Source organism: Bradyrhizobium sp. 18BD (genome assembly GCF_054185225.1).
Window position 1 is genome coordinate 1 of sequence record NZ_JAVAYL010000024.1, and the last position, 54,864, is coordinate 54,864.

Genomic DNA, 54,864 nt, shown 5'->3' on the forward strand with positions numbered 1-54,864 from the left:
TGCGGATAGCGGCCGGTCCGTCGGAAAGATGATCGAACAACATCGTTGTCTCCAGGTTGAGTGCTTCAGCAACCTCAGTCTGGCCTCAGACCCGGTCGCTATCCACTCCCCATGGAATCTTCGTCGCGGAGCCTGTCATCCGGCCCGCCGAAGGCGGGACCGGGTGGCTCCTCGCAATGACGGCCGAGCCACCACACGAACACGCTGCCCCATAGTTTCACCCATCACAAAGAATTTTTGTCCGAAACCCCTACGCAAACCCTCCCGTAGTTCGGCCAACGACGCGCTGCTGCCTCACGTCAAACTGTCGCAGACGCCGTTGTTGCCCAACTCAACGCCGGCCATTGCCGGTCACAATTCAATCGGGAGATTCTCCATGTCGAAGCGTATTGCCTATCTCGCTGCCGCCGCCTTCAGCGCCCTGGCCATCACCGCGACCGTCGTCGCGCCTGTCCGCGCCGAGGAGAAGACCGTCATGGTTGGCGGCGCCGCGATGTTCCCGTCGAAGAACATCGTCCAGAACGCAGTCAACTCGAAGGACCACACCACGCTGGTCGCGGCGGTGAAGGCGGCCGGCCTTGTCCAGACGCTGGAAAGCAAGGGCCCGTTCACGGTGTTCGCGCCGACCAATGCCGCCTTCGGCAAGCTGCCGGCCGGCACCGTCGACAATCTGGTCAAGCCCGAGAACAAGGCGACCCTGACCAAGATCCTCACCTACCATGTCGTGCCCGGCAAGCTCGAGGCGTCCGACCTCACCGACGGCAAGAAGCTGAGGACCGCCGAGGGCGAGGAGCTGACCGTGAAGAAGCAGGACGGCAAGGTCTGGATCGTCGATGCCAAGGGCGGCACCTCGACGGTGACGATTTCCAACGTCAACCAGTCCAACGGCGTCATCCACGTGGTTGACACCGTGCTGATGCCGGCGACGTAACACCGCGTCCTCCTGTTTCATCCCCGACAGGGTGCAACGAAACGGCGAGTCGGGGGTCACCCGGCTCGCTTTATTGTGACCGCCATAGCCCGGAGGCATCGATTCGATGGCCGGAGGGGCGTAACGAAAGCGGACGCAGCGGCGTATATTGACGACACACGACGTTCAGGACGGAACCACCATGTCGAGCCTCACAGTCACCGACCAGCAGGTCAGCGCCGCCCCGGCCAAAGTGATCCAGCCGGCCTGGGTTCGCGTCATGCACTGGATCAACGCCCTCGCCATGATCCTGATGATCCTGTCGGGCTGGCAGATCTACAACGCCTCGCCGCTGTTCGGCTTCAGCTTCCCGCGCGAGTACACGCTGGGCGGCTGGCTCGGCGGCGGCCTGCTCTGGCATTTTGCCGCGATGTGGCTGCTGATGATCAACGGCTTCGCCTATCTCATCACCGGTTTCGCCACCGGGCGCTTCCGCAAAAAACTGCTGCCGATCACCGCGTCGGGCGTGCTCCACGACGTCAGGGCTGCCCTGACCTTCAAGCTCGGCCATGACGACCTCACCGTCTACAATTACGTGCAGCGCCTGCTCTATGCCGGCATCATCGTGGTCGGCGTGCTGATCGTGCTGTCGGGCCTGTCGATGTGGAAGCCGGTACAGCTCTATTATCTCGTGATGCTGTTCGGCGATTATCCGACCGCGCGCTACGTGCACTTCTTCTGCATGGCCGCGATCTGCGCCTTCATCGTCATTCACGTTCTGCTCGCGCTGCTGGTGCCGAAGAGCCTGCGCGCGATGATCATCGGTCGATAAGGAGAATAGCGATGGCCAAGCGCTCATTCCTGATCCCCGGCGTCGACAAGCGGCTGCTGATCAAGGATGCCATCAAGACGATGCCGGATTTCACCCGCCGCCGCTTCATCGCCGGTGGCGCCAGCCTCGGCGCGCTGACGCTGCTCACCGGCTGCGACGTCGTGGACTCGTCCTCGGCCGATACGCTGCTGGCGCAGGTCTCGAAGTTCAACGACGCGGTGCAGGCCTGGATGTTCAATCCAGACGCGCTGGCGCCGACCTTCCCCGAGAGCGCGATTACAAAACCGTTCCCGTTCAATGCCTATTACGATCTCGACGACGCGCCCGACATCGATGGCGCCGACTGGAAGCTCGAGGTCCGCGGCCTCGTCGACAACAAGAAGTCTTGGACGCTCCCCGAGCTCTACAAGCTGCCGCAGGTCAGCCAGATCACCCGCCACATCTGCGTCGAAGGCTGGAGCGCGATCGGCAGCTGGACCGGCACGCCCTTGCGCGATTTCCTCAAACTGATCGGCGCCGATACGCGCGCGAAATACGTCTGGTTCCAGTGCGCCGACAAGGACGGCTACAATTCGCCTTTGGACATGCGCAGCGCGCTGCATCCGCAGACGCAGATGACGTTCAAGTACGCCAACGAGATCCTGCCACGCGCCTACGGTTTTCCGATGAAGATCCGCGTGCCGACGAAGCTCGGCTTCAAGAACCCGAAATACGTGGTCTCGATGGAAGTCACCAACGACTACAAGGGCGGCTATTGGGAAGACCAGGGGTATAATTCGTTCAGCGGGAGTTGACGCCTTGTAGGGTGGGTTAGCCGAAGGCGTAACCCACCTCTTTCGTTTCCGCAGCGACAGAAGTGGTGGGTTACGCTTCGCTAACCCACCCTACGGTAGCGCGGCGCTGTACATGATCGCTCGGGCAGCCCTATTTTGCGGGCGGCATGACCTCGAATCTAGCGATCAGAGCGAACATCAAGACATGGCTGGCAGCTTCGCTGATCTGCGTTGCGGCGATGTCCGCGCTAGTCGACGGCCTTTTCTTCTGGCGCGGCATATACGCAACGCCTGTGACCGATGCTGTTGCAGACACCCTGTTGGCGCTTTTGCTCATAATGTGGATCATGGCTGACCAACACGATCACCCACAAGTCAAGCGGCCGTTCGACTACGGATTTCTCCTGATGGTGTTCTGGCTGCCGTATCTGCCTTACTATTTGTGGCGGACGAGACGTAGAGCCGGACTATTGATGTTCGTAGGCTTCATCGGCTTGTTCTCGCTGGGTTTTTTCGTTCAGCTCGCGATGATCTTAGCGATAGCTCTGAACAATCAGTTCTTCGCCGTGCCGCGATGAGGCCACGGGACGTCAGGCGCCCGGCTTGAGCTTCCGTTGAAGCAACGATAGCGCGGCCCCCAGCGCCAGCAGTGCCGCCGATACATTCAGCGCGTAACTCAAGCTCCCCAGCGCATCGGTGATGGCGCCGACCACGATCGGCCCGAGCGTCTGACCGACTCCGAACGAGATCGTCATCGCCGCGATCGCGGTCGGCCACATCTCCGGCGGATAGTTGAAGCGGACGAACGCGGTGGTCGAGCCGACCACGGCGAAGAAAGCGACGCCGAACACCACCGCCGAGACCGCGAGCCATGCCGGCGAATGCCCTAGCATCGGCAAAGCCGCACCCAGTGCGTTGGTTCCGAGGATGATCGCGGTGGCCAATCCGCCGCGATTGAGCGCGAGCACGCCGCGCCAGACCCAGGGCGTGACGAAGGCGCTGAGGCCGATCAGGCTCCAGAATGCCGCCTGCGCGGCGGCCCCGCCGCCGCCGTCGCGCACATAGGCGATCATGAAGGTCATGTAGGCGATGTAGCCGGCGCCGAACAGGAAGTAGGCGGCGAGGTAGATGAGCACGGGCAGGATCTTGAAGGCGGCGTGGCTGCCTTCGGAGAAGCGCGCGCCGCTCTCGATGCGGACCAGGAACAGCGGCACGGTCATGATGGTCGAGAGCAGCGTCAGTGCCCACCACACCAGCCACCACGAGCCCGGCCCGAAATATTGCAGCGTGAACGGGGCGATCAGCCCGGAGGAGAGAATGCCGATGCCGGGTCCGGCATAGAACAGGCTGAGCAGGAAATTGGCCCGCGCGGGCTGCGATTGCGCGATGGTCGCGGCCAGCGCGCCGCCGGCGACGAAGCCGGCCGCGGCCCCGAGGCCCAGCACGAGGCGCGCCAGGCTCAGCGCGACGAAATTCCCCGTCAGCGCGCAGGTGGCGAGCGCGGCGACGCAGGCGACGGTTCCGCCGCGGATCGCCGCCGACCAGCCGACACGCTGGATCAGCCGGGACGCGACGAGGGCGCCCACGAGGTAGCCGACGGCGTTGATGGTGTTCATGAACCCGGCCGCCGAGTAGGACCAGCCGAGGTCGTCCCGCATGTCGGGCAGCACCAGCGCATAGGCAAAGCGGCCGATGCCGAGCCCGACCGTCGCGGCCAGCGACAGGGTCAGGATCAGCCGCGCGGGATGGGCGTCGGACAGGGGACGATCAGGGGCGTGCAACAGGGGTACTCCGGCCCGCGCAGTGTGGCAGGCCCTGCCCGCCTTGCACAGCCGCGCCGCGGCAATGGTGTCTTGCCAAGCGCGCAACGCCGCTCTAGCACTCCGGCCGAATTCGATCTCAGAGGAAACGACTATGGCGACCCACAAATTGCTGCTGCTCCCCGGCGACGGTATCGGCCCCGAGGTGATGGGCGAGGTGAAGCGGCTGATCGATTGGCTCAATTCCGCCGGGATCGCCAAATTCGAGACCGACACCGGCCTCGTCGGCGGCTCCGCCTATGACGCCCACAAGGTGTCGATCTCCGAGGGCGACATGGCCAAGGCGCTGGCCGCCGACGCCATCATCTTCGGCGCGGTCGGCGGTCCGAAGTGGGATGCGGTGCCCTACGAGGTCCGCCCCGAGGCGGGCCTGCTGCGCCTCCGCAAGGATCTGGCCCTGTTCGCCAACCTCCGTCCGGCCGTGTGCTATCCGGCGCTGGCCGACGCCTCCAGCCTGAAGCGCGAGGCGGTCGAGGGCCTCGACATCGTGATCGTGCGCGAGCTCACCGGCGGCGTCTATTTCGGCGAGCCCAAGACCATCACCGATCTCGGCAACGGCCAGAAGCGCGCCATCGATACCCAAGTCTACGACACCTATGAGATCGAGCGCATCGGCCGCGTCGCCTTCGAGCTTGCCAGGAAGCGCAAGAACAAGGTGACGTCGATGGAGAAGCGCAACGTCATGAAGTCGGGCGTGCTCTGGAACGAGGTCATGACCCAGGTCCACAAGCGCGAATATCCCGACGTCACGCTCGAGCATCAGCTCGCCGATTCCGGCGGCATGATGCTGGTGAAGGCGCCGAAGCAGTTCGACGTCATCGTCACCGACAATCTGTTCGGCGACATGCTGTCCGACATCGCGGCGATGCTGACGGGCTCGCTCGGCATGCTGCCCTCGGCCTCGCTCGGCGAAGTCGACGTCAAGAGCAAGAAGCGCAAGGCGCTGTACGAGCCCGTTCACGGTTCGGCGCCCGATATCGCCGGCAAGGGCCTCGCCAATCCGATCGCGATGATCTCGTCGTTCGGCATGGCGCTGCGCTATTCCTTCGACATGGGCGATCTCGCCGACAAGGTCGACGCCGCGATCGCTGCGGTGCTCGCCAGCGGCCTGCGCACCGCCGACATCAAGTCGGAGGGCACGACTGCTGCCTCGACCACGCAGATGGGCGAAGCGATTCTGAAGGAACTGCAGAAGCTGCACGCGTAAGCGGGCACAGCAATCGCAGCAGAATCGTAGAGTGGGTTAGCGCAGCGTAACCCACCTCTTCTGACTCCGCGGGTATCAAAGTGGTGGGTTACGCCTTCGGCTAACCCACCCTACGGCACCTGCTCTTGGAGCCACCTCATGGACATCTCGCCCCGCCCCAAGATCGCGGAAACCATCGTCCATGAGACGGTGCGCCAGCGCGAGGCGCAGATCGGGCGGCGCTGCGAGATTCTCAGCCATACCCGCATCGAATATGCCTCGCTCGGCGACTACTCCTATCTCGGCGAGAATTGCGAGATCGCCGACGCCGCCATCGGAAAATTCACTGCCATCGCCAATTCGGTGCGGATCGGCGCGCCGAATCATCCGATGGGCCGTCCGTCCCAGCATCGCTTCACCTACGTCCCGGAATATTACGAGGCGAGCGCGACGCGTGACCGCGACTTCTTCGCGGATCGCCGCGGCGACCGCGTCATCGTCGGCAACGACGTCTGGATCGGCCATGCTGCGATCCTGCTGCCGGGCGTCACGGTCGGCGACGGCGCGGTGATCGGCGCGGGCGCGGTCGTCAGCCGTGACGTCGCGCCCTACACGATCGTCGGCGGCGTTCCCGCGCGCCCGATCCGCAAGCGCTTTCCCGATGAAGTCGCGGACAGCCTGCGCCGCATCGCCTGGTGGGATTGGCCGGATGAGCTGATCTTCGAACGCCTCGGCGATTTCCGCTCCGAGGCGATCGAAGACTTTTGCCGGCGCTATGATCCGGCGTTTGGCGCTAACCCGTAGCCTCAGCCGTCATTGCGAGGAGCGAAGCGACGAAGCAATCCAGAATCGTTTCGCGGAAAGATTCTGGATTGCTTCGCTGCGCTCGCAATGACGATGGAGAGGCAGGCGTGCCCTACGGCACCTCCTGAAACAAAAAGGCCGGGCGCGGGCCCGGCCTTTTGATTCGGTCGTGACGTCCGCTCAGTAGAGCGGGAAATTCTGCGGATAGCCGCCGACGTCGGCCGGCGTAGAAAGCGGCTGGCGATCGATCGGGCGGTTGAGGTTTTCGCGGGCGAACGAGGGATAACCAACGGCCGGCGGGAAGGCGTAATCGCTGAACTTGCGGTCGCCCGGATTGACCTCGGTGCCGCCGTCGAGCCAGGAGCGCTTGCTCACATAGAGGCGGGTGCGTCCCTGCTGATAGACCGCGTTGGGGCCGCTCGGACCATAATAGGCCCGGCCGCGATCGTCATAACGCTTGACCTTGGTGTCGGCCGAAGCCGGCGCTGCGAGCGCCACAGCAATCACGGCGCCCGCCGCCAGCCAGGTCGCCAATTTGGTTGCAGCAGAGAATTTCGAGCTCATCACGTCCCCTTCAGGCGGCAAGCCGCCAGTCGATTTCGCCCCATACTATCCCGTCCCTGGTGTCCGCAACTAGGTCTATTGGGTCACACCCGCGCGGAATAATCGTGCGCGCCGGCAAAAGTTGCATGCAAACCAGCTACTTGAGCTTGATGCCGGTCAAAGCGCCCCGCGCAATTGCGCATTCGCGGCGCCCAGTAGCCAGTCCGAGGAGCCGGCTTGGGTGCAGGGCCGGCGCTTGAGCTCGGCATGGGCGAACAAGTCCGCGAGCTTGGGCTCGTTGCCCGAGGTCAGCAGCGTCAGCCGGTTGAACGTGCAGGCGACCGCCGCGCGCTGGGCGGGCAGGGTATCGCCCTGACAGGAGAAGCCGGAGATCTGGAGCGCCGGCTCCTCGTTGCGCTTGAGGTAGCCGAGGCAGGCCGGCTGCGCCGTGCCGGCCGGCCGGAACAGGGCGACGGGGCCGAATTTGGTGTCGATCAGGCCGGCCTGCTCGAGCGGGGTCTCAGCCGTGAGGCCCATCCGGAGTGCCAGCCCTTCGGTTGCCGGACGCGCCCGGTCGAATTCGCCGCCTTCCCGGTAAATCTCGAGTTCGGCCAGCGGCTTGTCCGCGTCGCCGGCCCAGCGCAGCACGTCCCTGCGGCCGCCTTCGGGGTGTCGCAGGATGAGGTAAGAGGCTGCTTTCTCTGATGAATCGAGCTTGCTGAGGGCGAAGGCGGGATGCGAGCGGTCGGCCACGGCCCAGCCGGGCTTCGAAGCCGGCTCGTCGTCGCGCAGATCAGGGAGCTGGCCGAGGGCGGCGAGGCCCAGGATGGCAAACAGCACCAGCGCCCCCACATAGGCGAACAGGCGCGCCAGCGTGCCGACCACCTCGTCGGCGAAGACTGCAAGCGCCAAATGGATCTGGGTAGGGCTAACGGCCGTGCTGGCCTCAGGCGACTGCATCCACGGCCTTCAGGCATGGTCTAACGTTGTCTTGAGGCCGGTTCTCGCATAGAAGCGCTGCTCTTCCTGTTTAAGCGCGAGCTTCAGGAACGGGCTTTTTCATCGGAGAGTGAACGATGGGTTACAAAGTCGCAGTCGTCGGCGCGACCGGCAATGTCGGACGGGAAATGCTCAACATCCTCGATGAGCGCAAATTCCCCGCGGACGAGGTCGTGGCCCTTGCGTCACGCCGCAGCGTCGGCGTCGAGGTCTCCTATGGCGATCGCACCCTCAAGGTCAAAGCGCTCGAGCATTACGACTTCTCCGACGTCGACATCTGCCTGATGTCGGCCGGTGGCTCAGTGTCGAAGGAATGGTCGCCGCAGATCGGCGCCGCCGGCGCGGTCGTGATCGACAACTCCTCGGCCTGGCGCATGGATCCGGACGTGCCGCTGATCGTGCCGGAAGTGAATGCGGCTGCGACCGAAGGCTTCAAGAAGAAGAACATCATCGCCAACCCGAATTGCTCGACCGCGCAGCTCGTGGTCGCGCTCAAGCCGCTGCACGACAAGGCCACCATCAAGCGCGTCGTCGTCTCGACCTATCAATCGGTGTCGGGCGCCGGCAAGGACGCGATGGACGAATTGTTCTCGCAGACCAAGGCCGTCTACACCAACGACGAGCTGATCGCGAAGAAATTCCCCAAGCGCATCGCCTTCAACGTCATCCCCCACATCGACGTCTTCATGGAGGACGGCTACACCAAGGAAGAGTGGAAGATGATGGCGGAGACCAAGAAGATTCTTGATCCCAAGATCAAGCTCTCCGCGACCTGCGTGCGCGTGCCGGTGTTCGTCGGCCACTCCGAGGCCGTCAACATCGAGTTCGAGAATCCGATCACCGCGGACGAAGCCCGCGAGATCCTGCGCAAGGCGCCCGGCTGCCTCGTCATCGACAAGCAGGAGCCCGGCGGCTACGCCACGCCCTATGAAGCGGCCGGCGAGGACGCGACCTATATCAGCCGCATCCGCGAGGACGCGACGGTGGAGAACGGTCTCGTGCTGTGGTGCGTGTCCGACAACCTCCGCAAGGGCGCAGCCCTCAACGCGATCCAGATCGCGGAAGTGCTGATCAACCGCAAGCTGATCAGCGCGAAGAAGAAGGCGGCGTAAGCGCCGTCACCGCTGCCGTAGGGTGGGCAAAGCGAAGCGTGCCCACCACCTGCGTTTTAATCGGGAAAGATCGTGGGCACGGCGCGTCGCGCCTTTGCCCACCCTACGAATTCTGCGTTGTTCTGTAGGGCGGATTAGCCGAAGGCGTAATCCGCCTCTTCACTTTCCGAGCGCTGAGAAACGCGGCGGATTACGCTTCGCTAATCCGCCCTACGCGAGACGAACTCAGACCACGCCCCGCGCGTTCCGAAATTCCTTGCTCGGCTTGTCCAGCACGAACAGCGATCCCTCCGCGACGCCGAAATAGGCGCCGTGGGTCTGCATCTGGCCTGAGTCCACGGCCTTGCGCACGAACGGGAAGGTCATCAGGTTTTCCAGGCTGCGGAACACCGCGGCCTTCTCGATGCGCTCGACGAATTGCGCCATGCTCTCATGGTTGCGCTGCTCGACCACTTCGCCGGGCTTGATGAACATCTGCATCCATTTGCCGATGAAGTCGCCGGGCGTCAGCGGCTCGATCTTGTCGACGAAGGCGCGGATGCCGCCGCATTGCGCGTGGCCAAGGACGACGATGTGCTTCACCTTCAGCACCGTCACGGCATATTCCAGCGCGGCCGAAACGCCATGCGCGTTGCCGTCGGGCTGATATACCGGCACCAGATTGGCGATGTTGCGGACCACGAACAATTCGCCCGGGCCGACGTCGAAGATGGTCTCCGGCGCGACGCGGCTGTCGCAGCAGCCGATCACCATCACTTCCGGGAACTGTCCCTTCACCGACAGCTCGCGATAGCGGCTCTGCTCGGCCGGCAGCCGCTGGGTGGCGAAGGCGTTGTAGCCTTCCAGCAAATGCTTCGGGAATGTGATCATGGCCTATGCCTAACCATAGACCAGAGGGGCGAACAAGCCTTTCGAATAGGCATGCCAGATGCTATCGGCTTCGGTCAGAACACAGACGAGGAAACCGGAAGGACCATTCGCATGACCCGCCCGCGCCGCAGCCATCTGTTCATGCCCGGCTCCAACCCCCGCGCGCTGGAAAAGGCGCGGAATCTGGCCGCCGACGGCCTGATCCTCGATCTGGAAGATTCCGTTGCCCCCGACGCCAAGGCGGTCGCGCGTGACGGCATCGCCGCCGCGATCGCGGCCAAGGGGTTTGGCAAGCGCGAGATCCTGATCCGGACCAACGGTCTCGACACGCCCTGGTGGGCCGACGACGTCGCGATGGCCGCCAAGGCCTGGCCCGACGGCATCCTGGTTCCGAAAGTTTCAAGCATCGAAGATCTCCAGGCGATCGGCGGTCGTCTCGCCGAGCTCGGCGCCGCGCCGACCGTGAAGGTCTGGGCGATGATCGAGACCGCGCGCGCGGTGCTGCATGCCGAGGAGCTGGCCGAAGCGGGTCGTGACCCGAAGACGCGTCTGTCCGGCTTCGTGTTTGGCCCGAACGACATCTCGCGCGAGACGCGCATCAAGATGATGCCCGGCCGCGCCGCGATGATCCCGATGATCACGCATTGCATCCTGGCCACGCGCGCCCACGGCCTCGAGATCCTCGACGGTCCCTACAGCGACATCGCCAACTCCGACGGCTTCGCCACCGAATGCGCGCAGGGCCGCGACCTCGGCTTCGACGGCAAGACCCTGATCCACCCCTCGCAGATCGAGGCCTGCAACGCCATCTTCACGCCGCCCGAAGAGGAAGTCGCGCGCGCGCGCAAGATCATCGCGGCGTTCGAATTGCCGGAGAATGTCTCGCGCGGCGCGATCCGCCTCGACGGCGCCATGGTGGAGCGCCTGCACGCCGACATGGCCAGGCGCACGATCGAGATCGCGGATGCGATCGCCGCGATGAGCAAGGGCTAAAGCATGATCCGGAAAAGTGCGCAGCGGTTTTCCGAAAAGATCATGCTCAAACAACAACCTGAAGCGCGATGACGATTCATCCTAATCTCATCGCGCTTTAGCTTTGCAGCCGAACGAGCGGACGCCGGCCAGAGCAAGGCTTGGGGGCGCGGCGTTCGAACGTTCGGGCGACATCACCTTTAGGGTTGTGGTCCCGATAAGCCCGGTTCGCGCTCAGCCCGGAAAACATTGCCATACAGATTCGCTATCCATTGTCGCCCGCTCGCAGTGATGTTGAGATAACGTATGGCGCCTTGAATTTGCGGGGCGACATTGTTCCAATAGAACTGCGGGTACTTGTAGACGATGTCTGCAGGCGTTTCGTAGCCGAGCTTCTTGTTCAGGCCGATTTCCTCGAACTCGTAAAAGAGTGCATTTGCCTTCCTGAGATAGTTCGGGTCGCCGAGCTGACCAATGAGGTCCGCGGCGCGCAGCAACATGCCTTCCTCTTCGTCTGATTCGTCGTCAGGGGAATCCGTATATGGAAAGCGCGTGAATTCTATGGCTCGCGCAATCCGGCTTGCGTCAACTTCCTCGACGTCGTCGAAGCGTTCGGAGGCGAACAGCTTCGAGCGGTCGACATGATGGGGCGCGAGCGAGGCATCCGTCGCGCCGCGCGGGAGACGAACCATGCGGCCGGTCATGTCTGCGACATAGGAGTCCTCGGTATCGCCCTGAACTATGCCGCGCACGTACCCGATGTCGTGAGTGAGGCAGGCGAGGATGAAATTTCCGTAGTCTGCGGCCGTCGTCGGACGGAGCATCATCCGTCCCATCAGGATATCGTGGCCCGCCAGGGTCACGAGCATGGTGTGCTCGACGTCGTGATACAGAGCGTCGCTGTTACCGATGCATTCCAGCGTCAGCCTTGCTGCAAAGGGAAGGACTTCGGTCAAGCGGGCATGAGAAGAGCCAAACCGGTCCCGGGTATCGGAGGTCAGAAACGTCGATAAGGTTTGCGCCACCAGTTCAGGAATCGTGATCATCCGGGCACCCATTCGATGTGCTGGCACGACAACGGATCACCGTTGCCAGCCCCATGATCGAGCCCGAATTTGTCCCGGGAGCTTGACGTAAATCAACGACCGGCCCGAACTCGATCCGGGGTCGGGACCAAGAGGTTTCTGGCCGTGTGGTATTTCCCGCGTTGCTTCAGTGATGCGATCGCCGCGATGGCGAGCGGCTGAGGGGCCAGGGTCTCACGGCTTTGCGACAGCAAGGACCGCGATAGCAATCGCCGCGAACAGAACGAGCGGTAGGGATTTTGACGTCGCGGGCGGGGCGCCCGCCGCGATCCTCCGAAGATGGCCGCTCTGGATTCCGTGCAGACCTGAGAGAAGTACGACGAAACCGAGCTTGGCGTTCAGCCAGCCCTGGCCAAACCATGCGCCGGACACGGCAAGGCCCGTTCCGAGCAGCCAGACCGCGATGATGGTTGGGACCGTCACCCACCGGTCGTAACGGCGGATGGCCGCGATGAATGGCTCGCTGCCCCGAGGCAGCGTCGATACCAGGGCAAGCGTCACTGAGGTCAGAACGACGCCGCCGACGAATAGCAGCGCCGCGGCGACGTGAGCGGCCTTCAGCCAGATGTAGTAGTCGGCGAGGCTCATTGGAGGGAATCCTCTTGGCGCACAGCCTCGATGCGCCGGCGGATATGCCGTGAAGCGAGAAAGCCGGCGAACGGCACGAAGGCCGAGGCGGCGAGCAAGGCGATCTGGCGCCGCTGCCAAACCCCGGCGCCGACGGTCTGCAGCAGCGCCCAGCCGTAAAAGATGAACGCAAGGCCGTGCAGCGGCCCAATCGCTCGCACGCCGGTCGGCCAGTCCCAGAGATGCTTGAGCGGAACGGCGACGCAAACGAGCAGGGCCAGCGTCGAAGCTTCGATGATTGAGGCAAGCTTGAGCTGGCCGAGGAGTGAGGTGTTGATGTCGCGTTCTCTGTTCATTGCCTGACCGTTGGCGCTCCATCGCGCGCCGCCCGTGGTTAGCGGATCCGGTCGGGATCAATGAGTGGCGGTTCTGCCGATATATGATCGATTCCTGCCAAAACGTGATACTGACGTCCGAAGGCAATCGCCGGGAACGGAACGTCATGGTTCACAGGGTTTGCATTGTCGCGATGGATCAGGTGATCCCCTACGACATGACGCTTGCCTATGAAGTGTTCGCCCGGCTCAGGGACGATAACGGCAAGCCGTTCTACGACGTGCGCGTGTGTGCCGCGGCGGCTCGCGTCAGCGCTGGCGCATTCGGCCTGGTGGTGCCGTTCGGCCTGGAGGTCCTTGCCCGTGCGGACACCGTGATCGTGCCCGGAATTGAGAATCCTCTGGCGCCCCGATCGAAAGCCATTCTGCGCGCACTGCACCGGGCGCATCGCCGCGGAGCACGAATTGCCTCGATCTGCTCCGGGGCCTTCGTGCTCGCGGAGGCCGGCCTCCTGGACGGACGCCGGGCGACCACCCATTGGCTCTGCGCCGAGCTCCTCGCCAGCAATTATCCGCAGGTGAAGGTGGACCCGAATGTTCTCTTCGTGGACGAGGGGGAGATCGTGACGTCGGCCGGCGCGTCGGCTGGAATGGACATGTGCCTTCATCTCGTCAGGCGCGATTTCGGTCAGGCTGTGGCAGCTCATGCCGCGCGGCTGGCGGTCGCGCCCGTCAACAGGGAAGGCGGCCAGGCCCAATTCATTCGGCGCGATCCGCCGCGATCGAGCGGCTCTCTCGCAGCGCATCTCGACTGGGCCTTGGCTCATCTGGCGGAACCGCTTAACGTGGCACGGATGGCGGCTCAGGCGGGGATGAGCGAACGAAGCTTTGCGCGCCATTTCCGGCAGCAGATGGGCACCACGCCGATGCAGTGGCTGCTCACCGTGCGAGTTCGCCGGGCGCAGGAGCTTCTGGAGGGCAGCCCGGCTTACGTGGACCAGATCGCCGCGGCTTGCGGCTTTCAGTCAACCGTCACGTTTCGCGCGAGCTTTCGCCGGATCGCCGGGGTCAGCCCCGGCGACTATCGGCGCCGGTTCAACGACGCGCAATCATCTGCCGCGTAGCGATTCTCTCGGCGCTGACTTCGAGCTGCTCTTCGCCGATACCTGGCGGCGCGGCGATCGTCACCGATTGGGAATTCTGTCAGGGAGTGTCTGCGGTCGCTGCGTTCCCGGCCGCCCCGGCCTCGATGGGCGAGTTGCCGGTGGGCGAACTGCCGGCGGGCGAGCTACCGGGCGGTGGCCTGGCCGTCGCCACCCATGCCACCCGGCCGGACCACCCCAGCCCATGCCGCGCCGCCAATTGTAGCCACACCAGTACCAGCCGCCGCCCCGCCATCCGCCGTTGTACCAACAGTAACGGCGGCCTCTCCAGGTGAACTGGACTGTTTCCGTAAGGCGCAGCTGATCAGCGACCTCACGCGCGCCCAATGGTGCGATAAGGCCCGCCTGTGAACGACCGCCGGTCGTCACGACCGCCGCGGACGCAGCCGCAATCGCGAGTACGCATAAAGTCAATTTTCGCATGATCCGCTCCTCGCTTCGACTGCGCGGGAAGAGAGCCGGCTGAGTGATCGCAGCCCGCGGCTGCAGGGCAGGGCTGTGCCTCTGACATCTGATTCACAGGATGCTATTCAGGATGTCATTCCGGGAGCGCGACGAACTCGCGAGCTATGATGAATTCCCTCGCTCCGCGCGGGCCCCGGAATGACGGATTGCAACACCAGGCAGCCTTGCTAGGCAGCCTTGGGATGAGTAGCGGCTGCGAGGGTATCGCGCAGGTGCTGTTCCTTCTTTTCATCGAGCGAGGTCTTGAGGACCGTCCCTCCCGCATCCTTGATCTCATTGAGAACCTTGTCTGCGGTCATGCTCTTGATGAGCAAGAACAGAACAGCATCTCCCGATTTCACCTTCGCGGCGAGATCCTTCATGAACTGATCTTTGATGCCGAAATCGGTCAGCGCGCCACCCAATGCGCCTGCGCCGGCACCGAGGGCCACGCCGATAAGAGGATTCAGGAACACCAATCCAATCAGCAGTCCCCAGAAGCTGCCGCTTGCGGCCCCCATCATCGTAGTGTTCACAAGCTGATTGAGCTTGACGGAATCCTCTGTCTTGACTGCGATCACGGCATCCTGGATCGCGATCAGATACTCCTTCTGGAGCTTGAGTATCTTCTGCCGAACTTCTTCTGCCTTGGCTTCGGATGGGTACACGATCGCAACAAGGTCTGACATTGAACACTCCCGTTCTGATTTGAAGTGCTGCCCCTGATCCGCTTGATACGCGCGGCCAACGTTTAACACAGACCGAAACGTCTCTTGTCGGCGAATAGGTTCCACATGTTCACAAAACGGAGATGTTTTGGGGCGGCGCAATTGAGTAAGCGGGATTGTCTTACGTGCCGTCGCCGCTCCGCCCGGAAGTTTTTCGACCTTGCTCTCGCGCGCCGAGCAACCACGGGACGAAAGGAGAAGAATGGGGCAAAACCTCATAGGAGGAATTGATATGTCGCGTTCGAAGCTGGCGCTTATCGCGATGACGGTTCTCTCGATGGGCTTCGTTCTCAGTCCTCAAGACCCTGCCGATGCTGCCACGTTCTGTGCGCAGTTAAGAGGGGCCAAAGCCGCAGGACAACCTGACTGCTCATTCTCGACTCTGGATACGTGTCGTGAGCGTGTCAAACACAGGGGCGGCGCACACTGCTATAAATTGACCCGCTAGACTGCTCATCCGCGCGGCGCGCTGCCCGTACGGTCGAGTGACTCCAGCGTCGACGCATTCGAGCAATAGTGGCGATAATTCTCCGCGGCGGCGCCATCGGCTGAAGCGCCGCGCCGCCAGCGCTGATCGCCGCGCGGACTCAAGACATCAGTCGACGACGTTCGCGTCTGCGTCTCGCGCCGAGATCACGCTCAAGACATTAGATGTCTTCTATTTCAGATGCCTTCTATTTGGCGATGCTCGTCCAGCTGTTTATTGCACTCCGTGTCTCGTCGGCGCGATGAGACGGGGCATCAATAAGAAAAGACGCCGGGGTACTATGATTCACGATTTGAATGGCACGCGCGCATTTTTGCTCGTGTCGGTATCGGTGCTGCTGACCACGACAGCGTCATTCGCACAGCAATCCAACGTTCAACCATCCACCGGGTCCGGGCAGTCGCTTCCTCCGGTCGCCGTGTCCGCACCGGAGCGCCGCGCTGTTCCCATCCGGAGACAGCATTCATCCAATTCAGTGCGCGCGCGGCGCCAGGCCGATGCGCGCCAGAGCGCGCCGGCAGCAAGCACGCCCGCGACGATGGGTGCGCAACGTGCCGCATCGCCGGTGCCGTATGTCGGCGGACAAATTGCACGCGGCGGCCAGCTCGGCCTGCTCGGCAACAAGGACTACATGGAAACGCCGTACAGCCTCACCAGCTATACGGAGAAGACCATCCGCGACCAGCAGGCGACCAGCGTCGCCGAGGTTCTGACCAATTCCGATCCGTCGGTCCGCGCCGCGATCGGCAGCAGCAACCGCTATGACGCGCTGACTATTCGCGGCTTCCGTGTCGAGAACAGCGAGATCGCGCTGAACGGGCTGTATGGTCTCGTGCCGGCCTATCGCGTCAATCCGGCGCCGATCGAACGCATCGAATTGCTCAAGGGGCCGGGCGCGTTCCTCAACGGCATGGCCCCGCAGGGAAGCATCGGCGGCAGCGTCAATGTCGTGACCAAACGCGCCTATGAAGACCTGACGCGCCTGACTGTCGGCACCATGTCGAACGCCCGCTTCGGCACGGAGGTCGACGTGGCGCGCCGCTACGGCGACCAGAAGGAATGGGGCGTCCGGGTCAATGCCGGCTTCGATGGTGGCGATACGACGATCGATCGCCAATCGGTGCGGGACGGCGTCGGTTCGCTCGGGGTCGACTACCGGGGCGAGCGCTTCCGGTGGTCGGCCGACGTCATCTATCAGGACGACTGGATGAAGGCCGCGGCGCGTGGGTATACGCCGGTCAAAGGCATCGCGGTGCCGAATGCGCCCGATCCGCGCATCAATCTCGCCCAGCCGTTCGACTATGCCCGCGCAAAGAGCCTCACGGGCCTGACGCGCGCCGAATACGACCTGTCCAACAACGTCACCCTGTTCGGCGCCATCGGCGGCAATCAGTTTGGATACGACAAGCGGGAGGCGCCGGGCGCGACGATTCTCACGACCTCGGGCGATGCGCTTTCGACGTCGCGCTTCCAGACCGGCAAGTCCGAGGCCGTGTCCGGCGAAGCCGGTGTCCGGGCGCAATTCGACACGGGGCCGGTCGGCCATGAGGTTGTTGTCAGCGGCAGCGTGTTGAACCGGACGGACTGGCTCGGCCAGACCAATTTCGGAAACTACCTGACCAACATCTACACACCGACGCTGCTGGCCGGCCCCGGTACACCGGTGTCGTCCTTCGCCGAGGGCAAGTCCGGCTCTCTCGGCCTGCGCAGCGTCGGCGTTGCCGATACGCTCTCGATGATGAACGGGATGCTTCAGGTGATCGTCGGCGCCAGACAGCAGCAGGTCATTGCGAACAGCTTCGATCCCGCGAGCGGTCTTGAGACGGCCCATTACGACCAGAGCGCGACGTCGCCCTCCATCGCCCTGCTGGTGCGGCCGATCAAGGAAGTGTCCTTTTATGCCAGCTACATCGAAGGTCTTTCGCCCGGACCCACGCCGCCGGCCGGCGCAGCCAACACCAACGCGGTGTTCGCTCCCTTCAAGACCCGGCAATACGAGGTCGGCACCAAGCTCGATCTCGGTCGTTTCGGCGCGAGCTTGGCGGCGTTCCAGATCAGCCTGCCCAGCGGCGTTGTCGATCCCGTTACAAAAATCTACGGCCTCGACGGCGAACAGCGAAACCGGGGCGTCGAGCTCAACACCTTCGGCGAAGTGGGGCCGGGGATCCGGGTTCTCGGCGGCGTGACCTATCTCGATGCGCGGCTGACAAAGACCGAAGGGCACCTCAATGACGGAAATCATGCGGTCGGCGCGCCAGGCTGGCAGAGCAATCTTGGTATCGAGTGGGATATGCCGTTCCTGCCCGGGCTGACGGCGACGGCGCGCACGATCTACACCAGCCGGGCCTATGTCAGCACCGACAACATCCAGAGCGTCCCCGCGTGGATGACCTTCGACATTGGTGCGCGCTATGCGACCAGCCTGGCCGGGCGGCCGACCACGTTCCGCGCGTCCGTCACCAATCTGTTCGACAATCGCTACTGGATCGGCAATCCGACCGGCTACGTCATCAGCGGCATGCCGCGGACGCTCTGGCTATCGATGTCGGTCGACTTCTGACGCGGAGGAAGTTCGTCGCGCCGCTCAGTGCGGCGCGGCATTGCTGCAATAGCCCGGAGAGGTCTCGGCCGCTGTGCCGTGGGCGAGGTCGCGGCGATAAGCAAGCGCTGGCGAGCGCAGTCATGCTCTCGTCGGGCGCATGCCAGGTCGGTCGTCAATGTGCGCGGACAATGCCGGCTCCGCGACCCCTGCTTTTCCCGTTGCGGTGGTGGCGGACAATGCTACGCTCGCGCCCGATATTTGATCCGGGCAAGTATTTGATGCGCATTTTTTGGCTCGCCGTCCTCCTCGCTTCGTCACTCTCGTTCGTCCCGCCGGCGCTTGCACAGCAGGCCAGGGTTGCGCTCGTCATCGGCAACGGCGCCTATGAGAAAGTGCCTGAGTTGCCAAACCCGACGCGCGATGCGGCCGACATCGGCCGCGCCCTCGAGCGCCTCGATTTTAGGGTCACCCAGGTCAAGAATGCCAACGCGCAAGAGATGAGGAAGGCCGTCGTCGAGTTCGGCCGGTCTGCCGAGGGAGCCGACCTCGCCGTCGTGTTCTACGCGGGGCACGGCATGGAAGTCGGCGGCGAGAACTGGCTGATTCCGATCAGCGCAGAGCTGCGCAGCGACACCGACATCGAGAGCGAGGCCATCAGCCTGCGCTCGGTGAGCCTTCAGGTATCGAAGGCCCGGAGGCTGGGCCTCGTCATCCTCGACGCCTGCCGCAACAATCCCTTCGCCGCGAAGATGAAGCGGTCGATCGCCACCCGGGCCGTAGCTCGCGGACTCGCGCCGACCGAGCCCTCCGACAATGTCCTGATCGCCTATGCCGCCCGCGACGGCACCACGGCGAGCGATGGCGATGGCCGGAACAGCCCCTTTACCGCGTCGTTGCTGCGCCACATCGAAACACCGGGCCTCGAAATATCGTTTCTATTTCGCCGGGTCCGCGACGACGTGATGGTTGCGACCAGGCGCGAGCAGCAGCCGTTCGTGTACGGCTCCCTGTCGAAGGAGGAGATTTACCTGAAAGCGCCCGCCGCGAGCGCTCCGGCGCCAGTCGCGTCAAATCCGGCACCCGCAACTGCAACTCCCGCGGAAGACGAGCAGTTTTGGCTGGCGATCCGGACCTCGAATGTGTGGGGTCTCTATGAGGACTTCATGGCGAGGTATCCCCGCAGCAATCATGTCGCGGAAGCGCGACAGCGGATCAAGGATCTCAAGGCGAGTGAAGTGGCGGCACTATCGCCCTCCGCCCCGGCATCGGACGCGAGCGCGCGTCCGGCGCCTGATCCGAAAACCGTCGTTCGAAACGTCTTTGCGCCCGAGGATAACCAGAAGGTTGCTGCCATCGCGGCCGCGCAGCAGCTCAAGCTGCCGAACTTCACGATCGCGTCCAGTCAGGATGTTTCGCCCAAATCCGATTCCAGATTTGTTGGCGTGTGGTCCAACAAGCGTGGATGGTCGAACGGCAAGGGACGCTATACGATGCTGATCGTCACGGAGGTCTCCGCGACGGGGTTGGCCAAGGGATACTATCTCTGGGGGCCGCCGACGAAAACGTCGTGGGCGAAAGACGAAGCGGGCAACCGGTCGTTCGCGGAGTACATCACGGACAACAAGTTCTCGATCGGCGGGACACTCGTCACCGTCAAGCTCGAGAAGAACGTTCTTGCCCTCTCCTCCTTCAAAAAGGAGAATCCATCCGAGTCGGCGAACATAGAGCTTCGTCCGGTCTGGCAGCTCGTGCCGGTGCCGGAGGAGGTCGAACCTTCAGCCAGGCGCGAGAAGACCTCGCAGCCTCTTGCCGTCAAGAAGGAAAGCACCGCCGAGCCGCGTGCTCCGGCGAGTGTCGGTGGAGCGAGCATGGAAGAGCGTTATCGCGCCTGCAGGAAGCTCGTGAAGGGATTTGCCCGGCGTGAGGCTTGCGCGCGTACCGGTGTGATCTAGCGCCGGCGACGCGGCCGGTCGCCAGGCCATCGGTCGGGACGAACGACCGCTCAGTGCGTCGTGACGTCCGAGCGATCGAGCGATTCCAGCGTCGCGGCGTTGCCGCAATAGCCGTGATAGTTCTCTGCGGCGGTGCCGTGGGCGAGATCGCGGTCGCATTGTCCCTTCTGATCGCAGAGCGAGCAGACCCGCTCCATGTCGCGCAGCAGCAGCGGTTGCGTGCGGCCGAGCGCTTCGGCGTTGATGCCGAGCTGCTCCAGCATCTTCGGCAGCTCGTCGGCGGCGTGCTGGCCGTGACGGACCAGATCTTCGAGATCATCGGGCGCGATCCGGAGATCGCTGGCGATCCGGTCGAAATCGGCGCGATCGAGCCGCCGCATCTCGTTCATCTCGCGGTGATGCTTCAGCCAGTTCGCGAAGGATTCGATGAGGTCCTGGACGATGGGATAAGGCCTGCTTGGGGTGCTCATGCGAGGCTCCGTTCGGGTCGTGGAATTGGAGCCAGACTAGGCAAAATGGTGCAGGCGCGCGTTGCGCTGGATCAAATTGAGAATGGGTCAAGAAAGCAGGTCTCGTGTCCCGGACGCGCTGCAGCGTGTAACGCTGCTGCGCAGAGCCGGGACCCATCTCGCCACATGCTGGGCCCCGGCTCAGCAGCGCATCACTGACGTGCTGCGCTGCGTCCGGGGCACGAGAGTGCCGCACAGCACACAGAGCTCAGCTAAATCGCTCCGCCGCCCACGCATACAGGCTGCCCGGAATCGGCTTCTCGCCGCCGCGGCCCTTGGGCGAGATGTGGAGGCCGATGATCTCGGGATTGGCGACGAGACCGAGATAGCTCGACGGATCGAAGAACAGCTTTGGCTCGGCGTGCACGGCGTAGAACGATTGCTTCGGCAGCGCGTTGTGCAATTCGCCGGTGCGGCGCGCGAGCGCGGTGAGCGCGGCAGGCCCGTAGATCGCGACGCGGATATCGGAGAGACGGTTCGAGCCGCCGCGCAGACGGCGCATCATGAAGGTGATGCGATGGCGCACGGACAGCCAGTTCGGCGTCAGCTCTTCCTGCTCCATCAGCTCTTCGAAGGCGGAAACGATGCCGTGCGCGGGCGGCAGGTAGATCACGGAGTTGCCGAGCTGGCGTGGCCGCTCCCAGGCGAAATAGGGTTTTGCCGGATCGATCGCGACGGGCTTCAGGAGCAGCACGTCGGCGTCGAGCCAGAGGCCGAGGTTCTTTGCCATCAGCTTCATGCGGAAGAAGTCGCTGAACTGCAGCGTGGTCCAGTCGCGCCAGCTGCCGTCCGGCTGCGGCGGGCGCAGGCGCTCGGAGAACGCGTGCGGCAGGATCGCTTCGGCATCCGCATTCTCGATGCCCGCGGGCAGGCCGGGAATGGTGTCGAAGCTGTAGACCGTGACCTTGTGGCCGGCAGCCAGCTGCGAGCGCAGACAGGTCTGGCGCAGCGCATCCATCGGGCCATGCCAGAAGGTGACGATGTCGGGCAGCATGCGAGCAGCTATACGGGATAATCAGGGCAAAGAAAAAGCCCCGGCGCCGACAGCACCGGGGCTCCAACGAAAACCTGAGATCAGGCCCAGGCGCGTTCGCGCTTGAGCTTCTCTTCATAGGTGTCGATCGAGGACTTCTTCTCCATCGTCAGACCGATGTCGTCGAGGCCGTTGATCAGGCAGTGCTTGCGGAACGGGTCGATCTCGAACTTGACCTTGCCGCCGTCGGGACCGCGGATCTCCTGGTTCGGCAGGTCGATCGTCAGCGTTGCGTTGGCGCCGCGCTCGGCGTCGTCGAACAGCTTGTCGAGGTCTTCCTGGCTGACGCGGATCGGCAGAATGCCGTTCTTGAAGCAGTTGTTGTAGAAGATGTCGCCGAACGAGGTCGAGATGACGCAGCGGATGCCGAAGTCGAGCAGCGCCCAGGGCGCGTGCTCGCGGCTCGAGCCGCAGCCGAAATTGTCGCCGGCCACCAGCACCTTCGCGTTGCGATAGGCGGGCTGGTTGAGGACGAAATCCGGATTCTCGCTGCCGTCGTCCTTGTAGCGCTGCTCGGAGAAGAGCCCCTTGCCAAGGCCGGTGCGCTTGATGGTCTTGAGGTACTGCTTCGGAATGATCATGTCGGTGTCGACATTGATGATCTTCAGCGGCGCCGCGACGCCTTCCAGCGTGGTGAACTTGTCCATGGTTGCGCTTTCCCGGGTGTTTCAGGGGGAGACGGTATTTATCGCGATCGGGGCCCGAATCCTAGGCCGAATTCGGCAGATCTAGTCTGCTTTGGCCTCAATTGCCGCCATATCGTCGTCCGAGAGGCCGAAATGGTGCCCGATCTCGTGAATCAGGACGTGGCGGACGATATGGCCGAGGCTTTCGTCGTGCTCGGCCCAGTAATCCAGGATCGGCCGGCGGTAGAGCCAGACCATGTTGGGCAGCCGCGCCACGTCGCCGAAGCTCTGTTGGGGCAGGCCGACGCCCTGGAACAGGCCGAGCAGGTCGAACTCGCTCTCGCATTCCATCTCGTCCAGAACCTCGTCGGTCGGGAAGTCGTCGACGCGGAGGATCACGCCCTCGCACAGCCCGCGAAATTCCGCCGGCAGGCGCTCGAATACCTCATGGGCCATCGCTTCCATCTCGGCCAGCGAGGGCGCTTTCAATTCCGTCCACATGGCCGTCTCTTACCGCGGGTTTCCTGCCGATGCATCCGGCTTTATAGGATCGGCGTTGACGTCGCGCGCGAAAACGAGGAGCGTACGCCGCGTCAAGGGGTTGGCTCAGGTAAGTGGTGGTACGATGCGGGCGGGAACAGCGGGACTGGCTCTACTGTGCATGGGGTTGTTTTCGTCATTTTGTATTGGCGCAGAGGCCCAGACGGCTGGCACCGAGCTCCGCATGGCCCAGGCGACCTCGCCCGAGGACGCCCCGCCGCCGCGCAGGCGGACTCAGCCGCGGCTGCGCGTCACCCCCTATTACAGCCCTGACGGCGTCTATCCGCGCTACAATCCGGGTCCTGACGCGGTCCGCGAGTGCAACGCCGCCTATGTGCAGGAATACCGGCCGAGCGGCACGGTGATCGTGCCGCATATGCACTGCTACTGGCGCCGCGGCTGAGGTCTCACTGCCCGCGCAGCGCGCCGATCAGGCCGGCGCCGACGACGAGCGCCGAGGCGCCATAGACCAGGATCGCCATTACGGATTGGGTGAGCGGGCTTGCAGAGCCCGCCTCGACGCCCGGCCCCTGCGCGGCAAGTGCCGAGCTCGCGCCGAGGGCAAGGCTCGCTGTGATCGCGAGGCGAGATAACCGCAATCCGCTGGAACTTAACAGAAGACCTGGCATCACCATCTCCCTTAGTCGCTCGACCAGAAGATACGTTCGCCGTTGATCGCCGGTTTTTGTCGGGGCGCGCAATGTTGCGCCGGTGCCTGGGAACCTTGTCCGTGCCCTCTGCATTCATGTCCGGGGCGCACTCATCCATATCCGATCCAGGCGCGAGGCTCTAGGGCTCAGCTCTAGTCCTTGCGTCGTACGTCCGGTCAGTGCGTGCACCCCGCAACGATGTCAGGAGATCCAACGAAATGCAGTCTATGAAAATGCTCGGCCTTGCGGCCGCCGGTGCGCTGTTCGTCCTCGCAGCGCCGGTCGAGCGCGCGCAGGCGGTGTCGCTCATCAATCCCGGTGCCGCGCAGTCGGTGCAGGATGAAGCGAGGCCGACGACCGAGGTGCGCTGGCATCGTCACCACTGGCGCCGTCATCACTGGCGCGGGCGCCACTGGCATCGTCACCGTCGCTGGTGATCGGCGGAGTTGAGAACAGGCCCGCGATGCGGGCCTGTTTTAACTTGCAGGCGACGCTGTGATGCCCGCATGGTGATGGTGGAGGTCGTCATGACGAGATGGATCGCATTGGCCGTTGTCGTTGAGCTTGCCGCAGGCCTGTCTTACGCTTCTGCCGCGCAGAGAGTGACGAAGCTGCCGGATGCCTCGGCGGGACGCGCAATGTTCGATGCGCAGCGACATGTTCGATACGATGTTGCGCGGTACTCTCCGCGTTCTGATCCGCACTACTACGCGCGGCCCGTCTATTACCGTCCTTATCCCTATGGCGTGCCCGCGCCGTTCGTCTTCGGCTACGGGCCGTGGTGGTAACGCGCTAGCCGCCTGGCGCAAACCCCTTCACCAGCAGCACGGTTGCCTGCGCGCCGGCCTTGCGATCGCGCGAGATCTCTTCGTAGTCAGGCGAGTTCGAGAAGGCCAGGAATGAGGCCTCGTCGGGAAACGACATCATGACAAGCTTGTCATGCGGCCATGCGCCTTCGAGCACGCGCGGATGTTCATCGGCTGCGAGCAGCCGTCCGTTGTACTTCCTGAACACGTCGAAGAAGCGCGCCTGATAGCGGTCATAGGCGCTGCGGTCCGTCATCTTCAATTGCGCAATCGCATAAACGGTCATCTCTCAAATTCCTCTTGTCGTCGTCGCAATCTTGTCGCGGCGTCTCGTTCATTCACGAGGCGTTCACGTCGCTGTCCCTAATTTAATCTTGGGAGCGACTGCAAATGAACAGCGATGCGAGCAACGCTGCGCCGCATTGCCGCTGTCCATATTCAGGGAGAATTCCATGCTGAGGACTTTAGGTCTTCGAGCAAGTCCGATGCGCTTGCTCGGACTTGCGGCCGTTGCCACGCTGATGTTGTCGGCGGGCACCGCGCGCCGTGTGGAGGCGATGACGCCGATCAATCCAACGGCGCTGCCGGCGACGAAGGCTGCAAGCGATGACCTGATCACGCAGGTTCGCCACGGCGGCGGTGGCGGCCATGGTGGAGGCTTTCACGGCGGCGGTTTTCATGGCGGAGGTTTTCACGGCGGTGGCTTCCGTGGTGGCGGAGGACATTTCGGTGGCTTCCATGGCGGTGGCTTCCGCGCCGCGCCCGCCTTTCACGGCGGCGGATTTCGCTACGGCGGATTTCGCCATTATGGCGGGTATGGCGGCTATCATCGCCACTGGGGCTATCGCCCGCATTACGGCTATCGCCACTTCCACCGGCGCTATTATTACGGCGGCTATTATCCCTACTACCACTATCCGCGCCGCTGCCGGGTGATCTGGACCTATTCCGGCCCGCGCCGCATCTGCCGCTGGCATCGCTGGCACCATCCGTATCGCTATTGGTAAGCGGGATCGAAATGAAAAGGGCGCCTCGAGGGCGCCCTGTGTTCGTGTGTCTTAGAGCCAATCCTTCAGCTTCCATGACGCGGATTTCCACCGCATCAAATTCTCGACCTTCCACTGCTGGAACATCGCCGGAGGCCAGCGGCTGAGCTTTGAGGTCTCCTCAGGCTCCTGCTTGGCGACGATGCGCAGCGGTGTTGCGCGCCGGCGGTGCTGGCGCGTGGCCTCGCTGATCAGGTCGACATATTCGGGCTTGTTGGCCATGAGGCGTGTCCTCGCGAAACCGTCGCGAGGACACATTGTGGGCGAAGCCGCTTAACGGCCGTTTGCCACGTTAGATCAAATTGCGAGGAGTGGCTTAGCGCCACTCCCTGACGTCGACGAAGTGACCCGCGATCGCCGCTGCTGCCGCCATCGCCGGCGACACCAGATGCGTGCGGCCCTTGAAGCCCTGGCGTCCCTCGAAGTTGCGGTTCGAGGTCGAGGCGCAGCGCTCTTCCGGGGCCAGCTTGTCCGGGTTCATCGCGAGGCACATCGAGCAACCGGGCTCGCGCCATTCGAAGCCGGCCTTGATGAAGATCTTGTCCAGACCTTCAGCTTCCGCCTGCTCCTTCACGATGCCGGAGCCCGGCACGACCATGGCGTTGACGCTGGACGAAACCTGCTTGCCTTCCGCGATCTTGGCGGCGGCGCGCAGGTCTTCGATGCGGCCGTTGGTGCAGGAGCCGATGAAGACGCGGTCGAGCTTGATGTCGGTGATCTTCGTGCCCACGGTCAGGCCCATGTACTTCAACGCGCGGTGCTTGGAGATGCGCTTGGCCTCGTCCGCGATCTTGTCCGGATCCGGCACGATGCCGGTCACGGAGATCACGTCTTCAGGGCTGGTGCCCCAGGTCACGATCGGCGGCAGCTTGGCCGCATCGAGGCGCAGCTCGTGGTCGAAATGCGCGCCTTCGTCGGAGCGCAGCTTGTCCCAGTAGCGCATCGCCGCATCCCAGGCCGCGCCCTTCGGCGACTTCGGGCGGTCGCGCAAGAAGTCATAGGCCTTCTGGTCGGGAGCGACCAGGCCGGCGCGCGCGCCGCCTTCGATCGACATGTTGCAGACCGTCATGCGGCCTTCCATGCTGAGCGAACGGATCGCATCGCCGGCATATTCCAGCACGTAGCCGGTGCCGCCCGCGGTGCCGATCTCGCCGATGATGGCGAGGATGATGTCCTTGCCGGTCACGCCGTCGGGCAATTTGCCGTCGACGGTGACGCGCATGTTCTTCGCCTTCTTCTGGATCAGCGTCTGCGTCGCCAGCACGTGCTCGACCTCGGAGGTGCCGATGCCGTGCGCGAGCGCGCCGAACGCGCCATGCGTCGAGGTGTGGCTGTCACCGCAGACGATGGTGGTGCCGGGCAGCGTAAAGCCCTGCTCGGGGCCGATGACGTGGACGATGCCCTGGCGCTTGTCGAACTCGTTGTAATATTCGATGCCGAATTCCTTGGCATTCTCGGCCAGCGCCTTGATCTGCTCGATGCTTTCCGGATCGGGATTCGGCTTGGTGCGGTCGGTGGTCGGCACGTTGTGGTCGACGACGGCGAGCGTCTTCTCGGGCGCGTGCACCTTGCGGCCGGTGGCGCGCAGGCCTTCGAACGCCTGCGGTGAGGTCACCTCGTGCACCAGGTGGCGGTCGATATAGAGCAGGCAGGTGCCGTCGTCGGCTTCGTGCACCAGATGGTCGTTCCAGATCTTGTCGTACAAGGTGGTCGGCTTGGACATGAGCGTCAGCTCCGAAGAATGTGTGAAGCGGATAAGCGCGGTCACGCGCGGGGCAACAAAATGGTCAGCGCAGCTTTTAGGCTGCGCGCGTAAGCTCTGACGTTGCCGAGGTCGCGAAGCGTCCGAAGAACCGGCCAGGCAGCCGCGAGCGATCGTCGATGACGATGCGCTTGACGGACGAGGGGCTGGTCAGATCTGGAAACATTCTAGAAGCTATATAGCACGCGGAAATTAAAGCGCGAGAGCCTAGCGGCATCGTCATTGCGAGGAGCCCTTGCGACGAAGCAATCCAGACTGCCACCGCGGAGAGATTCTGGATTGCTTCGCTTCCGCCTTCGCTCTTCGAGCTTCGGCGGACAAGTCGCTCGCAATGACGGCCGAGTGCGGAGTACGCAACAAAAAAGCGCGGAGCCGAGCCCCGCGCTTCTGAAAAGCTTGCCTGGTGGCGGAGCTTACTCGCCGACGGCAGCCTGGCGGTCCTGCTTCTCGACGATGCGGGCCGACTTGCCGCGAAGATTGCGGAGGTAATAGAGCTTGGCGCGACGCACCTTGCCGCGGCGCACCACCTTGATCGAGTCGATCATCGGGGAAAGCACCGGGAACACGCGCTCGACACCCTCGCCATAGGAGATCTTGCGGACAGTGAAGCTCTCGTTGAGGCCACCGCCGGAACGGCCGATGCAGACGCCTTCATAGGCCTGCACGCGCGTGCGGTCGCCTTCGACGACCTTCACGTTGACGATCACGGTGTCACCGGGACCAAATTCCGGAATGTCCTTGTTGGCGGACAGCTTGTCGAACTGCTCTTGCTCGAGCTGCTTGATCAGGTTCATGGGTAAATCTCCATCGGCGCGCCCAGCCGTGAGAAACGGGGGCTGCGCGAAATTCGTTGATCCAGCTATTGCGGATGTGGGCGCTCCTATAAGGCAAGCCGGAGCGTTTGTCACCCGTCTGTCTTGTTTTTTGGCGTTTTTTGGCGACCGGGCCGATTCGGGGGCTTGGGTGGGATTTGGGCCCATAAATCCGGCCGCCGGGCCTCGGTCAGGGCCTCGGATTGCGCCCGCCGCCAGGCCGCAACCTTGGCGTGGTCGCCCGAGGTCAGGATCTCAGGGATCGGAACCCCCTCGAACAGCTGCGGGCGGGTGTATTGGGGGTATTCGAGCAGGCCGTCCGAGAAGCTCTCCTCGGTTCCCGAAGCTTCCTTGCCCATGACGCCCGGCAGCAGCCGGACGCAGGCGTCGATCAGGGCCAAAGCCGCGATTTCGCCCCCGGAAAGCACGTAATCGCCGATCGAGACCTCCTCCAGGCCCCGGGCGTCGATCACCCGCTGGTCGATCCCCTCGAACCGACCGCAGACGATCAGGGGGCCGGGACCCCCGGCGAGTTCGGCGACGCGGGCCTGGGTCAATGGCCGACCGCGGGGGCTCATGAGCAGGCGCGGCCGATCCTGATCGATCCCGGCGGCATCGATCGCAGCCGCCAGAACATCCGCCCGCAGCACCATGCCCGGGCCGCCGCCGGCCGGGGTGTCGTCAACGCTGCGGTGGCGGTCGGTGGCGGAGGCCCGGATGTCCCGCGCCTCGATCTCCCAAAGCCCGGAGGCCAGCGCCCGGCCGGCCAGGCTCACGCCGAGCGGCCCCGGAAACATCTCCGGAAACAGCGTCAGAACCGTCGCGCGCCAGGGTGAGGGATTGGTCATGTTGATCAGCTTAGCCAAAACCACGGCTGGTGGTTATGCGTCCCCGCCTTCGCGGGGACGACTCGCGGAGGGATCGCCTTCGCGATCATCACCCTCGATCTCCTGCGGCAGTGCGATCACGACGCGGCCGCCGTTGAGATCGACCTCCGGCACCACTGCGTTCGAGAACGGCAGCAGCAGCGTCGGGCCTCTCAACGGCGCGATCTCGATGATGTCGCCGGCGCCGAAATTATGGATCGCGAGCACGCGGCCGAGCGCGTCGCCGTCGGTGGTGACGGCGTCGAGCCCGATCAAATCGGTGTGGTAATATTCGTCCTCCTCCGTCGCGGGCAGTTTTTCGCGCGGGACGTAGAGTTCGATGCCGTTGAGGCGCTCGGCCTCATCGCGGGTCGTGACGCCCTTGAACGTCGCGACCAGATGATCCTTGGCCTCGCGCGCCGTTGCTACCTCGAACTGGCGCTTGCCGTCCTTGGACAGCAGCGGACCGTAGCGCTTAACGGCAAAGGGATCTTCGGTGAAGGTCCACAGTTTGACCGCACCGCGCACACCATGCGCGGCGCCGATCCGCGCGACGCAGACCAGCGCCGACATGATCTAGCCTTAGCCCTTCGCGGCGGCTTCGGCCTGCGCCTTGCGCTCCTTGCGCGGCACGGCCTTCTCGGGGTTGTTGCGCGCTTCGCGCTTCTTGACGCCGGCGGCGTCGAGGAAGCGGGACACGCGGTCCGACGGCTGCGCGCCCTTGGCGAGCCAGGACTTCACCTTGTCCATGTCGAGCTTCAGGCGGGTCTCGTTGTCCTTCGGCAGCAGCGGGTTGAAATAGCCGAGACGCTCGATGAAGCGGCCATCGCGGGGGAAGCGCGAGTCGGCGACGACGACATGATAGACGGGACGCTTCTTGGTGCCTGCGCGGGCGAGGCGGATAACGACGGACATCTAGTTCTCCTTGAAAGTGTGGTTTGCAAAGTACGTTTTGTTCGGTTGATTGGTATTCCGCGTTGCGCGAGACCGGTTCGGTCCCGTGCGACGAATTCCTCATTTCTTCTTTCCCGGGAAACCGCCGAGACCCGGCAGCATCGGCTTGCCGCTCAGCCCGGTCAGTCCCGGTACATTCGGCAGACCGGTGCGAAGACCGGCCGGCAGATCCTTCGGCAGGTTCGGCAGGCCCTGCCCGCCGCCGCTCTGCATCTTCTCCTGCAGCGCCTTCATCTCTTCGGGCGAGGGCATCTTCATGCCGCCGCCGAAGCCCATCGCCTGCGCGATGCCGGCGAGCGGGCCGCGCTTGCCCGAGCCCATGGCCTTCATCACGTCGGCCATGTTCCGGTGCATCTTGAGCAGCTTGTTGACGTGCTCGACGCTCTGGCCGGAACCTGCGGCGATGCGCTTCTTGCGGCTGGCCTTGAGCAGGTCGGGATGACGGCGCTCGTCACGCGTCATGGAATCGATGATCGCGACCTGGCGCTTCAAAATCTTGTCGTCGATGCCGGCGGCCGCGATCTGGTTCTTCATCTTGGAGATGCCGGGCATCATGCCCATCAGGCCGCTGATGCCGCCCATGTTGGCCATCTGCAGCAACTGCTCGCGCATGTCGTTGAGGTCGAACTGACCCTTGCGCATACGCTCGGCGGTGCGCGCGGCCTTCTCGGCGTCGATATTGGCGGCGGCACGCTCGACCAGCGAGACCACGTCGCCCATACCGAGGATGCGGCCGGCGATACGGTCGGGATGGAAATCTTCCAGCGCGTCGGTCTTTTCACCGGTGCCGATCAGCTTGATCGGCTTGCCGGTGACCGCGCGCATCGACAGCGCAGCACCACCGCGGCCGTCGCCGTCAACGCGGGTCAGCACGATGCCGGTGAGGCCGACGCGCTGATCGAACGAGCGCGCGAGGTTCACGGCGTCCTGGCCGGTGAGGCTGTCGGCGACCAGTAGCACTTCATGCGGGTTGGCAGCCGCTTTGATCGCCGCGGCTTCCGCCATCATCTCTTCGTCGAGCGTGGTGCGGCCGGCGGTGTCGAGCAGCACGATGTCGTAGCCGCCAAGCTTGCCGGCTTCGAGCGCGCGCTTCGCGATCTGCGGCGGCTGCTGGCCGGCGACGATCGGAAGTGTTGGAATGTCGAGGTCGCGGCCGAGCACCGCGAGCTGCTCCATCGCCGCCGGACGATAGACGTCGAGCGAGGCCATCAGCACCTTGCGCTTGTCGCGCTGGACCATGCGGCGGGCGAGCTTCGCGGTGGTGGTCGTCTTACCCGAGCCCTGCAGACCGACCATCATGATCGGCACCGGCGGCACGGAATTGACGTCGATGGACTGGCTTTCGGCGCCGAGCGTGTTGATCAGCTCGTCGTGGACGATCTTGACCACCATCTGGCCGGGCGTGACCGACTTGACGACGGTGGCGCCGATCGCCTGCTCGCGGACGCGCTCGGTGAAGCTGCGCACCACTTCGAGCGCGACGTCGGCCTCGAGCAGCGCGCGGCGCACTTCGCGCATTGCGGCATCGACGTCCTTTTCGGTCAGCGCACCGCGCCCCGTCAGACGATCGAGAATGCCACCAAGCCGTTCCGACAGATTGTCGAACAATGCCGTTGTCCTTTTTTACCTCGCCCCGCCTGCGGGGAGAGGTCGCCGCACCCTTGCGCGGCGGGTGAGGGGGTACGGGACTATCCACGTGCACCATGCGCGGAGAGAGCCCCTCACCCCGACCCTCTCCCCGCAAGAGCGGGGCGAGGGAGAAGAAAGTCCAAACACCTTTGCGCCCGAGGGCGCATAGCGCTGTCGGGCGTTGACCTCTGGCCTCCAGGGCCAGTCGGCGGGTCGAAAAGAAAGCCTTTCCGAGAAAGTGGCGGGGTTAAACGCCGCTCCCGCCCAAAAGTCAAGGAAAGTTAGGGTGCCGGAGCGCCTTTGTCAGGGCAAGGCCTTGAAAAAATAACGTTTTTGGCGACGGGTTCCTTTTTTGGCGGCCCCGCCCATATAGCCGGTGATGCCTTACCGTCTCAACCAGCCATAAAAGCCCGCCCCGTGCCGATCACCCGCCGCCGCCTGTTCGGACTGCTTGCCGGGGCCGGTGCGCTGGTCGGCGTGCCTTCTCTCTGGATGTCCCGCATGAAGACCTATGACGGCCCTGTCTCCGACCATTTCGACGGCCTGACCTTCTTCGATCCGGACGGCGCGCCGCCGAAATCGCTCCGCGAGGTGCTGCGCTGGCAGTTTAGCGGCAAGCGGCAGCGGGCGGCCTGGCCGGATTGGATCCCGAACCCCCAGGCCGATACCCCGCCGGCGCGCGTCGACGGCGACAAGGTGCGGCTGTCCTTCGTCGGCCACGCCAGTTGGCTGATCCAGACCGGCGGCCTCAACATCCTGGTCGATCCCGTCTGGTCGGCGCGGGTCTCACCCGTCAATTTCGCCGGACCGAAGCGGCACAACGATCCCGGCATCGCCTTCGAGAAGCTGCCGAAGATCGACGTCGTGCTGGTCTCGCACGGCCACTACGATCATCTGGATATCGCGACGCTGTCGCGGCTCGCCAAGAATTTTGGGCCGCGCGTGGTGACCCCGCTCGGCAATGACGTGACGATGCGCGGTGCCGATCCCACCATCAAGGTGGAAGCGTTCGACTGGCACGACCGTGTCGAGCTCGGCGGCCGCATTGCCGTGACGCTGGTGCCGACGCGGCACTGGACCGCGCGCGGCATGTTCGACCGCAACAAGGCGCTGTGGGCGAGTTTTGTATTGGAGACGCCGGCCGGAAAAATCTACGTCGTCTGCGATTCCGGCTATGGCGACGGCACGCATTTTCGCCGCGTCGCCGAGAAGCATGGGGCGCTGCGCCTGGCAATCCTCCCCATCGGCGCCTATGAGCCGCGCTGGTTCATGCGCGACCAGCACATGAACCCGGAAGACGCCGTGAAGGCGCTCGGCGATTGCGGCGCGCAGGAAGCGCTCGGGCATCATCACGGCACCTTCCAGCTCACCGACGAAGCCATCGACGCGCCGGCCAAGGCGCTGATCGAAGCGCTCGACGCCGCCAGGATTCCGCAGGAGCGGTTCGTCGCGATGAAACCGGGGCAGGTGGTGGAGATTTAGTTCTCTCCACGCACACCGCTCGAGCCCCGGACGCAGCGCAGCACGTTAGTGATGCGCTGCTGAGCCGGGGCCTACGTCGTGGTCGTGCGCTGTGCTGCTTTCTGGGTCCCGGCTCTGCGCAGCAACGCTGGCGCGCTGCAGCGCGTCCGGGACGCGAGAGCTGCTATTCCTTCGCCTTGATCGCCCAGCTCACATTCACCGTCACCGCCAGCGTCTCCTCGCCCGGCGCGACCGCGGCGGGCGCCGCCATCGGCGCTGCTCCCGCCATCCGCGCCTTGAACAGCGGCACCGGCGCGCCGGCTTCGGAAACGCTGAGCGGCGCGCCCAGCGTGACGCCGGTGGCCTTGGCGTAGATCTCGGCCTTGCGGCGTGCATCCGCCACCGCCTGCACACGCGCATCGTCGAGCAGCTTCGAGGCCTGCGTCACCTCAAACGAAATATTGCCGATGTCGTTGGCGCCGGCGCCGACCAGCGTGTCGATGATTGCGGCGACCTTGGTCACGTCGCGAATCTTGACCGTCACGCGGTTACTGGCGCGGAAGCCGATCACCGGCGACGCACCGGTGGATCTGTTCTGGCCGTATTGCGGCTGCAGCGACAGGCGCGAGGTCTGATAGTCCTTCTCGGCGACCCCGGCGCCCTTCAGCGCCGCCAGCACCTTGCCCATCGCGGCGTTGTTGGTGTCGGAGGCTTCCTTCGCCGTCTTGGCGTCGCTGGCAACGCCGGCATCGATGTGCGCCAGATCGGGCGCCGCAGACATCGTGGCTTCGCCGCTCACGGAGATGGCGGACGGAAAATCGTCGGCGAACGCAGGCGCGGTCAGCGACGCGATGGCAAGTACGGCGGCGAGTACGGCAGGCTTCTTCATTTCTCTCACTTCAATGGCACGAACACGTTGATCACGAGCTTGTCCTCGGCCGTCTTCAGGGGATCGGTGAGGTACTCCTCGATAAAGGTGTCCTTGGCTTCCAGTCGCTTGTCGTCGAGGTGATTGGTGATCGCCTCGTAGGTGTTGTCCATGTTGTCGTAGGAGCCGCGATGGACGAATTTCAGCGCCTTGCCCTCCGGCGATTTGCCGATGCTCATGTCCTTGGGCAGCTTCTGCGGGTCCTGGTCGACCGGGATCTCGGCGAGGAAGGTGAAGCCGGTGTCGTCGGTCGAGGTGTAGACGATCATCGAATTGCCGGCGTGCTTGATGCCCTGCTTGTCCAGCAACGCGTTCAGCGCCTTGAAGGCGTCGACCAGCGTGTCGAAGGCCGAATCCCAATTGGCGGTGCCCTTGACCATCACGACCTTGCGGGCCTCGAGCGTGGTCTCCTGGCCGAACGGGTCGGCCGTCTGCACCGGAGCGGGCGTGGCTGCCACGGCCGGCGGCGGGGCCGTCGGGCTCGGCGAGGCGCTGGCTGCGGGTGCCGGCGATGCTGCGGGAGCAGGGGAGGCGCTTGCCGCAGGCGAGGGTGTTGCCGCGGGGGCAGGGGAGGCACTTGCAGCCGGGGCGGGTGAAGCCGACGGGGCCGGCGAGGGACTTGCCGATACGGCCGGCGCCGGGCTTGGGCTCTGCGCCAGCGCGCCGGACAGGTCAAACGACAAGGCTGCTGCCGGGATCAGCGCGGCCAGAGCGAGACGACGAAACCCAATCATTTGATCCTCCCCAAGGCCTTGCCCACCAAGGCCTAAATCCGCTTTGCGCTCGGTCGCGCATCCCGGTTCGCGCGAACTGCGCCGTTCTAACACGCGAGCGCCGAATTCGTCCCATGACAGATGCGTCATGGCCGGCGTCCGGCCCGCGGGCCGCAAATCACTGGCCAAGCCGGCAAGGATCGCCATATAAGGCAGGCGAAATTCGGGAATTTTCATGAGCGCGCTGGCCAACCACGCATTTGCCAAGATGAACGGCATCGGCAACGAGATCGTCGTTGTCGACATGCGCGATTCCGCGGCCAAGGTGACACCGGACGATGCCCGCGCGGTCGCGTCCGCGCAGGGCGGCGTGCCCTACGACCAGCTCATGGTGCTGCAGAAGCCGCGGCTCGACGGCACCGAAGCCTTCATTAGCATCTACAACAGTGACGGCTCGGAAGCCGGCGCCTGCGGCAACGGCATGCGCTGCGTGGTGCGTCGCATCTTCGAGAAGAGCGGGCAGACCACGGCAACCTTCGAAACTGCGGCCGGCCTGCTCAATGCCTGGCAAGGCCCGGCGCCCGACCTTTATACCGTCGACATGGGCGCGCCGAAATTCGGCTGGCAGGATATTCCGCTGGCGGAAGAGTTTCGCGACACCCGCTACATCGAATTGCAGATCGGGCCAATCGACAATCCGATCCTGCATTCGCCGTCCGTGGTGAGCATGGGCAATCCGCACGCGGTGTTCTGGGTCGACGACGTCAACGCCTACGATCTCGGCCGTTTCGGTCCGCTGCTGGAGAACCATCCGATCTTCCCCGAGCGCGCCAACATCACGCTGGCCCATATCGTCGATCGCGAGCACATCACGATCCGCACCTGGGAGCGCGGTGCGGGCCTGACCCGGGCCTGCGGCTCGGCGGCTTGCGCGACCGCGGTCGCCGCGGCGCGCCTGAAGCGTGCCGAGCGCAATGTCGAAATCACCCTGCCCGGCGGCAAGCTCGGCATCGAGTGGCGCGAGCGCGACGATCACGTGCTGATGACGGGTACGGCGACCTTCGAATTTGAAGGCAATTTCGATCCGGCGCTGTTTGCGCCGGTCGGCTGATGGCCGTCGACATCGTCACCTTCGGCTGCCGCCTCAATGCCTTCGAGGCCGAGGTGATCCGCCGCGAAGCCGAGAGCGCCGGACTTTCCGATACCATCGTCATCAACAGTTGCGCCGTCACCAACGAGGCGGTGGCGCAGGCGCGCCAGTCGATCCGCAAATTGAAGCGCGAGCGGCCGGAGGCGCGCATCGTCGTCACCGGCTGCGCCGCGCAGACGCAAAGCGCGATGTTCGCCGGGATGGCCGAGGTCGACCGTGTCGTCGGCAATGACGACAAGATGCGCGGCGAAGCCTGGCGCGAGGCGCGCGATGCCTTCGATCTCGGCGCCAGCGAGAAGATCGCCGTCAGCGACATCATGGCCGTGAAGGAAATGGCGCCGCACCTGATCGACGGCTTTGCGGCCGGCCTGCCGCGCGTGTTCGTGCAGGTGCAGAACGGCTGCGACCATCGCTGCACGTTCTGCATCATCCCCTATGGCCGCGGCAATTCACGCTCAGTGCCGATGGGTGCCGTTGTCGATCAGGTGCGGGCGCTGGCCGAGCGTGGCCATGCCGAGATCGTGCTGACCGGCGTCGATCTCACCAGCTACGGCGCGGACCTGCCGGGCGCGCCCAAGCTCGGCATGCTGACCAGGCAGATCCTGCGGCATGTGCCGGAGCTGAAGCGCCTGCGCATCTCCTCGATCGATTCGATCGAGGCCGACAGCGACCTGCTCGACGCCATCGCCGATGATGCACGCCTGATGCCGCATCTGCATCTGTCGCTGCAATCCGGCGACGACATGATCCTGAAGCGCATGAAGCGGCGGCATTCGCGCGGCGATGCGATCGCATTCTGCGACCAGGTCCGCCGCCTGCGCCCGGATATCGCGCTGGGCGCCGATATCATCGCGGGTTTTCCGACCGAGACGGAAGATATGTTCTCGCGCTCGCTTGATCTGGTCGAAGAATGCGGCCTGACGTTTTTGCACGTCTTCCCCTATTCGCCGCGCCCCGGCACTCCGGCCGCACGGATGCCGCAGGTCGCTGGGCCGGCGATCAAGGCGCGCGCGAAGCGATTGCGTGTGGCGGGTGACGTGGCGCTGCGGCAGCGGCTGGAAGCCGAGATCGGCGCGACGCGTGAGGTGCTGATCGAGAGCGACGGGCAGGGACGCACGGAGCACTATCTGCCGGTGGCGATTGCCGGTGAGCGAGTCGGCAGCGTCGTCCCGATGATGATCGCCGGCAGTGATGGTGAGCGGCTGACTACGTAGACGGCTTTCTTCCTTCTCCCCTTGCGGGAGAAGGTGGCGCGAAGCGCCGGATGAGGGGGTGCTTCTGCGAATTCAACTGCGTGACGGTGTGCGGAGAGAGACCCCTCACCCGTCTCGCCGCTGCGCGGCGAGCCACCCTCTCCCACAAGGGGAGAGGGAAGAAGCGCGCAACGGGGGCGTCTAAATCAAACAGAGTCTAAGACGCCCGCACCTGCCAGAACCGCAGCGTCCGCCGCGCGTTCTCCGGCGTCATCCTCGCATAGTGCCCTTGCGCCCGCGCGATATCCGCGGGCTTCATCGCGCCGGTCGCAAAACGGCTTTCGAGCACGGCGGCGGTCGTCTCCCAGCTGAGCTGCGCCGCCTTGCACGGCACCAGCAGGCCGTCTTCGCGCAGGCTCTGCATCAGCGGACGAATCACTTCGACCGTTGATCCCGACAGTGCAGCCAGAGCAGCGACAGCTTCCTCGTAACGCCGCTGCGTGGCGAAGCTGAGCAACGTCGCCTCGGTGAGCTGGCCGGCAGCCTTGAGATTGGCGATCGCGCGCTTGGCGCCCTCGAAATCGCGGACCCCGGACATCTCGCGCTCGACGCCGACGGTGACGGCGGCGATCGCGTGCTGGATTTCCTCGAACAGATGCGGCGGCGCACGCGACAACAGGCGGGTGCGCACCGCATCGGTCGCCGAGCGCAGCAGTTCGCGGCGCAAATCCGACGGAAGATCGACGCGAACACCGACGCTGATTGCGAGCTCCGGATCGGCTTCGGCCTGGCCGACGATGACGGCAAACCCGTTGCCGGAGACGCGCGCGCCGGGATTGGAAGCGAGGCGGCGGCTGACGCTGGGATAGCGCCGCGCCAGCAGCGCGTCGGTGACGATTTCCTTCAGCCACCAGCGGCCTGCGACTGCGAGCAGGTGCGGCTCGCCCTTGCTGGCGGCGATCTTCACCAGCTCGCCATCGTCGAGGCGCGCGGATTCCTGCAGCACGGGACCGGCGATGCGGATCTCGTCATTGTTGGCGAGGCGGCGAATCACGGAGGGCGGCGCCTGCGCGATCGGCGCGAGCTGCGCGCTGATCTCGGCGAGTGCGACGCGCGCACCCATGTCGGCGATCGCGCGCAGCTCGATGGTGCCGATCAGGCGGTCGAGCACGTCGTCGAACAGCGCGATCTGCTCGTCGTTGAAGCTTCCGGCAGATGAGAGGAACAGGTCGGTGACGCGGCGGGCCGTTTCCAGGCCCTTTTCCGCCGAGCCTATCCGAATCGCGGATTCGACCTCGTCGATGATCGATAGCTCGGGCTGGGACATGACGCGTTGCTCGTCCTGAGCGAATTGACGGAAGCTTGTTCTAAGCAACCGTTATCATTAGTGACGAGCCCTGAACGTTTCGTAAACCATGGTGCGGTTGCCGAGCACCGTCGCGCTGCTGACTAACTACTGCGCCTCACCATGAGGGTCGGGAAAAACTATTCCCCATTCCACCCGCAGGCACGGAGCTTCTCGTGCATGTGCGGAGGGGCCGGCGCGACGACGCGGACCGGCTCCTTGTTCCGGGAGATCGGCACCACGATCTCGCGGGAATGCAGGTGCAGCTTCGGCTCGCCAAAGCGCGGGCCGTTGCCGTAAATGTTATCGCCGAAGATCGGCCAGCCGGTCGCCGACGAATGCACCCGCAATTGATGGGTCCGCCCTGTGACCGGTTCCATCGCGAGCCAGGTGAAGCCCTCGCCCCGGCCCATCACGTTCCAGTTGGTGATCGCCTTCTGGCCCTCGGGGTCCGGCTTTTGCCACCAGCCGCGCTCGGCATTGAGCCGGCCGAGCGGCATGTCGATGGTGCCTTCATCTTCGGCAGGTCCGCCCTCGACCACGGTCCAGTAGGTCTTGCCGATCTTGCCATGCTTGAACAAAAGGCCGAGCGAGGCGGTCGCCTTGCGATGGCGGCCGAGCACAAGACAACCGGAGGTGTCCTTGTCCAGCCGGTGGGCCAGCACCGGCGGCCGCGGCAGGCCGAACCGCAGCGCGTCGAAGGAGTCCTCCAGATTGGGGCCGCCCTTGGGGCCGCGATGCACCGGCAGGCCGGCCGGCTTGTCGATGATCAGCATCAGCCCGTCGCGATGGAGCACGCGGCCCAGGATCTCGTCGGCGGTCAATTCGGGAACATCGAGCAATTGCAGGACCTTTGGCTCAACTCTTTCGTTTAGAGGCGGGAACGGCTAACACACCCCCGCCATGAACGATACCACGTCAGATCCCCCCAAGCTGAGCTGGTGGCGCCGCCTGTCCAACGGGCTGAAGCGAACCTCGTCCTCGCTCGGGACCGCGGTCGCCGATCTCGTCACCAAGCGCAAGCTCGACCGCGCCATGCTCGACGACATCGAGGACGTGCTGCTGCGCGCCGACCTCGGTACCTCCGTCGCGGTGCGGATCGCGGATGCCGTCGGCACCGGGCGCTACGACAAGGCGATCTCGGCCGACGAGGTCAAGGACGTCGTCGCGACCGAGGTCGAGAAGGTGCTGGCGCCGGTGGCCAAGCCGCTCGCGATCGACGCCGCCAAGAAGCCGTTCGTGATCCTCGTGGTCGGCGTCAACGGTTCCGGCAAGACCACGACCATCGGAAAACTCTCGCAGAAATTCGCCTCCGAGGGCCGCAAGGTGATGCTGGCCGCCGGCGACACGTTTCGCGCCGCCGCCATCGAGCAGCTCAAGGTCTGGGGCGAGCGCACCAGGACGCCGGTCATCGCGGGTGCCCAGGGCTCGGATTCGGCGAGCCTCGCCTTCAACGCGCTGACCGCGGCGAAGGAACAGGGCGTCGACGTGCTGCTGATCGACACCGCCGGCCGGCTGCAGAACAAGGCCGAGCTGATGAACGAGCTCGAAAAGGTCGTGCGCGTGATCCGCAAGGTGGATGACACTGCGCCGCATGCGGTGCTGCTTGTGCTCGATGCTACGGTGGGCCAGAACGCGCTGTCGCAGGTCGAGGCCTTCCACCGCACCGCGGGGGTCACCGGCCTCGTGATGACCAAGCTCGACGGCACCGCCCGCGGCGGCATCCTGGTGGCGCTCGCGGAGAAGTTCAAACTGCCGGTGCATTTCATCGGCGTCGGCGAGGGCGTCGACGATCTCGCGCCGTTCACCGCGCGCGATTTCGCCCGCGCCATCGCCGGAATCGAAAGCTGACGAATGGACAAGACCCAGCCGCATCCGCTGTTCAAGCTGGCGACCGAGCTCGGTCCGCTGCTCGTGTTCTTCTTCGTGAACTCGAAGTTCAACCTGTTCGCCGCGACCGGCGCCTTCATGGTCGCGATCGTGGTGGCGATGATCGCCTCCTATGTGGTGACGCGCCACATCCCGATCATGGCGATCGTGACGGGCGTCATCGTGCTGGTGTTCGGCACGCTGACCCTGGTGCTGCACGACGAGACCTTCATCAAGGTCAAGCCGACTATCATCTACGGCCTGTTCGCCGCGATCCTCGGTGGAGGGCTACTGTTCGGCCGCTCTTTCATCGCCGTGATGTTCGACCAGATGTTCAATCTGACACCGCAGGGCTGGCGCATCCTGACGCTGCGCTGGGCGCTGTTCTTCGCCGGCATGGCGGTGCTGAACGAGATCGTCTGGCGCACCCAGAGCACCGACTTCTGGGTGAATTTCAAGGTGTTCGGCGTCACCCCGATCACGATGATCTTCGCCGTCGCCCAGATGCCGCTGACCAAGCGCTACGGTGTCGAGCCGGTGTCGCTGGAGACCAGCGAGGCGGAAGCGGGGGACGTGAGGAAGGGCTGACGGTCTCGTGTCCCGGACGCGCTGCAGCGCCACCAGCGCGTTCACGCGCGTCTTTGACGCGCTATGCGCTGCTGCGCAGAGCCGGAATCCTGGCTCTCTCCAGAAGTGCCGTCGTTGTGACATGGGCCCCGGCTCTGCAGCGCATCACTTCGTGCTGCGCAGCGCCCGGGGCACACGAGACCAGCGTCAGCTCCCCGCCTTCAATGCCTTCTCCATCTGCGGCAACAAGACCGTGCGCAAATTGTCCGGCGTGATCGGCCCCACCAGCTTGTAGACGATGGTGCCTTCGCGGCCGACGACGAAGGTTTCCGGCACGCCGTAGACGCCCCATTCGATCGAGGCGCGGCCGTTGGCGTCGACGCCGACGCGGCCGAACGGGTTGCCGTAGCGCCCCAGGAAGCGCCGCGCGTTATCGGCGCCGTCCTTGTAGTTGATGCCGACGAGCTGGAAGCGCTTGTCCTTGGCGAGTTCAGTCAGCAGCGGCGCCTCGTCGTGGCAGGGCACGCACCAGGAGGCCCAGACATTGACGAGGCTGACCTTGCCCTTGAACGCAGCGGGGTCGAGCCCGGGGATCTGCGTGTTATCGGTCTGCAATCCCTCGAGCGGCGGCAGCGTGGTCTGCGGCGCCGGACGTCCGATCAGCGCGGAGGGAATCCGCGAGGGATCGCCGCTGCCCAGCTTGAACCAGAACAGCACCGCAAGGCCGATGAAGGCGATTAGCGGCAGCACCATCAGGAAGGTGCGGCGCTGCGCCGGTGCAGATGTCGATCGTTCGCTCATGATTGAGTCTTCATGGCCTGTCCGTCGCGCTGCGGCCCGAGCGGCGGGTGACGCCGCTGCGCTCGAGCTCGCGCAGGCGCTCGGTCTGGCTGCGATAGTCGAGCACGATCCAGCCGATCAGGATGGCGACGACGAGCGCCGCCGCCGCATAGGACGTCACGATGAAAGATGCGTAGGGACCGAGCGACATCGTTACGCGGCCCCTTCTGACGCGTTTTCTTGACGCGAACCGGTGCCCATTTCGCTTGAGAACGCGACGCGGCTCGCCTGCATCATCTGCAGCGAGCGGACACGCCGGCGCAAAATCTCGTTGCGCATCGCCGCCAGATGCAGCGTCACGAACAGCAGCGTGAAGGCGATCGCCATCACCAGCAGCGGGATCAGGAAGGATTTATCGAGCGTCGGGCCGCCCACGCGCATCACCGAAGCCGGCTGATGCAGCGTGTTCCACCAGTCGACGGAGAACTTGATGATCGGCAGATTGATCGCGCCGACCAGCGTCAGCACCGCGGCGGCCCGCGCCGCGCGCGAGGGATCGTCGACCGCGCGCCACAGCGCCATCAGGCCGAGATACATCAGGAACAGGATCAGCACCGAGGTCAGCCGCGCATCCCATTCCCAATAGGTGCCCCACATCGGCCGGCCCCACAGCGAGCCCGTGAGCAGTGCCAGGAAGGTGAAGGCCGCGCCGATCGGCGCTGCGGCTTTCGCGGCGACGTCGGCGAGCGGATGCCGCCACACCAGCGTGCCGAGCGAAGCGATGCTCATCACGCCCCAGACGAACATCGACAGCCACGCATTGGGTACGTGGATGAACATGATCTTCACGGTCGCGCCTTGCTGGTAGTCGTCGGGCGCGTAGGCGGATTGATAGAGGCCGATGGTGAGCAGGATGACGGTCGCGGCCGCAAGCCACGGCAGCACCCGCGCCGAGAGCGCGAGGAACCTTGTGGGGTTGGCGAGGTCGATCAGCGACATGGTATCCTGATAATCACCGGGGGCTGCTCACGCAATCAGCATAAAAGCGAGCCGTGAAAGTTGATCGGGGTCAAGGTCAGTCGAGTCCATGCCGCAGGCTCGCCGCCGCCGCGAACGGGCCGATCACGAGGCTGACCAGCGACAGCGCGCACAGGATCGAGAACGGCGCGCCGAATGTCATGGGGCCGACGATCACGGCCTGCGAGGCCGCGACGCCGAAGATCAGCACGGGAATCGACAGCGGCAGCACCAGCACGGCCATCAGCAGCCCGCCCCGGTGCAGTGTCACGGCGAGTGCCGCGCCGATCATGCCGGTGAATGTCAGCGCCGGCGTGCCCGCCAGAAGCGTCAGCGCCACGGCGCCGGTTGCGACCATGTCGAGGTTGAGCAGCAGGCCCAGCACGGGGGTTGCGACAATCAGCGGCAGGCCGGCCGCCAGCCAATGCGCCAGCGCCTTGGCCGCGCAGGCGAGTTCCAGCGGCGTCCGGCTCATCGTGATCAGGTCGAGCGAGCCGTCCTCGTGGTCGGCCATGAACAGCCGGTCCAGCGTCAGCAGGCTCGCCAGCAGCGCGCCGAGCCAGAGGATGGCCGGCCCCAGCCGCGCCAGCAGCGCCAGATCCGGCCCGACGGCAAAGGGCATCAGGACCACGACGGTCAGGAAAAACAGCACGCCAATCAACGCGCCGCCGCCGACGCGCAGCGCGATCCGGACGTCCCGGCGGATGAGGGCGGCGAGGGCGGTCATGCGGTGGCCCTTTCGGCGGGGCGGCCATGGGAGCCCAGCTCGCGCCCCAAGCAAACTGCGCTCCCTCCCCCCTTGCGGGGGAGGGCGGGGGAGAGGGGTAGCCCCGGGAGAGATGCTCGTTGAGGGTGAGGCCAAACGCTAGAACCGAGAGGCCACGCCGCGTGGCACCCCTCTCCCTGACCCTCCCCCGCAAGGGGGGAGGGGACGGAGAGAGCAGCGCCTAGCCGCTTGGAAAACTGAGGGTCCGCGATCCTCACGCCATCCCCCCGATCCGCAGCTCCCGCGAATCGATCCCCAGCGGCGCGTGGGTGGCGGCGATGATCAGGCCGCCGCGGGCGAGGTGCTCGCGCATCAGGCCGCCGAACATGTCCTGGCCGGCGACATCCAGCGCGTTGGTCGGCTCGTCCAGCAGCCAGACCGGGCGGCGGACGGTCAGGAGGCGAGCCAGCGAGAGGCGGCGGCGCTGGCCGGCCGACAGGAAGCCCGCCGGCAGATGGGTGGCGTGGTCGAGCCCGACGGTGCCGAGGCTCTCGGCCGCATCACAGCGCTCGCCGCCCAAGAAATCAGCCCAGAATGCCAGATTTTCCGCCACGCTCAGCGCCGGCTTGAGGGCGTCGCGATGTCCGAGATAGTGGCACTGCTCGGGCAGCGTCATGTCGGCGTCGCCCCCGTCCAGTACGATCGTCCCGCCGGCCGGAACGAGCAGGCCGGCGATCAGCCGCAGCAGCGAGGTCTTGCCCGAGCCGTTGCGGCCGACCACCGCCACGGCTTCGCCCGACACCGCCGCGAAGTCGAGCCCGGAGAACACCTCGCGGCCGCCCCGCACGCAGGCGACCCCGCGTCCGGACAGCTGCATCTGGCCTGGTAGCAACCCGTTCACAGCCGGGCCTCAGGAAAACTTGGGGTAGCGCATCAGAATTTGTGGCTCGCGACTTGCTGGGTTCGATTGTGGCTGTGGCGGCGCGGTTAGAAAGCTTCTATAAGCCCGGAACTACTTGATGCAGCAACTCAACCTGCCCCTGCAAGCGACCCAGCCTGCTACGCTGACGGTGTTAAAATACCCTGCCGGGTATAACTAACAATTGGGATTTCCTACATGACCTCGCTCGACAGCTTCAAATGCAAAAAGACCCTCAAGGTCGGCGCCAAGACCTATGTCTATTACAGCCTGCCCACGGCCGAGAAGAATGGTCTGAAGGGAATTTCGAAACTCCCCTATTCGATGAAGGTCCTGCTCGAGAACCTCCTTCGCAATGAGGACGGCCGCTCGGTCAAGAAGGAAGACATCGTTGCGGTGTCGAAGTGGCTGCGCAAGAAGTCGCTGGAGCATGAGATCGCGTTCCGTCCCGCGCGCGTGCTGATGCAGGACTTCACCGGCGTCCCGGCAGTGGTCGATCTGGCCGCCATGCGCAATGCCATGCAGAAGCTCGGCGGCGATGCAGAGAAGATCAATCCGCTGGTCCCCGTCGATCTCGTCATCGACCACTCCGTGATCGTCAACTTCTTCGGCGACAACAAGGCTTTCGCCAAGAACGTCACCGAAGAGTACAAGCAGAACCAGGAGCGCTACGAGTTCCTGAAGTGGGGCCAGAAGGCGTTCTCGAACTTCTCCGTCGTGCCGCCCGGCACCGGCATCTGCCACCAGGTCAATCTCGAATATCTCTCCCAGACGGTCTGGACCAAGAAAGAGAAGATGACGGTCGGCAAGAAGACCGGCACCTTCGAGGTCGCCTATCCCGACTCGCTGGTCGGCACCGACTCCCACACCACCATGGTCAACGGTCTCGCCGTGCTCGGCTGGGGCGTCGGCGGTATCGAGGCAGAAGCCTGCATGCTCGGCCAGCCTCTGTCGATGCTGCTGCCCAACGTCGTCGGCTTCAAGCTGAAGGGCGCGATGAAGGAAGGCGTCACCGCGACCGACCTCGTGCTCACAGTCACGCAGATGCTGCGCAAGCTCGGCGTGGTCGGCAAGTTCGTCGAGTTCTTCGGTCCCGGCCTCGACAATCTCTCCGTCGCCGACAAGGCGACCATCGCCAACATGGCGCCCGAATACGGCGCGACCTGCGGCTTCTTCCCCGTTGATGCCGCCGCGATCGACTATCTCAAGACCTCGGGCCGCGCGCCGGCGCGCGTCGCGCTGGTGCAGGCCTATGCAAAGGCGCAAGGCCTGTTCCGCACCGCCAAGTCAGCCGATCCGGTGTTCACGGAAACGCTGACGCTCGACCTCGCCGACGTCGTGCCGTCGATGGCCGGCCCGAAGCGTCCCGAAGGCCGCATTGCGCTGCCGTCGGTCGCCGAAGGTTTCTCGCTCGCGCTCGGCACCGAGTACAAGAAGGCCGAGGAGCCCAACAAGCGCTTCGCCGTTGAGGGCAAGAAGTACGAGATCGGCCATGGCGACGTCGTCATCGCCGCCATCACCTCCTGCACCAACACGTCGAACCCGAGCGTGCTGATCGGCGCCGGTCTGCTGGCACGTAACGCCGCCGCCAAGGGCCTGAAGGCAAAACCGTGGGTGAAGACCTCGCTCGCTCCGGGCAGCCAGGTCGTCGCGGGCTATCTCGCCGATTCCGGCCTGCAGGCCGATCTCGACAAGGTCGGCTTCAACCTGGTCGGCTTCGGCTGCACCACCTGCATCGGCAATTCCGGTCCGCTGCCGGAGGAGATCTCGAAGTCGATCAACGACAACGGCATCGTCGCCGCCGCCGTGCTCTCCGGTAACCGCAACTTCGAAGGCCGCGTCTCGCCGGACGTTCAGGCGAACTATCTCGCCTCGCCGCCGCTGGTCGTCGCGCACGCGCTCGCCGGCAGCGTCACCAAGAACCTCGCGGTCGAGCCGCTCGGCGAAGGCAAGGACGGCAAGCCGGTGTACCTGAAGGACATCTGGCCGACGACCAAGGAGATCAACGCGTTCATGAAGAAGTTCGTGACCGCGTCGATCTTCAAGAAGAAGTATGCCGACGTGTTCAAGGGCGACACCAACTGGCGCAAGATCAAGACCGTCGAGAGCGAGACCTATCGCTGGAACATGTCGTCGACCTACGTGCAGAACCCGCCCTATTTCGACGGCATGAAGAAGGAGCCGGAGCCGGTCACCGACATCGTCGAGGCCCGCATCCTCGCCATGTTCGGCGACAAGATCACCACCGACCACATCTCGCCGGCCGGTTCGATCAAGCTCACCTCGCCCGCCGGCAAATATCTCAGCGAGCACCAGGTGCGCCCCGCCGACTTCAACCAGTACGGCACGCGTCGCGGCAACCACGAAGTGATGATGCGCGGCACCTTCGCCAACATCCGCATCAAGAATTTCATGCTGAAGGGCGCGGACGGCAACATTCCGGAAGGCGGTCTCACCAAGCACTGGCCCGACGGCGAGCAGATGTCGATCTACGACGCCGCGATGAAGTACCAGCAGGAGCAGGTGCCGCTGGTCGTGTTCGCCGGCGCCGAATACGGCAACGGCTCCTCGCGCGACTGGGCTGCGAAGGGCACGCGTCTGCTCGGCGTTCGCGCCGTGATCTGCCAGAGCTTCGAGCGCATCCATCGCTCGAACCTGGTCGGCATGGGCGTGCTGCCGCTGACCTTCGAGGAAGGCACCTCGTGGTCGTCGCTCGGCCTGAAGGGCGACGAGAAGGTCACGCTGCGTGGTCTGGTCGGTGATCTCAAGCCGCGCCAGAAGCTGACCGCGGAAATCGTCTCCGGTGACGGCTCGTTGCAGCGCGTTTCGCTGCTTTGCCGCATCGATACGCTCGACGAGCTCGACTACTACCGGAACGGCGGCATTCTGCACTACGTGCTGCGCAAGCTCGCGGCCTAAGCGCGAATTTGTGAACGATGGCTCACCGCGACGTGAGTAGAAGGTTAAACGAAGGCGGCCTATCACAAGGCCGCCTTCGCGCGTTTGCGGCATGTTTCAGATGGGCCCGCCCGGCGGAAATCCCGCCCAGGACGGTTGAATCTGCCGCGCCCCGTAAGACTACGGTGATCATCAGGCGATAAGCTTTCCCCTAACGAGTGGCGATGTGTGACGTTCGACATGACAGCAATGACGGCTCCTAATCTGATTTCGCGCTGGTCCGGTACACTCTGGTCGGGAGCTCTCGGCATCTGCGCCATCGTCGCCATCATCCGTCCCGCGCATGCCGATCCCCGCGCCGTTGTCGAATTGTTTACTTCTCAGGGCTGCTCGTCCTGCCCGCCCGCTGACAAGATCATCGGCGATCTCTCCAGCGATCCCTCGATCATCGCGCTCAGCATGCCGATCGATTATTGGGATTATCTCGGCTGGAAGGACACGCTGGCGGATTCGCGCTTCTCGGCGCGGCAGCGCGCCTATTCGCGCATGCGCGGCGACCGCGAGGTCTACACGCCGCAAGTCGTCGTCAATGGTTCCACGCATGTGATCGGCAGCGATCGCGCCGGCATCGAGAGTGCGATCGGCAAGACCGACAAGGGCGTGGGCGTGATGAGCGTGCCGGTGACGATGTCGCTCTCGGGCAAGCAGATCAACGTATCGGTGGCCGCGAGCCAGGAGCCGACGGCCGCGCATGGCGAGGTCTGGATCTGCTCGATCGCCAAGTCGGTGCCGATCGCGATCGCCAAGGGCGAGAATCGCGGACAGCAGATCACCTATCACAACGTCGTCCGCAACCTGCTCAAGGTCGGCGACTGGACCGGTCGTTCGGAAAGCTGGACGGTGCCGCTGGAAAACCTCACGCGCGAGGGCGTCGACGGCGCGGTGGTCTATGTCCAGGACGGCAGCCGCGAGAAGCCGGGCCCGATGCTGGGCGCGGCGTACACGTCGCTGCACTGATTCGCGTAGATCGTCTCAGCAATTCATTGCTCGTCATTCCGGGGCGCGCAGCGCGAACTATGGCGCGCAATTGCGCATCTGAGAATCCATCGATCCACTTTCTGAGATGAGAAATAGATTCTCAGGTGCGCAATCGCGCACCGTAGTTCGCGCCAAGAGGCGCGCCCCGGAATGACAGCGCGCCGGAAACATCCCGACACAAACAAAAAAGGACCAACTTGCGTTGGCCCTCTCCTTGTCGCGCGTACAGACCCGGCCCTGTTCGACCCCGGGGGGCTGGGGGCTGAGGAATCCGGAACCGAAAGGACCGGGTCAACGCACATAGGTCTTTTCGCAATGCAGGGCGGCAGGCGGTGGGCGGAAAAGCGGCGATCCTGTGATTCTTGCTAACGATCCCGTGACGGTTTGCCGCGAGAGAGTTCCACCTTTGCGTGTGTCCGGCATGGCATCTGATTCGATGGGTTGAGCCAGCGCTCACGTATGAGTTCCATCCAGAGGCCTTGCGGTAGGGACCGGTTGGCGCGATCATACCACTGTCATGATCCGCGGTTTCCGGGGACGGTTTTCGCGGGCGAGGGTCATGCTGTGTGATGAGGAGACGCTTCCCATGAGTCTGACGCCGGAGGATGCCGATCCGAGCGGGCAGCGCGCGGCGGCGCATCCCGCCGCTGCGAATACCCAACTGAGCCGGGTGACGTTCAACCGGCTCGAGCTGCACCGCATTCTCAATCTGTACGGCCGCATGGTGGCCGACGGCGAGTGGCGCGACTACGCCATCGACTTCCTGAAGGACCGCGCCGTGTTCTCGGTCTATCGCCGCGCCTCGGAAGTGCCGATCTACCGCATCGAGAAGGACCCGCGGCTGGCGCGCAAGCAGGGTATGTACAGCGTGATCTCGGCGACCGGCCTGATCCTGCGCCGCGGCCACGAGCTCGAGCGCGTGCTGCTGGTGATCGATCGCAAGCTGGCGGTGGTCTAGCGGCACGACCGGCGCCATAGGGTGGGCAAAGGCGGGTAGCGCCGTGCCCACGTCGTTTCTCAATCGCCACGAATGGTGGGCACGCTTGCGCTTTGCCCACCCTACGAGAGCGGAGATTTGGCGAGGCTTCGTAGCCGGATGAGCGAAGCGACATCCGGGGCTTTGCTTGCCGTGGTCCCGGGTGTCGCTGCGCTCACCCGGGCTACTGCACCTACTTTGCCGGCACCGTCCTCGCGCCCTCGCCGAGGTCGCGCTGCATCATCACCGTGTCCAGCCAGCGGCCGAATTTCAGCCCGACATTGGGATGCGTGCCGATCATCTTGAAGCCGCCCCGGGTGTGCACGCCGATCGAGCCGGCATTGGCGGAATCGCCGATCACCGCGATCATCTGGCGGAAGCCGCGCGCCTCGCATTCGGTGATCAGCCGCTCCAGCAGCAATGAGCCGATGCCGCGGCGGTGGAAGCCGGGGTCCAGATAGATCGAGTTCTCGACCGTGAAGCGATAGGCCGGCCGCGGCCGGTAGGCGCCGGCATAGGCGTAGCCGGCCACGCGCCCGTCGATGATGGCGACGAAATAGGGATAGCCGCCGTCCACCAGCGCGCGGTAGCGGCGCGTCATCTCGGTGAGGTCAGGCGGATCCAGCTCGAACGTCGCGGTGCCCTCGCGGACGGCCTGCTGGTAGATGGCGGTGATGGCGGGGAGGTCGGCCTCGGTGGTGGGCCTGATTTCAGGTGCGGACATGGGGGAAGACTAGAGCCTTCCCACGGGCGCTGGAAGGGGCCCTGCGGTCTCAACGCCCGTCATTGCGAGCGCAGCGAAGCAATCCAGGAATGCGTCCGCGGAGGGACTCTGGATTGCTTCGTCGCAAGAGCTCCTCGCAATGACGAGGAAAGGTCGCGGCCCCAAACAAAAACCCCGGCCTCTCGGCCGGGGTTCGTGTCGTTCACTCTGGTCTGGCGCTTAATCGCGCTGGCCGAGGAGCTGCAGGAGCAGCGTGAACAGGTTGATGAAGTTCAGGTACAGCGACAGGGCGCCGGTGATGGCCGCACGCTCTGCGATGTCACCGCCGGCCGAAGCGTAGCCGTAGATGTAGTCGTTCTTCAGCCGCTGGGTATCCCAGGCGGTGAGGCCCGCGAACACCAGCACGCCGACGACCGACACGATGAACTGCAGCATCGAGCTGGCCAGGAACAGGTTCACCAGGCTCGCGATGATGATGCCGATCAGGCCCATGAACAGGAATGAGCCCATCCCGGTCAGGTCACGCTTGGTGGTGTAACCGTAGAGGCTCAGTGCACCGAACGTCGCCGCGGTGATGAAGAACACCCGCACGATCGACGTGTGGGTGAACACCAGGAAGATCGACGACAGCGAGATGCCCATCAGCGCCGAGAACACCCAGAACAGGATCTGGGCGGTCGAGGGTGCGAGACGGTTGATGCCCGCCGAGATCACGAACACCATGGCGAGCGGCGCGAGCATGAACAGCCACTTCAGGGGGCTGACGAACATCGCGTAGCCGAACGGCGTCAGGAACAGCTTGCCGACGCGGACGGCGTCCGCGGTCGGGACGTCAGTCACGGCAGCCATGTAGACACCGAGCGCGGCCAGGCCGGTGATGGCCAGGCCAATGCTCATGTAATTGTAGATGCGCAGCATGTAGGCGCGCAGACCGGCGTCGACCGTCGCGGCGTCAACACGCCCGGCGGCCCTGCCGAAAGGAGAAGCGTAGTTACGGTCTAGGTCCGACATGGTCGAATTCCCGTTGGTTGGTCCGGTCCGGCACGAGGGTCGCCATGCCGCCGGTTCGTCAAATTCTATCTCGGATACCGACGCCTGCCGACTAAATTTTGGCTAACAATCGGGGCTCCGAACCCACTCGATATGTGGGAAACTAACACATTCGCTGCAACCGTCCACGCGCGGCCGAATGTCGCCCTTGCCTGCAATCCGGACGAGTGGACGTGGTTAATCGCAGGAATCGTGCGATTTCGCTCCCGCGCCGCCGTCCGCTACCATTTGTCACAAATTCCGCAACACCGTGGCGGGCTTTTTGTTCAACGCCAGCAGCGTTCCGGCGAGCCCGAGCCCGACGGTGACGATCAGGGCGGCCACGACCACGCCGGCCGCGCTGCCGGCCTGCCAGACGAAGCTCAAGGTCATCAGCCGCGTCACGATCATCCAGGCGGCGATGCTGCCGGCGATGACGCCGAACACCGCGGTGGCGAGCCCGATCAGGAGGTATTCGAGGGCGTAGGCGCCGAGCAGCCGCAGCCGGGTCGCGCCCAGCGTCTTCAGGATCACGGCATCGTAGACCCGGTGGCGATGGCCGGCGGCGAGCGCCCCGCCCAGCACCAGGATCGCCGAGATCAGGGTCACCGCGCTGGCGCCGCGGATGGCCAGCGCCAGATTGGTCACGACCGAGCCGACCGTCTCCATCACCTCGCGCACGCGCACGCTGGTCACCATCGGATAGGCGTCGGCCACCTGCTTGATGATCTTGCCGTCGCCGGCGGCGTCGCCACCGGTCTCGGTCAGCGTCGCGATATGGGTGTGCGGCGCGCCCTTGAAGGCGTTGGGTGAGAACACCAGCACGAAATTGATGCCCATGCCCTGCCAGTCGATGGTGCGCAGATTGCCGATCCTGGCCGGGATGTCGCGGCCGAGCACGTTGACCACGATTTCGTCGCCGAGCTTGAGGGCGAGCCCGTCGGCGATCTTCTTCTCCATCGAGACCAGCGGCGGGCCGGAATAGTCGGCCTTCCACCATTCGCCCTCGACCACCTTTGAGCCCTTCGGCAACTCGGCGGTATAGGTCAGGCCGCGGTCGCTCTGCAGCACCCATTCCGAATCGGTGGTGGGCTTGAGGTCCTCGGCGCGGACGCCGCGCGCACCGACGATGCGCCCGCGCAGCATCGGCACGTCCTCGACCGTCGCGCCCGGCGCGATCTGGCGAAGATAGCCGTCGAACTGCTCGGCCTGCGTGCTCGGGATGTCGATGAAGAAGAACGACGGCGCGCGATCGGGGAGCGCTGCCAGGAACTGCCGGCGCAGATTGCCGTCGATCTGGGTGATGGTGACGAGCACGGCAAGCCCGAGACCGAGCGAGAGCACGACCGAGGGCGTCAGCGCGCCCGGCCGGTGGATGTTGGCGACCGCCAGCCGCAGCATCGGCAGCCGCGAGCGCGGCAGCCGCCGCGCGATCGTCATCAGCAGCGCGGCGATGCCGCGGAGCAGGGCGAACACGACGACGGAGGAGGCCACGAACACCGCTGCGATCCGCTTGTCGAAGGAGAGGCCGATCACCACCGTGATCAGCAGGACGATCACGACGCCCATAAAGGCGAGATAGCCCAGGCGCGGCCGGTGCCATTCGGAGCTGATGGTGTCGCGGAACAGCGCGGCGACCGGCACGTCGTGGACGCGGCCGAGCGGCCAAAGGCCGAAGGCGAGCGCGGTGAGCAGGCCGTAGACGAAGGAGAGCGCGAGCTCGTCGGCATGCACCGCGGGCACCACCGGCAGCGGCAGGAGTTTGCCGAACAGGCCGACGATGGCGAACGGCATGGCGGCGCCGAGCGCGAGGCCGATCACCGAGCCGATCGCGGCGAGCAGGAGAACCTGCGCGAGATAAATGCCGAACACGTCGCGCCCGGTGGCGCCGACGGCCTTGAAGGCCGCGATCACTTCGAGCCGGCGGTCGATATGGCTTTTCACGGCATTGGCGACGCCGACGCCGCCGACCAAGAGCGCGGCGAGGCCGACCAGGGTCAAAAACTGCGTGAAGCGGCTGATGTTGCGTTCGAGCTGCGGCGAGGCATTGGAGCGGCTGCGGATCTCCCAGCCGGCCTGCGGCGCGGCGTTGCGCGCATGCGCGATGAAGGCCTCGGTGGCGCGTTCGGTGTTGGCAGTGTCGGGCAGCTTCACCCGGTAGACCCAGCGCACCAGGCTGCCGGGCTGGATCAGGCCGGTGGCGCGCAGGCCCGCTTCACTGATCAGGAAGCGCGGGCCGAAGCCGATGCCGCCGGCGAGCTTGTCGGGCTCGGCCTCGACGGTGCTGCGGATCTGGAAAGTCGCGGAGCCGATGGTGACGCGGTCGCCGGTCTTCAGCGAGAGGCGCGCCAGCAGTGTCGGATCGGCGGCGGCGCCGAACGCGCCGTCGCGCTCGGCGACCAGATCGGACATCGGCAGCGATGGCGCCAGCGTGAGCTGTCCGAGCATCGGATAGGTGTCGTCGACTGCCTTCATCTCGACCAGCGCGAGCTTGCCATCAGCCGCGCGCGCCATGCCGCGCAAGGTCGCGGCGGTGGAGACGGTACCGCCCGAGCGCAGGAACGCGACTTCCTCGGGCTTGGCCTCGCGCTGGAACAGCACGAACGATACGTCGCCGCCGAGCAGCGTGCGGCCTTCGCGGGCGAGGCCGTCGCTGAGGCTCGCCGACACCGAGCCGACGCCGGCAATCGCCATCACGCCGAGCGCGATACAGGCGATGAAGACGTAGAAGCCGCGCAGGCCGCCGCGCAATTCGCGTAGCGCGTAGCGGAGCGAGAGCGCGACGCCGTTGGGCTTCGCGAACGGTTCGGCGGCGGCGCTCATGCGGGCGCGGACTGCGTGTCGATGCGGCCCGAGCGCAGGCGGATGACGCGATCGCAGCGATGGGCGAGCGAGGAATCGTGCGTGACCAGCACCAGCGTCATGCCGCGCTCGGCATGCTTGGTGAAGAGCAGATCGACGATCTGCTTGCCGGTGGTCTCGTCGAGATTGCCGGTCGGCTCGTCCGCGACGAGGATGGCGGGATCGGGCGCCAGCGCGCGAGCCAGCGCGACGCGCTGCTGCTCGCCGCCGGAGAGTTGCGTCGGATAGTGATGCAGGCGATCGCCAAGCCCGACCGATTGCAGCTCCTGCGCCGCGCGCGTCGCGGCATCCGGATTGCCGGCGAGCTCGAGCGGCACCGCGACATTCTCCAGCGCCGTCATGGTCGGGATCAGATGGAAGGACTGGAAGACGATGCCGACCTGCCGGCCGCGGAAGCGAGCCAGTGCGTCCTCGTCGAGGGCATTGAAAGGCGTGCCATTGACCACCACCTGTCCGCTATCAGGACGCTCCAACCCCGCCATCACCATCAGCAGCGTGGATTTGCCCGAACCTGACGGGCCGATCAGGCCGATCGTCTCGCCCGAGCCGACCCGCAAGCTGATATCCTTGAGGATGTGAACGCGTGCCGCGCCCGTGCCCAATGAGAGATTGACGTTGGAGATGGCGATGGTGTCCGGCGTGGTGCCGGCGAGCGAAGAGGATTCGATGCGACTGTCCATGGTCCGGTCATATGGCAACTCCGCACGCGCGGTCGAGAGGCGTTACGGATTCTTCATGCACATAGCCGTGTTGATGGTCGCTTTGATGACCGTTGCCAATCCGGCTTGGGCAGAGGCGACAAAGCCGGCCAAGCTTGTCGTTTTAGGCGATTCCCTGAGCGCCGGCCTCGGCCTTCCGGCCCAGGAGGCATTCCCCGCCAAGCTCCAAAAAGCCTTGCAGGCCAAAGGCATAGCCGTCGACATGACCAATGCCGGGGTGTCCGGCGATACCTCCTCCGGCGGCCGTGACCGGCTCGACTGGTCGGTCCCTGACGGAACCGACGGCGTCATCATCGAGCTCGGCGCCAACGACGCGCTGCGCGGCATCGATCCCGATCTGACGCGCACCGCGCTCACCGAGATCGTCCAGCGTCTCAAGGCGCGCAAGATCGCGGTGATGCTGTGCGGAATGGTGTCGCCGCCGAATTACGGTGCCGAATACGCCGCGCGCTTCAATTCGATTTATCCGGATCTGGCGAAGAAATTCGACGTGCCGCTCTATCCGTTCTTCCTTGACGGCGTCGCCGCCGACGCCAAGCTCAACCAGGCCGACGGCATTCATCCGACGGCAGCCGGCGTCGACATCATCGTCGGCAACATCATGCCCACAGTG

The 54,864-nt window shown here is 64.7% G+C and carries 58 protein-coding genes (1 of these 58 only partly in view); 24 read left to right on the top strand and 34 right to left on the bottom strand.

What is annotated here, in order from left to right; all coding sequences use genetic code 11:
• Window positions 1-376: 376 nt before the first annotated feature.
• From RAD16_RS33420 to RAD16_RS33435, 4 genes are all read left to right on the top strand, one after another.
• Window positions 377-931: a fasciclin domain-containing protein gene (locus RAD16_RS33420; protein WP_458162100.1), complete on the top strand. Its 555-nt coding sequence runs from the start codon at window positions 377-379 to the stop codon at window positions 929-931.
• A gap of 181 nt (window positions 932-1,112) precedes the next feature.
• A complete protein-coding gene (locus RAD16_RS33425) occupies window positions 1,113-1,742 on the top strand; it encodes a cytochrome b/b6 domain-containing protein (protein WP_458162101.1) in 630 nt (209 codons plus the stop codon).
• Between the two features lie 11 nt (window positions 1,743-1,753).
• The gene (locus RAD16_RS33430; RefSeq protein ID WP_326896949.1) at window positions 1,754-2,536 is read left to right on the top strand and encodes a molybdopterin-binding protein; all 783 of its coding nucleotides are present in this window, start codon (window positions 1,754-1,756) and stop codon (window positions 2,534-2,536) included.
• 146 nt (window positions 2,537-2,682) lie between these two features.
• A complete protein-coding gene (locus RAD16_RS33435) occupies window positions 2,683-3,093 on the top strand; it encodes a hypothetical protein (protein ID WP_458162102.1) in 411 nt (136 codons plus the stop codon).
• A 12-nt stretch (window positions 3,094-3,105) separates the two neighbouring features.
• Here the strand turns inward: RAD16_RS33435 and RAD16_RS33440 are convergent, their stop codons facing one another.
• Window positions 3,106-4,296: a YbfB/YjiJ family MFS transporter gene (locus RAD16_RS33440; protein ID WP_458162103.1), complete on the bottom strand. Its 1,191-nt coding sequence runs from the start codon at window positions 4,294-4,296 to the stop codon at window positions 3,106-3,108.
• A 133-nt stretch (window positions 4,297-4,429) separates the two neighbouring features.
• Between RAD16_RS33440 and leuB the strand changes: the two genes are divergently transcribed.
• Both leuB and RAD16_RS33450 read left to right on the top strand, forming a co-directional pair.
• Window positions 4,430-5,542, top strand: a complete 1,113-nt coding sequence (gene leuB / locus RAD16_RS33445; protein ID WP_458162104.1) for a 3-isopropylmalate dehydrogenase — start codon at window positions 4,430-4,432, stop codon at window positions 5,540-5,542.
• 138 nt (window positions 5,543-5,680) lie between these two features.
• Window positions 5,681-6,325, top strand: coding sequence for a DapH/DapD/GlmU-related protein (locus RAD16_RS33450; protein ID WP_458162105.1), 645 nt, complete (start codon window positions 5,681-5,683; stop codon window positions 6,323-6,325).
• Window positions 6,326-6,505: 180 nt separating this feature from the next.
• Here the strand turns inward: RAD16_RS33450 and RAD16_RS33455 are convergent, their stop codons facing one another.
• Window positions 6,506-6,889, bottom strand: a complete 384-nt coding sequence (locus RAD16_RS33455; RefSeq protein ID WP_458162106.1) for a hypothetical protein — start codon at window positions 6,887-6,889, stop codon at window positions 6,506-6,508.
• A 156-nt stretch (window positions 6,890-7,045) separates the two neighbouring features.
• Entirely contained in the window at window positions 7,046-7,828 is a 783-nt protein-coding gene (locus RAD16_RS33460) for a hypothetical protein (protein WP_458162107.1), read from the bottom strand.
• A 116-nt stretch (window positions 7,829-7,944) separates the two neighbouring features.
• Here RAD16_RS33460 and RAD16_RS33465 point away from each other — a divergent pair, with 116 nt between their 5' ends.
• A complete protein-coding gene (locus tag RAD16_RS33465) occupies window positions 7,945-8,979 on the top strand; it encodes an aspartate-semialdehyde dehydrogenase (protein ID WP_458162108.1) in 1,035 nt (344 codons plus the stop codon).
• 225 nt (window positions 8,980-9,204) lie between these two features.
• Here RAD16_RS33465 and RAD16_RS33470 read toward each other — a convergent pair whose 3' ends face one another.
• Window positions 9,205-9,849 carry a carbonic anhydrase gene (locus RAD16_RS33470; RefSeq protein WP_458162109.1) on the bottom strand — a complete coding sequence of 215 codons (645 nt, stop codon included), beginning with the start codon at window positions 9,847-9,849 and terminating at the stop codon, window positions 9,205-9,207.
• A 111-nt stretch (window positions 9,850-9,960) separates the two neighbouring features.
• On the opposite strand from RAD16_RS33470, the gene RAD16_RS33475 reads away from it, so the two are divergent.
• A complete protein-coding gene (locus tag RAD16_RS33475) occupies window positions 9,961-10,842 on the top strand; it encodes an HpcH/HpaI aldolase/citrate lyase family protein (protein ID WP_458162110.1) in 882 nt (293 codons plus the stop codon).
• 179 nt (window positions 10,843-11,021) lie between these two features.
• Here the strand turns inward: RAD16_RS33475 and RAD16_RS33480 are convergent, their stop codons facing one another.
• The 3 genes from RAD16_RS33480 to RAD16_RS33490 form a co-directional block, all read right to left on the bottom strand.
• Entirely contained in the window at window positions 11,022-11,867 is an 846-nt protein-coding gene (locus RAD16_RS33480; RefSeq protein ID WP_458162111.1) for a metal-dependent phosphohydrolase, read from the bottom strand.
• A 213-nt stretch (window positions 11,868-12,080) separates the two neighbouring features.
• The gene (locus RAD16_RS33485; protein WP_458162112.1) at window positions 12,081-12,494 is read right to left on the bottom strand and encodes a CopD family protein; all 414 of its coding nucleotides are present in this window, start codon (window positions 12,492-12,494) and stop codon (window positions 12,081-12,083) included.
• Complete coding sequence (locus RAD16_RS33490; RefSeq protein WP_458162113.1) at window positions 12,491-12,829, bottom strand: DUF3817 domain-containing protein; 339 nt, start codon at window positions 12,827-12,829, stop codon at window positions 12,491-12,493. The genes RAD16_RS33485 and RAD16_RS33490 overlap by 4 nt, the downstream gene beginning before the upstream one ends.
• Window positions 12,830-12,975: 146 nt before the next feature.
• Here RAD16_RS33490 and RAD16_RS33495 point away from each other — a divergent pair, with 146 nt between their 5' ends.
• Window positions 12,976-13,932, top strand: coding sequence for a GlxA family transcriptional regulator (locus RAD16_RS33495; protein WP_458162115.1), 957 nt, complete (start codon window positions 12,976-12,978; stop codon window positions 13,930-13,932).
• 671 nt (window positions 13,933-14,603) lie between these two features.
• Here RAD16_RS33495 and RAD16_RS33500 read toward each other — a convergent pair.
• Window positions 14,604-15,104, bottom strand: coding sequence for a DUF1269 domain-containing protein (locus RAD16_RS33500; RefSeq protein WP_458162117.1), 501 nt, complete (start codon window positions 15,102-15,104; stop codon window positions 14,604-14,606).
• Between the two features lie 1,064 nt (window positions 15,105-16,168).
• On the opposite strand from RAD16_RS33500, the gene RAD16_RS33505 reads away from it, so the two are divergent.
• Window positions 16,169-18,190, top strand: coding sequence for a TonB-dependent receptor (locus RAD16_RS33505; RefSeq protein ID WP_458162118.1), 2,022 nt, complete (start codon window positions 16,169-16,171; stop codon window positions 18,188-18,190).
• Window positions 18,191-18,312: 122 nt separating this feature from the next.
• Window positions 18,313-20,124: a caspase family protein gene (locus RAD16_RS33510; RefSeq protein WP_458162119.1), complete on the top strand. Its 1,812-nt coding sequence runs from the start codon at window positions 18,313-18,315 to the stop codon at window positions 20,122-20,124.
• A gap of 50 nt (window positions 20,125-20,174) precedes the next feature.
• On the opposite strand, the gene RAD16_RS33515 is transcribed toward RAD16_RS33510, so the two are convergent.
• The 4 genes from RAD16_RS33515 to RAD16_RS33530 form a co-directional block, all read right to left on the bottom strand.
• Window positions 20,175-20,594 (bottom strand): DUF6455 family protein, encoded by a 420-nt coding sequence (locus RAD16_RS33515; protein ID WP_458162121.1) that lies wholly within the window; start codon window positions 20,592-20,594, stop codon window positions 20,175-20,177.
• 247 nt (window positions 20,595-20,841) lie between these two features.
• Window positions 20,842-21,627, bottom strand: coding sequence for a hypothetical protein (locus RAD16_RS33520; RefSeq protein ID WP_458162123.1), 786 nt, complete (start codon window positions 21,625-21,627; stop codon window positions 20,842-20,844).
• Between the two features lie 80 nt (window positions 21,628-21,707).
• A complete protein-coding gene (leuD, locus tag RAD16_RS33525) occupies window positions 21,708-22,313 on the bottom strand; it encodes a 3-isopropylmalate dehydratase small subunit (protein WP_063707853.1) in 606 nt (201 codons plus the stop codon).
• Between the two features lie 81 nt (window positions 22,314-22,394).
• A complete protein-coding gene (locus RAD16_RS33530; RefSeq protein WP_326897738.1) occupies window positions 22,395-22,793 on the bottom strand; it encodes a metallopeptidase family protein in 399 nt (132 codons plus the stop codon).
• A 160-nt stretch (window positions 22,794-22,953) separates the two neighbouring features.
• Between RAD16_RS33530 and RAD16_RS33535 the strand changes: the two genes are divergently transcribed.
• Entirely contained in the window at window positions 22,954-23,235 is a 282-nt protein-coding gene (locus RAD16_RS33535) for a hypothetical protein (RefSeq protein WP_458162124.1), read from the top strand.
• 4 nt (window positions 23,236-23,239) lie between these two features.
• Here the strand turns inward: RAD16_RS33535 and RAD16_RS33540 are convergent, their stop codons facing one another.
• The gene (locus RAD16_RS33540) at window positions 23,240-23,461 is read right to left on the bottom strand and encodes a hypothetical protein (protein WP_458162125.1); all 222 of its coding nucleotides are present in this window, start codon (window positions 23,459-23,461) and stop codon (window positions 23,240-23,242) included.
• A 239-nt stretch (window positions 23,462-23,700) separates the two neighbouring features.
• Here RAD16_RS33540 and RAD16_RS33545 point away from each other — a divergent pair, with 239 nt between their 5' ends.
• On the top strand, window positions 23,701-23,919 hold the full coding sequence (locus tag RAD16_RS33545; protein ID WP_458162126.1) for a hypothetical protein: 219 nt from the start codon (window positions 23,701-23,703) through the stop codon (window positions 23,917-23,919).
• Window positions 23,920-24,009: 90 nt separating this feature from the next.
• Window positions 24,010-24,270 (top strand): hypothetical protein, encoded by a 261-nt coding sequence (locus RAD16_RS33550; RefSeq protein ID WP_458162128.1) that lies wholly within the window; start codon window positions 24,010-24,012, stop codon window positions 24,268-24,270.
• 4 nt (window positions 24,271-24,274) lie between these two features.
• Here the strand turns inward: RAD16_RS33550 and RAD16_RS33555 are convergent, their stop codons facing one another.
• Complete coding sequence (locus tag RAD16_RS33555) at window positions 24,275-24,574, bottom strand: DUF1330 domain-containing protein (RefSeq protein WP_458162129.1); 300 nt, start codon at window positions 24,572-24,574, stop codon at window positions 24,275-24,277.
• Window positions 24,575-24,740: 166 nt separating this feature from the next.
• On the opposite strand from RAD16_RS33555, the gene RAD16_RS33560 reads away from it, so the two are divergent.
• Window positions 24,741-25,295, top strand: a complete 555-nt coding sequence (locus RAD16_RS33560) for a hypothetical protein (RefSeq protein WP_458162130.1) — start codon at window positions 24,741-24,743, stop codon at window positions 25,293-25,295.
• A gap of 51 nt (window positions 25,296-25,346) precedes the next feature.
• Here the strand turns inward: RAD16_RS33560 and RAD16_RS33565 are convergent, their stop codons facing one another.
• The 7 genes from RAD16_RS33565 to ffh form a co-directional block, all read right to left on the bottom strand.
• Entirely contained in the window at window positions 25,347-25,556 is a 210-nt protein-coding gene (locus RAD16_RS33565) for a hypothetical protein (protein ID WP_458162132.1), read from the bottom strand.
• A 94-nt stretch (window positions 25,557-25,650) separates the two neighbouring features.
• Complete coding sequence (gene leuC, locus RAD16_RS33570) at window positions 25,651-27,057, bottom strand: 3-isopropylmalate dehydratase large subunit (protein ID WP_458162133.1); 1,407 nt, start codon at window positions 27,055-27,057, stop codon at window positions 25,651-25,653.
• 452 nt (window positions 27,058-27,509) lie between these two features.
• The gene (gene rplS / locus RAD16_RS33575) at window positions 27,510-27,890 is read right to left on the bottom strand and encodes a 50S ribosomal protein L19 (protein ID WP_458162134.1); all 381 of its coding nucleotides are present in this window, start codon (window positions 27,888-27,890) and stop codon (window positions 27,510-27,512) included.
• Window positions 27,891-28,000: 110 nt separating this feature from the next.
• The gene (gene trmD / locus RAD16_RS33580; protein ID WP_458162234.1) at window positions 28,001-28,756 is read right to left on the bottom strand and encodes a tRNA (guanosine(37)-N1)-methyltransferase TrmD; all 756 of its coding nucleotides are present in this window, start codon (window positions 28,754-28,756) and stop codon (window positions 28,001-28,003) included.
• A 33-nt stretch (window positions 28,757-28,789) separates the two neighbouring features.
• On the bottom strand, window positions 28,790-29,347 hold the full coding sequence (rimM, locus tag RAD16_RS33585) for a ribosome maturation factor RimM (protein ID WP_458162135.1): 558 nt from the start codon (window positions 29,345-29,347) through the stop codon (window positions 28,790-28,792).
• A 9-nt stretch (window positions 29,348-29,356) separates the two neighbouring features.
• Entirely contained in the window at window positions 29,357-29,689 is a 333-nt protein-coding gene (gene rpsP / locus RAD16_RS33590) for a 30S ribosomal protein S16 (protein ID WP_326897725.1), read from the bottom strand.
• A 99-nt stretch (window positions 29,690-29,788) separates the two neighbouring features.
• A complete protein-coding gene (gene ffh / locus RAD16_RS33595; RefSeq protein ID WP_458162136.1) occupies window positions 29,789-31,336 on the bottom strand; it encodes a signal recognition particle protein in 1,548 nt (515 codons plus the stop codon).
• A gap of 438 nt (window positions 31,337-31,774) precedes the next feature.
• Between ffh and RAD16_RS33600 the strand changes: the two genes are divergently transcribed.
• Window positions 31,775-32,839 carry an MBL fold metallo-hydrolase gene (locus tag RAD16_RS33600; protein WP_458162137.1) on the top strand — a complete coding sequence of 355 codons (1,065 nt, stop codon included), beginning with the start codon at window positions 31,775-31,777 and terminating at the stop codon, window positions 32,837-32,839.
• 163 nt (window positions 32,840-33,002) lie between these two features.
• Here RAD16_RS33600 and RAD16_RS33605 read toward each other — a convergent pair whose 3' ends face one another.
• Both RAD16_RS33605 and RAD16_RS33610 read right to left on the bottom strand, forming a co-directional pair.
• Window positions 33,003-33,707, bottom strand: coding sequence for an SIMPL domain-containing protein (locus RAD16_RS33605; protein WP_458162138.1), 705 nt, complete (start codon window positions 33,705-33,707; stop codon window positions 33,003-33,005).
• Window positions 33,708-33,712: 5 nt separating this feature from the next.
• The gene (locus RAD16_RS33610; RefSeq protein ID WP_458162139.1) at window positions 33,713-34,480 is read right to left on the bottom strand and encodes a GyrI-like domain-containing protein; all 768 of its coding nucleotides are present in this window, start codon (window positions 34,478-34,480) and stop codon (window positions 33,713-33,715) included.
• A gap of 214 nt (window positions 34,481-34,694) precedes the next feature.
• On the opposite strand from RAD16_RS33610, the gene dapF reads away from it, so the two are divergent.
• Both dapF and mtaB read left to right on the top strand, forming a co-directional pair.
• Window positions 34,695-35,570, top strand: coding sequence for a diaminopimelate epimerase (gene dapF, locus RAD16_RS33615; RefSeq protein WP_458162140.1), 876 nt, complete (start codon window positions 34,695-34,697; stop codon window positions 35,568-35,570).
• On the top strand, window positions 35,570-36,823 hold the full coding sequence (gene mtaB / locus RAD16_RS33620; protein ID WP_458162141.1) for a tRNA (N(6)-L-threonylcarbamoyladenosine(37)-C(2))-methylthiotransferase MtaB: 1,254 nt from the start codon (window positions 35,570-35,572) through the stop codon (window positions 36,821-36,823). Before dapF ends, mtaB begins: the two co-directional genes overlap by 1 nt.
• Window positions 36,824-37,019: 196 nt before the next feature.
• Here the strand turns inward: mtaB and RAD16_RS33625 are convergent, their stop codons facing one another.
• Together RAD16_RS33625 and RAD16_RS33630 are read right to left on the bottom strand one after the other, a co-directional pair.
• Entirely contained in the window at window positions 37,020-38,129 is a 1,110-nt protein-coding gene (locus RAD16_RS33625) for a DUF2336 domain-containing protein (protein WP_458162143.1), read from the bottom strand.
• Between the two features lie 158 nt (window positions 38,130-38,287).
• A complete protein-coding gene (locus RAD16_RS33630; RefSeq protein WP_458162144.1) occupies window positions 38,288-38,989 on the bottom strand; it encodes an RluA family pseudouridine synthase in 702 nt (233 codons plus the stop codon).
• A gap of 61 nt (window positions 38,990-39,050) precedes the next feature.
• Between RAD16_RS33630 and ftsY the strand changes: the two genes are divergently transcribed.
• Together ftsY and RAD16_RS33640 are read left to right on the top strand one after the other, a co-directional pair.
• The gene (ftsY, locus tag RAD16_RS33635; protein ID WP_458162145.1) at window positions 39,051-39,998 is read left to right on the top strand and encodes a signal recognition particle-docking protein FtsY; all 948 of its coding nucleotides are present in this window, start codon (window positions 39,051-39,053) and stop codon (window positions 39,996-39,998) included.
• A 3-nt stretch (window positions 39,999-40,001) separates the two neighbouring features.
• Window positions 40,002-40,604 (top strand): septation protein A, encoded by a 603-nt coding sequence (locus RAD16_RS33640; RefSeq protein ID WP_458162146.1) that lies wholly within the window; start codon window positions 40,002-40,004, stop codon window positions 40,602-40,604.
• A 186-nt stretch (window positions 40,605-40,790) separates the two neighbouring features.
• Here the strand turns inward: RAD16_RS33640 and RAD16_RS33645 are convergent, their stop codons facing one another.
• From RAD16_RS33645 to ccmA, 5 genes are all read right to left on the bottom strand, one after another.
• The gene (locus RAD16_RS33645; RefSeq protein WP_458162147.1) at window positions 40,791-41,384 is read right to left on the bottom strand and encodes a DsbE family thiol:disulfide interchange protein; all 594 of its coding nucleotides are present in this window, start codon (window positions 41,382-41,384) and stop codon (window positions 40,791-40,793) included.
• A 10-nt stretch (window positions 41,385-41,394) separates the two neighbouring features.
• Window positions 41,395-41,574: a heme exporter protein CcmD gene (gene ccmD, locus RAD16_RS33650; RefSeq protein WP_458162148.1), complete on the bottom strand. Its 180-nt coding sequence runs from the start codon at window positions 41,572-41,574 to the stop codon at window positions 41,395-41,397.
• A gap of 2 nt (window positions 41,575-41,576) precedes the next feature.
• Window positions 41,577-42,362 (bottom strand): heme ABC transporter permease, encoded by a 786-nt coding sequence (locus RAD16_RS33655; RefSeq protein ID WP_458162150.1) that lies wholly within the window; start codon window positions 42,360-42,362, stop codon window positions 41,577-41,579.
• 76 nt (window positions 42,363-42,438) lie between these two features.
• Window positions 42,439-43,107: a heme exporter protein CcmB gene (ccmB, locus tag RAD16_RS33660; protein WP_458162151.1), complete on the bottom strand. Its 669-nt coding sequence runs from the start codon at window positions 43,105-43,107 to the stop codon at window positions 42,439-42,441.
• Between the two features lie 253 nt (window positions 43,108-43,360).
• Window positions 43,361-43,963, bottom strand: a complete 603-nt coding sequence (ccmA, locus tag RAD16_RS33665; protein WP_458162235.1) for a heme ABC exporter ATP-binding protein CcmA — start codon at window positions 43,961-43,963, stop codon at window positions 43,361-43,363.
• A gap of 240 nt (window positions 43,964-44,203) precedes the next feature.
• Between ccmA and acnA the strand changes: the two genes are divergently transcribed.
• The 3 genes from acnA to RAD16_RS33680 all read left to right on the top strand — a co-directional run bounded on the left by acnA (window position 44,204) and on the right by RAD16_RS33680 (window position 48,899).
• Window positions 44,204-46,924, top strand: coding sequence for an aconitate hydratase AcnA (acnA, locus tag RAD16_RS33670; RefSeq protein ID WP_212027957.1), 2,721 nt, complete (start codon window positions 44,204-44,206; stop codon window positions 46,922-46,924).
• A 219-nt stretch (window positions 46,925-47,143) separates the two neighbouring features.
• Complete coding sequence (locus RAD16_RS33675; protein WP_458162152.1) at window positions 47,144-47,920, top strand: DUF1223 domain-containing protein; 777 nt, start codon at window positions 47,144-47,146, stop codon at window positions 47,918-47,920.
• Between the two features lie 607 nt (window positions 47,921-48,527).
• Entirely contained in the window at window positions 48,528-48,899 is a 372-nt protein-coding gene (locus RAD16_RS33680) for a DUF2794 domain-containing protein (protein ID WP_458162153.1), read from the top strand.
• A gap of 211 nt (window positions 48,900-49,110) precedes the next feature.
• On the opposite strand, the gene RAD16_RS33685 is transcribed toward RAD16_RS33680, so the two are convergent.
• The 4 genes from RAD16_RS33685 to RAD16_RS33700 all read right to left on the bottom strand — a co-directional run bounded on the left by RAD16_RS33685 (window position 49,111) and on the right by RAD16_RS33700 (window position 54,212).
• A complete protein-coding gene (locus tag RAD16_RS33685) occupies window positions 49,111-49,641 on the bottom strand; it encodes an N-acetyltransferase family protein (protein WP_458162154.1) in 531 nt (176 codons plus the stop codon).
• Between the two features lie 219 nt (window positions 49,642-49,860).
• Complete coding sequence (locus RAD16_RS33690; RefSeq protein WP_026312126.1) at window positions 49,861-50,652, bottom strand: Bax inhibitor-1/YccA family protein; 792 nt, start codon at window positions 50,650-50,652, stop codon at window positions 49,861-49,863.
• 270 nt (window positions 50,653-50,922) lie between these two features.
• On the bottom strand, window positions 50,923-53,493 hold the full coding sequence (locus RAD16_RS33695) for an ABC transporter permease (RefSeq protein ID WP_458162155.1): 2,571 nt from the start codon (window positions 53,491-53,493) through the stop codon (window positions 50,923-50,925).
• Window positions 53,490-54,212, bottom strand: a complete 723-nt coding sequence (locus RAD16_RS33700) for an ABC transporter ATP-binding protein (protein WP_458162157.1) — start codon at window positions 54,210-54,212, stop codon at window positions 53,490-53,492. The genes RAD16_RS33695 and RAD16_RS33700 overlap by 4 nt, the downstream gene beginning before the upstream one ends.
• Before the next feature lie 55 nt (window positions 54,213-54,267).
• On the opposite strand from RAD16_RS33700, the gene RAD16_RS33705 reads away from it, so the two are divergent.
• On the top strand, window positions 54,268-54,864 hold the 5' portion of the coding sequence (locus tag RAD16_RS33705) for a GDSL-type esterase/lipase family protein (protein WP_458162158.1). It continues 39 nt past the right edge of the window; 597 of the gene's 636 nt are visible here — the first part of the coding sequence; it begins with the start codon at window positions 54,268-54,270; its stop codon lies beyond the right edge, outside the window.

Bases quoted from the DNA above. Each gene is read 5' to 3' on its own strand.
- RAD16_RS33420 (WP_458162100.1), top strand. From the start codon at position 377: ATGTCGAAGCGTATTGCCTATCTCGCTGCCGCCGCCTTCAGCGCCCTG.
- RAD16_RS33425 (WP_458162101.1), top strand. From the start codon at position 1,113: ATGTCGAGCCTCACAGTCACCGACCAGCAGGTCAGCGCCGCCCCGGCC.
- RAD16_RS33430 (WP_326896949.1), top strand. From the start codon at position 1,754: ATGGCCAAGCGCTCATTCCTGATCCCCGGCGTCGACAAGCGGCTGCTG.
- RAD16_RS33435 (WP_458162102.1), top strand. From the start codon at position 2,683: ATGACCTCGAATCTAGCGATCAGAGCGAACATCAAGACATGGCTGGCA.
- leuB (WP_458162104.1), top strand. From the start codon at position 4,430: ATGGCGACCCACAAATTGCTGCTGCTCCCCGGCGACGGTATCGGCCCC.
- RAD16_RS33450 (WP_458162105.1), top strand. From the start codon at position 5,681: ATGGACATCTCGCCCCGCCCCAAGATCGCGGAAACCATCGTCCATGAG.
- RAD16_RS33455 (WP_458162106.1), bottom strand. From the start codon at position 6,889: ATGAGCTCGAAATTCTCTGCTGCAACCAAATTGGCGACCTGGCTGGCG.
- RAD16_RS33460 (WP_458162107.1), bottom strand. From the start codon at position 7,828: ATGCAGTCGCCTGAGGCCAGCACGGCCGTTAGCCCTACCCAGATCCAT.
- RAD16_RS33465 (WP_458162108.1), top strand. From the start codon at position 7,945: ATGGGTTACAAAGTCGCAGTCGTCGGCGCGACCGGCAATGTCGGACGG.
- RAD16_RS33470 (WP_458162109.1), bottom strand. From the start codon at position 9,849: ATGATCACATTCCCGAAGCATTTGCTGGAAGGCTACAACGCCTTCGCC.
- RAD16_RS33475 (WP_458162110.1), top strand. From the start codon at position 9,961: ATGACCCGCCCGCGCCGCAGCCATCTGTTCATGCCCGGCTCCAACCCC.
- RAD16_RS33480 (WP_458162111.1), bottom strand. From the start codon at position 11,867: ATGATCACGATTCCTGAACTGGTGGCGCAAACCTTATCGACGTTTCTG.
- RAD16_RS33485 (WP_458162112.1), bottom strand. From the start codon at position 12,494: ATGAGCCTCGCCGACTACTACATCTGGCTGAAGGCCGCTCACGTCGCC.
- RAD16_RS33490 (WP_458162113.1), bottom strand. From the start codon at position 12,829: ATGAACAGAGAACGCGACATCAACACCTCACTCCTCGGCCAGCTCAAG.
- RAD16_RS33495 (WP_458162115.1), top strand. From the start codon at position 12,976: ATGGTTCACAGGGTTTGCATTGTCGCGATGGATCAGGTGATCCCCTAC.
- RAD16_RS33500 (WP_458162117.1), bottom strand. From the start codon at position 15,104: ATGTCAGACCTTGTTGCGATCGTGTACCCATCCGAAGCCAAGGCAGAA.
- RAD16_RS33505 (WP_458162118.1), top strand. From the start codon at position 16,169: ATGGGTGCGCAACGTGCCGCATCGCCGGTGCCGTATGTCGGCGGACAA.
- RAD16_RS33510 (WP_458162119.1), top strand. From the start codon at position 18,313: ATGCTCTCGTCGGGCGCATGCCAGGTCGGTCGTCAATGTGCGCGGACA.
- RAD16_RS33515 (WP_458162121.1), bottom strand. From the start codon at position 20,594: ATGAGCACCCCAAGCAGGCCTTATCCCATCGTCCAGGACCTCATCGAA.
- RAD16_RS33520 (WP_458162123.1), bottom strand. From the start codon at position 21,627: ATGCTGCCCGACATCGTCACCTTCTGGCATGGCCCGATGGATGCGCTG.
- leuD (WP_063707853.1), bottom strand. From the start codon at position 22,313: ATGGACAAGTTCACCACGCTGGAAGGCGTCGCGGCGCCGCTGAAGATC.
- RAD16_RS33530 (WP_326897738.1), bottom strand. From the start codon at position 22,793: ATGTGGACGGAATTGAAAGCGCCCTCGCTGGCCGAGATGGAAGCGATG.
- RAD16_RS33535 (WP_458162124.1), top strand. From the start codon at position 22,954: ATGGGGTTGTTTTCGTCATTTTGTATTGGCGCAGAGGCCCAGACGGCT.
- RAD16_RS33540 (WP_458162125.1), bottom strand. From the start codon at position 23,461: ATGCCAGGTCTTCTGTTAAGTTCCAGCGGATTGCGGTTATCTCGCCTC.
- RAD16_RS33545 (WP_458162126.1), top strand. From the start codon at position 23,701: ATGCAGTCTATGAAAATGCTCGGCCTTGCGGCCGCCGGTGCGCTGTTC.
- RAD16_RS33550 (WP_458162128.1), top strand. From the start codon at position 24,010: ATGACGAGATGGATCGCATTGGCCGTTGTCGTTGAGCTTGCCGCAGGC.
- RAD16_RS33555 (WP_458162129.1), bottom strand. From the start codon at position 24,574: ATGACCGTTTATGCGATTGCGCAATTGAAGATGACGGACCGCAGCGCC.
- RAD16_RS33560 (WP_458162130.1), top strand. From the start codon at position 24,741: ATGCTGAGGACTTTAGGTCTTCGAGCAAGTCCGATGCGCTTGCTCGGA.
- RAD16_RS33565 (WP_458162132.1), bottom strand. From the start codon at position 25,556: ATGGCCAACAAGCCCGAATATGTCGACCTGATCAGCGAGGCCACGCGC.
- leuC (WP_458162133.1), bottom strand. From the start codon at position 27,057: ATGTCCAAGCCGACCACCTTGTACGACAAGATCTGGAACGACCATCTG.
- rplS (WP_458162134.1), bottom strand. From the start codon at position 27,890: ATGAACCTGATCAAGCAGCTCGAGCAAGAGCAGTTCGACAAGCTGTCC.
- trmD (WP_458162234.1), bottom strand. From the start codon at position 28,756: ATGACCAATCCCTCACCCTGGCGCGCGACGGTTCTGACGCTGTTTCCG.
- rimM (WP_458162135.1), bottom strand. From the start codon at position 29,347: ATGTCGGCGCTGGTCTGCGTCGCGCGGATCGGCGCCGCGCATGGTGTG.
- rpsP (WP_326897725.1), bottom strand. From the start codon at position 29,689: ATGTCCGTCGTTATCCGCCTCGCCCGCGCAGGCACCAAGAAGCGTCCC.
- RAD16_RS33605 (WP_458162138.1), bottom strand. From the start codon at position 33,707: ATGAAGAAGCCTGCCGTACTCGCCGCCGTACTTGCCATCGCGTCGCTG.
- RAD16_RS33610 (WP_458162139.1), bottom strand. From the start codon at position 34,480: ATGATTGGGTTTCGTCGTCTCGCTCTGGCCGCGCTGATCCCGGCAGCA.
- dapF (WP_458162140.1), top strand. From the start codon at position 34,695: ATGAGCGCGCTGGCCAACCACGCATTTGCCAAGATGAACGGCATCGGC.
- mtaB (WP_458162141.1), top strand. From the start codon at position 35,570: ATGGCCGTCGACATCGTCACCTTCGGCTGCCGCCTCAATGCCTTCGAG.
- RAD16_RS33625 (WP_458162143.1), bottom strand. From the start codon at position 38,129: ATGTCCCAGCCCGAGCTATCGATCATCGACGAGGTCGAATCCGCGATT.
- ftsY (WP_458162145.1), top strand. From the start codon at position 39,051: ATGAACGATACCACGTCAGATCCCCCCAAGCTGAGCTGGTGGCGCCGC.
- RAD16_RS33640 (WP_458162146.1), top strand. From the start codon at position 40,002: ATGGACAAGACCCAGCCGCATCCGCTGTTCAAGCTGGCGACCGAGCTC.
- RAD16_RS33645 (WP_458162147.1), bottom strand. From the start codon at position 41,384: ATGAGCGAACGATCGACATCTGCACCGGCGCAGCGCCGCACCTTCCTG.
- ccmD (WP_458162148.1), bottom strand. From the start codon at position 41,574: ATGTCGCTCGGTCCCTACGCATCTTTCATCGTGACGTCCTATGCGGCG.
- RAD16_RS33655 (WP_458162150.1), bottom strand. From the start codon at position 42,362: ATGTCGCTGATCGACCTCGCCAACCCCACAAGGTTCCTCGCGCTCTCG.
- ccmB (WP_458162151.1), bottom strand. From the start codon at position 43,107: ATGACCGCCCTCGCCGCCCTCATCCGCCGGGACGTCCGGATCGCGCTG.
- ccmA (WP_458162235.1), bottom strand. From the start codon at position 43,963: ATGCAGCTGTCCGGACGCGGGGTCGCCTGCGTGCGGGGCGGCCGCGAG.
- acnA (WP_212027957.1), top strand. From the start codon at position 44,204: ATGACCTCGCTCGACAGCTTCAAATGCAAAAAGACCCTCAAGGTCGGC.
- RAD16_RS33675 (WP_458162152.1), top strand. From the start codon at position 47,144: ATGACAGCAATGACGGCTCCTAATCTGATTTCGCGCTGGTCCGGTACA.
- RAD16_RS33680 (WP_458162153.1), top strand. From the start codon at position 48,528: ATGAGTCTGACGCCGGAGGATGCCGATCCGAGCGGGCAGCGCGCGGCG.
- RAD16_RS33685 (WP_458162154.1), bottom strand. From the start codon at position 49,641: ATGTCCGCACCTGAAATCAGGCCCACCACCGAGGCCGACCTCCCCGCC.
- RAD16_RS33690 (WP_026312126.1), bottom strand. From the start codon at position 50,652: ATGTCGGACCTAGACCGTAACTACGCTTCTCCTTTCGGCAGGGCCGCC.
- RAD16_RS33695 (WP_458162155.1), bottom strand. From the start codon at position 53,493: ATGAGCGCCGCCGCCGAACCGTTCGCGAAGCCCAACGGCGTCGCGCTC.
- RAD16_RS33700 (WP_458162157.1), bottom strand. From the start codon at position 54,212: ATGGACAGTCGCATCGAATCCTCTTCGCTCGCCGGCACCACGCCGGAC.